This is a genomic window from Amphritea atlantica (genome assembly GCF_900111095.1).
Classification (GTDB): Bacteria; Pseudomonadota; Gammaproteobacteria; order Pseudomonadales; family Balneatricaceae; genus Amphritea; species Amphritea atlantica.
The window spans coordinates 41873-93497 of record NZ_FOGB01000004.1; the positions used below are offsets into that span (position 1 = coordinate 41873).

Sequence of the window (51625 nt, forward strand, 5' to 3'; positions counted from 1 at the left end):
TGTTTTAAAAAAATCCTTTCCATCATGGGCGCGACTGAAAGGCGTCTATCCGGCGTATTCCGCGGGGTTGCTGGGCTGTGGCTTGTTTTTGCTGATGTTTTCAATGGCTTGTTTTTGGTTCAATTAGGTTGTTTTAGGGTGTTTTTGGGAATACAGTGCAACATAAAAGGCAACATGAACTCGTGTTGCACTGCTTCATGTTGCACTGGAGACTATGGGATGGCAACAATAACTGCACGTACCCGTAAGGATGGATCTGTTGCTTTCTTAGTCCAGATTCGTATTCGCCGGAAGGGCGTGATTATATATCATGAGTCTGAAACTTTCGATCAGCGGAAGAAGGCTGAGCGGTGGGCGAAGAGGCGTGAGGCGTTTATTGATGAGGTGGGGGTTGATTCGCTGTCGGGGGATTTGACGCTGGGGCAGGCGTGTGCGCGGTATGTTGATGAGGTGAGTGTGTTGCCTCGGGGTATTGGGCGGTCTAAGTTGTCGGCATTGAAGTATATGCAGCGCCAGGCGCCGCTGGCTGATTTGCCGTTGATTGGGCATACGTCAGCGCAGTTGATGGACTGGTTGCGGTGGCGGGTGGCTAAGGGGGCGTCTCCGGCGACGGCGGCGCAGGATGCTATTTATTTAAAGCAGGTGTTGGAGTATGCGCGGTCGGCCTGGGGTAAGGGGGTTGATTTGCTGCAGTTGGAGGATGCACGGCGGTTGGGGTCTAAATATGGCTTGATTGGTCGGGCTGAGGCGGTTGATCGTCGGCCTGAGTTAGATGAATTAAGCCGGTTGCTAGCGTATTTTGATCGCGAGGTATCAGGGCCGGGGGCGTATGCTCGGACGAATAGAACAACGCCTATGGTTGATCTGGTGATGTTTCAGGTGTTCTCAGCGCGGCGGGTGGCTGAGACGTGTCGCATTGAGTGGGCTGATCTTGATTATGATAACCAGCGCGTTCTGGTGCGGGATATGAAGCATCCGCGCAAAAAGCAGGGGAATCATAAGTGGGTGAGTTTACCGGCCCGTGCGTGGGCGGTGGTGATGGCGCAGCCGAGGGTGGATGATCGGATATTTCCGTATAACCCCCGGTCTGTCAGCACTTTTTTTCAGCGCGCGTGTCAGCATCAGGATGTGGGTGTTAAGGGGCTGCGTTTGCATGATTTGCGGCATGAGGGTACATCTCACTATTTTGAGTTGGGTTGGGATATTACCCGGGTAGCGATGGTGACCGGTCACGGCAGCTGGGATAATTTAAAGCGCTATACTCACCTGGTTAAATCAGAGCCCTTTGATAAATATGCTGGGTGGGAGTGGCTGGCGCGGTTTGGGGTTGAGTAGGTTTTTATTTTAGCTTGTATTTCATCCACCAAAATATTGCTTTAAGTTGTTTGCGGGTAAAGCCGCCATCAAGCGATATCCCTTTGTGATCGGCGTTAATGTATGGGTCTGTGTGGGTGAGATTGTCATTTTCTTTAATCCAGCTTCCTAGTATTTTGCGGGCTTTTTCTTCGTTCATCGCTCGTTTCCCAGGTATAGATAATGTTCTGATTTGTTGGCTGCGGTGCTGCTTTTGTAGATAGGACGTTCATGAAACTGGTTTGATTCATCGTGCCAGATGGCGAATACAATGGCGTCATCGGGTTCGCCTTCTAGCATCTCTCTTAGTTCTTTTACTGTCCATTGGTATGACATTTTTTTAGCCTTTCGGTTTTTGCTTGTCTGGGTGTTCTGTCCATAATTCAACCTGTTCACCGGGTTCGAATTCTTCAGGGCGTTGCCAGGTGCCGCTGTTTTCTCCGTGCATGTATGCTAGCAGATAGACATTGCCGTGGTTTGTCACTGTGATGACATCGCGGGTCCATAGGTGGATGCTTCCTTTTGGTGGTGTTTCTGCTGAGTGCCACATGTGGGTTAATCCTATTGTAAGTTTGTTTTGCTTGCTCTGAGCTTTTTGGCGGCGTTGCTTTCATCTAGCCAGTCTGCAAATATTTCTTCGCCATCTAATTCGATGTGATGCTAAGCATTTTACAGCATTGGTGGCATAGATATTTAAGTGTCGGCATGGTGCCTCCGGTTTATTTTAGGTCAGCTTTATCGACTCAATTTCTTTTTTTACTGCTTCTACGGCACGATTAATTTCCTGATCTGTTAGATGCGGGTTATGAAACTCCATAGAGTCGCTAATGCTTATTAGATAGGATTCTAAGCAGCTGGCCATTGAGTTTTCCGCTAGTTTTAAAACTTCAGTATTCATTGTTGTTGTCACCTTCATCGCCTTCATCATCCAGATAATATTCATCATCACAGCTACATGCGTCATCGCAAATATCGCCAGCCATTACTCCATCGCATGGAGTGTCATGGCATATAGCGCAACATGTGCACTGCTGACGCCATTCGTTAATCACACTTTCTGGTATTTCGAATTGATCAGTCATCACTCACCGCCTTATTCGTTATGCCGCTTCTACCTTTAATTTGAATCGCCGTATTTCGCCATCAGCGTTATGCTCTTTGAAATATTTGTCGGCGTCTTTGATGGGATCAATCACCCAATCCTCCACAAAACTTTCCATGCTAGGGTAATATTGTTTTGTTCTTGTCGAGTCGTTGCCTGTGACGATGAAGCCGTTGCTAATCCGCTCTATTTGTACATCTATTTCCATGATTATCGCCTATTTATTAATAACGCTTAAAGCTTGAATCATATATCTGTCATCGACTATCCAGCGCATGTTATCTTTTTTGAATGTGCCGAATGAAGTAATGATATGGTTTTTTGTTTCGCTGCATATATGCACTTTTCTGTGAGTGTTTGGGCCTGTTAGTAGCATGTAGGGCTGAGTTATTTTATTTTGGTTAGTCGTATTCATCACTCACCACCTATATTGATTCGTGCGCTACCTGGGCGCGTTCCTGGGCTTTATTCCATATTTCCATGAAGCTGAGAAAAGTGGCTTCAGCCTCATCTTCATAACACCACGTAGCGATCTCTTCACTATTGACGCTAGACTCTATCAACCCATCATCTGGATCAGCTTTCCACGTTATGCGGTTGCCAAACTTGTCTACCATATCGCCGCGGTTGTTTTCTTCTTGGATCTGATCATGACATTCTTCACAAACCAACGTTCTAAATTCGTTGGGGTGATTTACCATGTCATGAAACTCAACAATATTGCCGCAATTAGGGCATGGGCTTGGCATATCCATCTCTATCTCCATCGCCACAATGGCGCTTAATTAGTTACGAAACCGCACCGAACAGCATCATCGATGCGCCTGCTATCACCGCTCCCGAACCAATGATCAGCGCTATGACGACGGAAGCTTTTGCCCAGCTTCGACCGTGTTGACGCGGCATAATTATGATCGCGTAGAACGCTGCGAGGATTATTACTATGCCGATCAGTAGGGTGTTCATTTTGATGGCTCCTGTGGCTTTATTCCGCAAAGCTCAGTTACGTACTGCCCCCATTCTTCTGTGATGCTTGGGTGGTCAATGCCGTAGTTGTCTTTTATGTGATGGCGGGCTATCTGGTGGATCTGTGCCAGTGACGGTCTATTGTCATCGACAAATCCGCTTTCTAATGCTCCAATCATCATGTTGACGAATTTCATTACTCCATTTTCCATGTCGGTAGTTCCAAGAATTACCCAGCCGTCTTTTAAACCGTATCCACTTATAATGCTGGCAACCGGGAATCCAATACAGCGACCGGTATACTCAAGAGGCTTACCCTCGGACATTTGTTTTCCGGAGTAGCGTGTTTCTTTTAGCTCAAGGATGTCGCCTATTTGAAAATCCCGATCATTCAAGCGGATTTCATAGCCTTTTTTCCCGTCCCAGGATAGCTGGAATACGTCTGGATCTGTTTTAAGTTCGTGGTGTTTCATTGCTGGCCCCTGTCTAAATCAATCTTTTCTTCTAATGCGTTAATAGCCGCTTGTAGAGCGTCAGGCAGCGACCTGAATCCTTCGGTGATCAGATTGGAATCATCATCCCGATACGCTACGCCTGATTCAGCGGCGAACTGCTTAAGGCGGGTGATTTTGTCTTCGAGATCAGCGATGCGATCAGCGGCAACAACGACCATGCCGGCGGCCTCTTCGTTGTCGACAATGCTTTGTAGGTGTTTCCGTGCCAGCTCGATCTGTTCGCGCAGATGCCGTTCGATGCTTTCCGGTTTCCAGTCGCCGGCGTCGAAGTTGAGCGCATCGACAGCGAGTAGGACGTGGGCTAAGTTGTTTTTAGTCATTGCTGATTACTCCCTGCCAATATTTTTTTAAGTCGCTTAAAGTCTTTTATCCATTCTTTTGCGTCATGGATGGCTATCGCTGACTCTGGATCGTTTATTCCTAAATGAGCATCTATAAGCGCTTGCTGATCTCTGATAGCGCAATTAGTCATATTTTTGATGGCTTCAATTTTTGAGCCTGACGCATAACGTGCCATCACTATTCCCTCTTGGTTAGGCGGCGACTGTCTCGCGGCTGGTTTCTGTCATGTTGGCTTGCACCAGTGCCCGGGCGATGTCTGGGCAGACTGAGTTGCCGCAGCGGGCGACTTGTTTGTCTTTGCTGAAGGTTTTTCCGGTGTGGTCGCGGTCAATGATGTAGTCTGCCGGGAATCCCTGGGCGGCGAATAGTTCGTGCGGCTGGAGCATTCGCATACCGATATCGACTATCTGATAGTCTTCGCCGTGGACGGTGACTAAGCCAAAGCGGTCCCGGGTGGGGACGGTGTGCATGGGTTCGGTGATGTTTACGCCTGTTTTTTCGTTGCCGTAGTATTTCAGTAGGAAGGCGCGCACTTCACCTACGTGGTTTCCGCCGGCGGTGATGGTTGGCAATGGCTCGTCTGTTGGCTGACCGTGCTGGCTGGTGCCGCGTAGCTTGATCAGGTTGCTGGTGATCAGGCTGTGGCGGTTGCCGGTAGTGATGGTGTGAATGGGTTGCTCTGGCTGCTGACCGCGTATTTCGTTAGGGCTTTTCGGGCCGTAGTATTTGGATAGAAATGCGGCGCAGAGTGCGGCTTTACCGCCACCGCCTGCGGTGATGGTGCCTAGTGGGGCATCAGCTGCGTTGCCTTCTGAGTTGCTGAAAGTGCGTTCTATGATGGGTGCGACGACGGCAAAGTGACCGCCTTTAACCTGGGCGCAGATGGTGCGCAGCGGTTCATCGGATGGCATATTGCGCTGGCTGCTGCTGTTGGCGTATTCTGTGATAAACGGCATCAGCGTGGCATCAACAACGCCGTGAGCATCTCGTGATGCGGTGACAGTTTTGAATGGCTGATCAATACTCTGGCCTCTGAACCCATTGCCTGAATGGTTGCAGGTCACAATAAATGGCGTTGGGTTATCAACAACAAACTTCTGAATGCCCCGGGCGATTCTGCGCAGGGTGTTTTCTGCCAGTGGTTTTTTTCGTTCAAAGATTGAGGGGCAGGGTAGCGACCAGTCAATGATATCCGCTGCGGTGCGATAGGGTTTCAGAATGCCTGCTTTTACTTCCGGTGATGCCGGGTCGCCGTGGGTGGGTGTTGGCCACTGGATCGGCTGATTGTCTCTGCGGGCGACCATGAAGAGGCGTTTGCGAATAGTGGGTGCGCCATAGTCACAGGCGCGAAGTTCTTTAAACTCGACGTCATAGCCTAATCGCTTGAGCGCGTTGGTGAATGATCGGAAGGTTTTGCCGGTTTGTTTTTTGCACGGCTTGCCATCGCGGGTGAGTGGCCCCCAGGTTTTAAACTCTTCAACGTTTTCCAGCATGATAATGCGGGGTTTTACCGTTGCAGCCCAGCGCACGGCTACCCAGGCCAGCCCGCGAATTGCTTTTTCTACTGGCTTCCCGCCTTTGGCTTTGCTGAAGTGCTTACAGTCGGGGCTGAACCATGCCAGCCCTACGGGTTGCCCGGCGGTGACTTTACGGGGGTCGATGTCCCATACAGATTCACAGTAGTGCCTGGTGTGCGGGTGGTTGGTTTCGTGCATCCGGATGGCGTCAATGTCATGGTTGATAGCGATATCAACTGAACGCCCCATTGCCAGTTCTATGCCTGTGCTTGCGCCACCGCCGCCGGCGAAGTTATCGACCACCAATTCGCCAAAGTTAAAATCTGGCTGTGGGTGCATCCTGAAGCCTGTTGCTGCATTCATTGTTGTTAGTCCCTTTGCTTGTGTTGCTTAAAATCAGTGGTTTGTTGTTGGATGAAGCGGTTATCCCGCGTCGCATAGCCCGTATGCGCTGCTGCAGGCTGTCGGATCGGCTGAGGCGGCTATCAGGTCTAGCTGGCGCCCGCCTCGGGTTGTTTGAGACCATTCAACCATTCGGTCTATGCCGTGAGTTTTGTAATGAATGGTGTCGGTTTTGTGGGCCGTTGGGTCACTGATGCCGTAGAAAAAGGTGGCTGATTCGCGGCGGGATGCTTCTGATACTAGTCTTTCCCATTCACGCACTCGCTCTACTTCTTCGGGAAAGCGGAGGGCGATGTTTTGCAGTTCATTTTTATTGCAGTTAACGCACGGCATACAGCCCACGCGGCCCATGCCCATTTTGTAAAGCGGGTTTGGTTTAATGCCCATGTAGTCATGTGCTTCAAACACTGATTTTGCTGTCCATCTGGCAATGGGGCGATAGTTGAATAGACCGCCGCCTACCTCTTCAAACTCTTTTGCGTATCGCCTGGCGGGGGATTCATCTCGGCGGATGCCTTGCCAGCTCCACACTATTTCTTCTGCATCGAGTAGTGGTAAAAATACTTGCTCAATGATCGGATCACGCTTTAAATGTTCGGTGCAAAAGCGAGCTTTGGTTGATGGAAAGCGGCTTTTCCACATGCACATATCAAGAAAGGGGTTTCCGGTCGGTACTAGTGCTTGCAGTGCGCGTTCGGTTGCTGCATCGGTCCAGCCTGGTAACTCGCCAGCCAATAGCTTCCGGCGTTTGCGTTCTATCTGCATAGAAAAGTCAGCTTTGACTTTGCGGATTGGCAGGCTTACGGCATCAGATAGATAGTCAACATAGTCATATGTCAGCGGGTGTTCGTGCCCGGTGTCTGCAAAAACCAGTTGAATGTTTTCTGTTTCTAAGGCGAGGGCCAGCAGTACGGTGGCGGTGGAATCTTTACCGCCTGATACTGATATGATGTTGTGTTGTTTCATTTGTCTGCCTTCGCTTGTGCTTTTAAAAATCTTTTTCTAGCGACTAGCCACTAACCACTAGCCACTTCTTAGCCCTTTACGCCGCCTGAATTCGTACTCGTGCCCAGCGCTCGGTGTCTTCCCAGTCGGGTTCCTGGTAGTTGAGGCCGGGGAGGGTGTCGCCGTTGGTTTTGTTGAAACAGATAAAGCGGCTGTCGCGGCGGTGGTTGAAGTCGCAGGTGATGCCGTTGTTGGAGTAGTATTGGCGGGTGGCGTCCAGATCGTTGCTGGTGATCAGTTTTGTCTGTTCGCTGGTGACCAGGGCGATGACGGTGCGGACCAGGTTAAAATCGTGCAGATCGGCGATGTCGTGCAGGTCTTTGATATGCGCCTTAAAGCTGAGCTGCATGTGTTTGCCTGCATCGGTTTTATAGCTGCACAGAATGAGAGCGCAGTAGGTGATGTGTTCGATGATGCCCGCCTGGTTGCTAATGGCCCGTGCCTGGGTGAAGTGGCTGAATGATTCACGAAAGGCGTTGAGATAAATGTCATGATCGCATGCGGCGCAGGAATCAACCGGCTGGCCGAAAAGCAGGCGCAGATCTCGGGCCTGTGCCAGCATGTGATAGGCTGAATCTTCGTAGTTCGGTTTGTCGGTGTAGCTGTATTTTTTATCGTTGAAATAGGTCATGTTAAGTTCCTTAAAAGCAGTGGCTAGTTGCTAGAAAAAGCGTTATTCGAATTTCTCGCCGCAAAACGGGCAGTAATTCATGGCCATGCTTGTGCCGGTTCTGGTTATGTTTTTGTAGGGTGTATCGTCGTTTTTTAATGCCCGATAGCGGATGTCGATGGGTAAAACAACGTTGTTGTTTTGGTTGCCTTCTAGTCTGAATATTTTCCCGGCCCATTCGATTTTTACTGAAGCGGGATCATGCTTTGGTAGGTCTTTTTTAATATGTTGTTGGGCAATTTCCAGGGTGTCGTTCATGCAGTTGCACATTATGCTGATCTCCGCTTGGTCCAGCTGGCTTGCTCTTCTGCACCCCGCTGGCGTTGCTGTTCGATGAATGTGGCCAGATCTTCTACGTGAATTAGGTAGGGGGATTTCTGGCTGTCTCTGAGTTTTGAGACGGTGATTGGCAGACGGCCTTCGCTGGCTGCACGGTTGGCTTCGTATTCGTCTTTAAAGCCGAACAGGTGGCAGATGGTACGCAGTTCCACTGTTGGGCTGCCATATTGCAGCATCAGCATGAGCGCGGTGCTGTTGTACTGCTGCAGCGCTGGTCGGTTGCTGTCGGCGATGTTGGTTTGCCGCTTCATGTGATGCCTCGTTTTTTAAGTGGCTAGTCGCTAGTGGTTAGTGGCTAGAAAAAGCGTGTTTGTGCCGGTTACGTCGTCCGGCGTTGTTGCGGCAACCGTCTACTGTGTGCTGTTCCCCTGCTGGATCGCATTCCAGCGGCTCAGGGTCGATTCTCTTTTAGGGGCTCCGGCGGTAAATCGATTCTTTCCCGGATTAGTAAATAGGTGATAACAAGCTGCCCTGATGCTCGCCGCTGGTTGCTGATAGCTACTGCGGATGGTTATCTGTTATTTCATCGTTCTGCCCTTGGTTGGTTTGGGTTGCCGGTTATTCAGCTGGGCGCTATGCCCTGTCACCCAGAAAGCCCCAGTGAAGGGGCTGAAGGTGGTTGCTGGTTGGTGGTTACATTTCTTCGTGACTTGCGCCGCATTCCTGGCATGTGACTTCGTAAACGTCATCGCCATTGGCTGAGAAGATTGCATCATCGTCATCAGCTGCGCTGCGGATTAGCTGTTCTGAGTGGCTGGTTTCTTTTTTGCAGTCGCTGCAATATCTCTTCATGGTTTTTCCCTCTGCTTGTGTTGTTAAAAAATCTTTTTCTAGCCACTAGCCACTAGCCACTAGCCACTAGCGACGTCTTTGCTCTTAACCTACGCCGCCGCCTCTGGCTTTATCTCGGCATGTTGTTTTACAAACTCATGCAGCCAGCTGATGCCCGTGGGGGTGATAGCTGGTTTGTAGTAGTTGCGCTCGATGCCGCTGTGGGTGCGGGCTTGTTTGAGTTCGTTGCGCATATACCCCAGCTTGATCATGGTGTGGCTGGCGGTGTTGTCTTTGTTTAGGTGCCCGTGCTTTTTCAGCAGTGCAAACAGGGCGTTACGTCCGCCTTTGATGCCGGTGCGCTGGGCCGCTTCTTTCATGTCTATGCAATAGCGCATTGTTCTGGCTCCTGCGGTATGTCGTGTTTGTCCAGCCACTCGGCGGCAGCTTTGAGTGTGCCGAAGTGGAGGTTTTTAAAGCGGCTGGTGAGGTGATAGCACTCGTTCACCAGGCCGATTGGTTTTTTCAGGATGTGGGCGGTGATGTGCACGCCGTTGTAACGCCACTGGTTATGGGAGGTTTGTGTTAGCCGGGTATTCATGGCTGGCCTCTTAGTTCTTTCAGTTTGGCTATCGTGGCGTCTAGTTTGGTGGCGATGTTTGCTGCGGTGTCGCTAGATGCTTTTAGGTAAATTGGTGTTTTTGATATTTCGCAGCCTGGTTCTGTAGCATTGCTGCATATGGTTATTTCTAATCCGAATGTGCTGCCAGCTGGGCCGAAATAGTTGACAAACACATGGTCTTTTCCGGTCGTTGTTATCTCGATGGCCAGATTTATGATCAGGCTTATTTTTTCGTTCATGTTCATGCGCGGGCGTCCTGAATGTGTTTGGCCGCCTGAGCGCCGGTGAGGCCGTGGTGCTTGTGCCAGGTAATGAGGTGCGCAACAAACTCACCTGCACGGCTGGCAGAAGGTCTGCGTGGGATGTAGGGCCCGTTAGCTGTTTTATGTGAAAGTTTGGTTTGCATGATTCTGTACCTTTCGGTGTATTTTTTTAAATAATGTACCCAATAGATACATATTGCAACCCTAAAAGGTACATTATTTTTGTTTTTTGGTACATGTGATTGATAAGTCAATGGTTTAAACTGTGTTTTTGCACCTTTCAGGAGTGGTGTTGAATGGTTTAAATGGAGGTTTTTATGCGTGTTGTTGCATTGGTTGTTGCTCTGGTTGTTTCTCAGGTGGGTATTACTGGGGAAAAGGAGATGGGGTTGTGTAAGGATGTTTCTGAGTTGGCTGAGACTGTTATGGATAGTCGCCAGAAAAATGTATCAATGGTGTCTATGATGGAGATTGTTAAGGGAAGTGATGTTTTTGAGTCGATGGTGATTGATGCTTATGAGCAGCCTGCTTTTCAGGTGCCTGTGAATCAGGAAAAAGCTGTGGCTGAGTTTCGTGATCGGTGGTATTTGATGTGTGTAAAAAAGGCTAGATAGATGTCGTTTTGTAAATTAATGGAGTAATGTGATGAAAAAATGGATTGTGTTGATGATGATGGTGGTGGCTTTTCCGGCGTATGCGACGTTTTTAAATACAAAGGATGGCGGGCGTATTATGCGGGGTGATTCGGTGGCGGAGGTGGTGAGTGGTTTGGGCAGGCCGCTGGCGCGCGCGTTTGAGACGGTGTGTACTAAAGAGCGGGGTGGTCATTGTAAGCAGTGGGAAGCGGTTGAGAGGTGGCAATATATCCAGGAGGATCTTAACTGGACGGTGACGATTATGGGTGGAAAAGTTGTTGATACTGAGTGGCATCGGTAGTTGGTTTAGATTAACGGTTGATGATTGGCTCACTTCGGCGGGCTTTTTTATGGATAAAATAATTTTAAAAAAATAGAACAAAGTTCTTTACATAAATAGAACAAAGTTCTATTATAGATTTAACGGTAAAGGAATGGCCTGGCCGGTAATTGAAGGAATAAGATCATGACTATCAGAATCGCAAATAACGCTCTTGAAAATTGTTTCTCTATTGATCAGGTCGTCGAGCTGATCAATGACGAAATGAGCACTGATGCTACAGCAGAGATGGTTGCAACTGCGTATGCTATGAATGCCGCAAAAGACGCCGGTTACGGATATGACGAAGACAGCCTCTCTGCTCATTTGGACTGCCTGGTAGAATCAGGTGCAGAGTTTGACTACCAGGAGGCGCTTAGTAGTGCTATTGCTGAATCCTCCATCCTTAATGACTAACGTTAATTTTTATAGAGAGGTTATTGAGTGACCGCTGAGCAGTTTAAAAAAGCCCGGCTGGTGCTGGGTTATGACCAGAAGCAGATGGGTGCGGCGTTGGGTTGGGCTGGTGATAGGCAGGTAAGTAAGCTTGAGACGGGGAAGGGGAATATTACTGTTCAAACGGCTTTGGCGGTGGAGTGTTTGCTGCGGCGGGTTGGTGATGATGTTGGTTGGCTCAGTGATGAGGTTGATTTATAAGCCCTGCTCGTCAGGGCTTTTTTGTGTCTGTTGTCGGTGGAGGGTGTATTAAGTCCAGTATGGTGTTAAGGGCGTCTTTGCCTTCCTGGGGTAGTGTGCGGTAGTGGTGCAGCAGGCAGGATTCATCCGGTGCCAGACAGCTGTTTTCAGCACCGCCGATATAGTGGTCGATGGTGATGTGCAGAATGGTGCACAGGCGTTTGATGATTAAGTATGAGCGCGGGCGTGCCCGGTCTTGTTCCCAGCCTTTGTAAGTTTCTACTGACTGCGATAACCGTTCTGCAACTCCTGTTTGTGTTAATCCTATTTTCTGGCGGGCGGCTTTGAGGCGGCTTCCGGGGGTGCTGATACTGCTCTGCATATTTGTATTGTTGTTTTTTATTGGGTGTATGGCAAGTTAGTCAGTGCCTTTATACTCCCCAACAGATGTTGGGGGTTGTATTGCTAACCTTTTGATACGAATCTGTTTATTTTTTGGATTGCTTCGCTATAGACTGATGTTAAGCGTCGCTTAATCTGTGTTGTGTAGGCAGGCTATTTTCAAGGGAATATTTATCTTATATACTGGGTAAATATACAGTACTTTAAAAGGTACAAGGAGGTTTTATGCAGCGTGATTTTGCTGTGATTCAGTTGCCAGGTGAGTTGTGTCGGATGCGTGAAGCTGATCGGCTAATTGAGCGGTGGTGTCGTATTCAGACAATGGTGGATAGGGCTGAGAAGGTGGCTGCTCTGTTTGAATGGCGTTTATCTGTGCATGATCATGCACTGAAGATGAGGCGGTCTGTCAAATGACGGCTTGAATTGCAGTAGCGGCAATGGCTTTATCTGCGGATAAGTTGGTGCCGCGTTTCACGCAGGTCTGAAGGCATGCGATGATTGATTTGGCTTTTTCTTCGGGAGATAATTTTATCTCCTCTTCTTCGAGTATTGTTTCTATTGTTTCGATAACTGAGCGAAGTAGTTCAAGTTGGTCTGCTGTGCCGGTGAGTGCCATGTATAGCGCTGGTTTTTCTTGAATGGAGTTTTCGCTTTGCTGGTTTTCTTCGCGGTGCACCTGGTCTAACCACCCGCTCTCTTTGTTAAATTTTTCTTCTATGTGGCGGGCCAGGCGGTTGCCAATTTTTTTGGTTGGGTTTTTGCCGATAATTCGGCTTACCTGAGTTGGTACGCGATCTATTCTATCAGCGAATTTAGCTAATGATCCGCAATGTTTATTAGCCAGTTGGCGGGTGTTGTCTAGCCGTATGTCGTTGATATCAGTCATTGGTTTTTGTGCCATTTTGTAGTCTTCCATTGTAAGAATCTGTACTGATTTGGTACATGCTCTTGCAGGTACATTATTAATGTGTTTATATGTACCTCGGAGGTACATGCTATGGCGAAAAAAAATAGCTCTGCTGTGTTGGTTAATTACTGGCGTGGCCTTAAAAAAAGTCAGAAGGATCAGTTGGCAGAGGTGTTGGGTACATCGCCCGGGTATCTCCGTCAGGTTTTTCTGTATGGGAAGCAGGTCGGGGCGATTATGGCTCGCGATCTCAGTCAGCATACTGGTTTGGGTGCGTCTGAATTTCGGCGCGATATATTCGGTGATCAAGCTGCATAAACATCACTATACGTGTTATTTGCAACACTAAAACGGTGTTATCAGGAGGGTTGAGGACGTGGGCAGGAAAAGACGATTTGATGATGACGGTGTGATTTATGGTCTGCAAATGGCCTGTTATCACGCGGTTTATGATTATCAGCAGGGGCTGAAAAGCTTTCTGGATGCAGCGGGGGTGTCTCGCGAAAAGTTGCAGGTGTGGCAGAAGAAACTGGCCCCTGATGTGCACACGCATTATCTCAACCCGTATGACATCGAGCTGATTATTGAGGTGACTAAAGATACTCATATTTTGCAGGCGGTTGGGCATCTGGCGTCTGTTGTGTGGGTTGATGCTGAAAAGGCTGCGGCGGTGCCGGGTGATCTGGATCTGCTGAAAGTGTTTAGCAGTTTGGGAAGCAAGTCATCTGCGATATCTGACCATGTTGCGCAAGCGCTGTCTGATGGTGAGGTTGATGATATCGAGTTTGCCCGGCTGGAGGCGTTTCAGCAAGATCTGGACCGGGCACAGGCTGAGTTGACCAAAATGGTTGAGCATTATCGGAGGGCGAAGTGATGATTATTGATTTAGCGCTGTATTCCGGGGTAGATGTTGATGTTTCTGGGGTGGATGATGCTGAGCTTGAGACGGTAGTTTGTCTTGCTGATTGTCACCCTGAAGGGCTTGAAAATGACGATGGTGTTATCGAGCATTTTAACCTGGTGATGTATTTCGAGGAGTGTCCGGAGGAGGGTGTTATTCCGCTGGGTAACCCTCTTGATTCTCCGGTTAAAAAAGTTGTTTCTTCTAAGTCGGTGCTGATGAGTGCTGAAAATCCCTCTGGTTTTAAGTTGGAGGATCTGCTGCAACAACTGCAAGTTGAAGTGAACGCGAAGCATCAGAAAATTCTGTCTGATGATAGTGATATCTCTCGCCGGGTTCAGGCGAATAATCTAAAAATTCTTGAATGTCTGGCTGAGGCTGAACGGCTGCAGCGGGATAGCTATGCCCAGTTGGCTGAGATAGCGCCGGATGCCGGGCCGGAAGGTAAGGCGCGGATCGGGGGTGAGTGATGGCTGCATATCTGTATCACCCGAAGGGCTCTATGTGCGTTCACTGCGCGAAGCAGGCAGAGGATTGCAGTAAGTTAGATTTCAGATCGATGCCGGTGGTGAAACAGTATTCCCAGGGCGGTGATCCGACGGTGTTTAAGGTGGTGGCTTGCCGGGTGTTTGTTAGGGCGGCTTGATTGAGTTGTAGAGAGGTAGCGACAGTGACAGAAGATCAGAATGCATTAAAGGTTTTTGAAGAGGAGCTTGGTGAAGTAGCTCAAGAGCTGCTTGTTATGTCGCTAGATTTTTTAAAGTTGCAGCAGCAGGTATCAAAGGCTATCCGGTTTGGAATTAATGAGCAGAGAGATCTGCCAACCAGCAATAAAGAGCGAATTGAAGCTGAATGGCAGGATTTGCTGGGTAGCGTTCAGAATCTAGCAAAACACGGGATAGATTTACGTCCAAATCTGAGCGCCATTGTTATGAAGATGGATAAGATTGAATGCTACACAGAGTACAGCAAAAAGCTTGGGCAGGTTGTTAGCTCATAACCCCTGCAACACGGTCTGCCAGTAGGCTGTCCAGCGCAGCGGTATGCTTGCCGTTGTTATGTTTTGGAGATTGATATGGATAAAAAAACGAAAGAAAAACTAGCGAAAACAATTAAGATTTGTCAGGCATTACTTAATGATGAGCCGCTTGATCTGTGTGATGGTGAAATTGATTGTATCCCTAGATATCTGGATATCAAATCACCCTCATCGGCAAAAAAGCAAGGGTTGGTTTTAAAGCGAGGAGCGAAACCTATTGGCGAATATTCATGGCAGTTGCCTGCAGGTGGCAGAGCTTACGGAAAGCTTTATTTAGGCGCTCGTTTTAAAAGTAAGGAAGCATAACAATAATGATACCGGGCGCGAAGCGTCCCGGTGATCTCAGTGTTATGTCATGAAACTATCAGGAATTTATCAATGAGAATAATCGGTTTAACAGGCCCGGCGGGGTGCGGTAAAGATACAGTGGCGCGGATTTTGACTGAGCATGATATGGCGTTTCAGGTGGCGTTTGGTGATGCGATTCGCAGCACGGCGATGGCTATGTTTGGTTTAGATTATCAGCAGATGAATGCCCGGGAATTGAAAGAGGTGGTTATCTCTGAGTGGGGTATGTCTCCCCGGCAGATAATGCAGTTGATCGGTACTGAGTGCGGTCGGGCTGTGTTTGGTGAGGATGTTTGGATTAAGCGCCTGGCGGTACGTATTAAGTCGCTGCCGCCCACTCAGTTTGTGGTTGTCTCTGATGTGCGTACTGAGGCTGAGGCTACCTGGGTGCGTGATCTGGGTGGTGTGGTGGTTCATATCACGCGTGAGGGTGTTGAGCCGGTGCGGGCGCATTCAACTGAGGATGGGGTTGAGTTTGTGGCGGGTGATATGGCGCTGGATAACTCAGGCAATAATCTGAATGAGTTGAATCGGTCGGTACTGGATAACAAGCATTTCTGGCTGGAGCAGTGCCGGGCTGTGTAGAAGGTGAAAAGCCGCTGCGGGAACAGCGGCTTTTCTGTGGCGAGGGGTTAACCCTCACAACACAAGCAGATGAATTATAGGCCGGGTTTTGGTTTGGCTGCAAGGGGATTATATGGCGGGTGTCTATTTATCACCTGATGAGATTTCAGCGCTTTATGGTGCGCCGTGGCTGGTGCGTGAGCTGTATGTGTTTGGTATACGTCCTCAGATGGATTTTGATTCTGGCCTGGTTGGGCGGTTTTCAAAGATAAGCTGGCACGGCCTGGCGCGTGAACTGCGGGTTGAATCTGCGCCGGGTATTAAAGAGGTGTTGCCCAGTAAGGCGCAGGTCCGGCGGGCGGCTGAGCATCTTGTTAAGCGCGGGTTGGTCACGATTAAAAGTGATGGTGACCGGTTGGTGTTTAAGTGTCTGGTTGCTCGGTTGAATTCTTCCGCAAAAATAAAAGCCGACACTAAGCCGACACAGTTACCCGGCATAGGTTCAGATAATGTTAATAAGCCTGAAAGCCCTGTTATTACTGGCGGTGCAGATGGTGAATCTTCAAAAGCCGACACACAACCCGGCACACCAAAAAATCAAAACCCGGCACATATCAGAGAGTCGGAGACTCTCTCTCTACATAACGCTGAATCTGTATTTTCGATGTTTCCGTCCTGGGAGCCGATTGGGCATGAGTGGATTGATGAGCAGGTAAAACGGTGGGGTGTTGATGTGGGTGCAATTTCAGACGCTGACGGAGGGCTGATTGTTGAGGAGTTGATTCGCTATTGGCTTGACAGGCCAGAGGTTCAGTTATCACAGCGGGGTTGGGAGTCGAAACTGGTTGATAGCGTTGTTCATCATGTGAAAACGGGGAGGGTGAGTGCATGACGGGTAATCGATATGTGCTGAGTAATGAGCGGGGCCGGAAGGTGCGGTCCCGGGTGGAGGTGATGGACGCGAAACAGGAGGGGGTGGGGCGGGCGTTTAATGGTGAGGATGTTGCTGATCTTGTCGATGAGTTTACAGGTCGATATCAGTTAACCGCGATTGAACGGGGGTTGGTTAAGAAGGCGATTTTATATCGTTTGCGCAGGGCTGAAGGTGATTGCGTTGATGTGAGTGATTTGGGCTCTGGATATTTGTTTCTTCAGCGGGTTCCGTTCAGTGAGTTTGCTGAGGCGATAACAACACAAGCAAGGGGATAGGGTATGAGTGAGGCGATGTTGGCGTTGGCTGAACGTGGGTTAGCTAAGCGGCGTAAGAATGAGGATTATCAGGCTAAGGTTGCTGCGGGAACAGTGATCAACAAGCAGATTGATAGGCGTCTGGTGGCGTGGGGTGAGTGGCACCTTGGGCAGCGTGATGGCGCTGGCGGGGGGTGTTCGTCAATGCTGGCGGCATTGATTCAAAATCAGGGGGAGCTGATCCGCTGTACAGCTAAAGGCGTTGATATGCCGGATTTCGTCTACGACACCGATAGAGCGGTTAATCAGATTGATGGTGAATCGAGGGCGGTGATTGTTGAGCAATATATTGAGGTGTGCAAAACGGTCGAGGAGCGGGCGCGCGCAGTGGGATGCGGGCGGCATACGTTCCGCCGGCGGCTGATTCATGCGCAAAATCTGGTGTTGTGTTATCTGAAAGCACCTAAGCGCAAGCAGAAAATCAGAGAGTCATTGTTGAAAAAAATATCAACGGATTAAAAAAGGGCTTTACACCGTGCACCCTGAGTAGTATAAATTCCGTAACGTCTCATCAGTGCGTCTACAGAACCCCGGCCAATTGGTCGGGGTTTTTTTATGCCTACGATTTGGCGTGTTAGTAGTTGAGCTGTTGTACTTTGCTTATTGCCCGGCCTTTGTGCCGGGCTTTTTTATGGCTGGAGGGTGGTTATGCGTCAGATAAAGCGGTTGTTTATTCATTGTGCTGCTACGTCTAACTTTAAACCTGTACCGGCAGCAGAGATTCATCAGTGGCACCTTGATCGTGGTTGGGATGGCATTGGTTATTCGGGCGTCATTCAGCCTGATGGTGAGTTTGAGCGGGGGCGTCCTGATTATTGGGTGCCCAGTCAGGCGGCTGGCAATAATGCGGATGCGGTGGGTATCTGTCTGATAGGCACTGATCAGTTTACTGATGCAGCGATGGAGACTTTGCGGGTTGTGTGCGCGGATTATATCGAGCGTTACGGTGTTTCGATTCATGGGCATTATGAAGTTAATCCTCATAAGACGTGCCCGGGGTTTGATGTTCAGCAATGGCTTAAAGAGACAGGGTTATGCAGCTAATTTATTTTATTGTTGGCGGCGTTTGCTTTTATGTTTTATGGCAATGCGGGCATGTCTGGCTGGTGCTGGATGCAGCTAACCCTCATCGCCGGTTAACCCATTTTGCGCAGCATCAGGTGGTGTTGATCGCCCTGAGTGCATTGTTTTGCATTGGATTGTGCGTGGTAACCGTGTTGTCACAAGAGTGTGGATATGGTGCGCTGGGGCGATGGTGGGCAATGTTTGATGTCTTTGTTTGCATCATCATGCTGGCGCAGCTAAAGAATTTGAAATTATCACTCTCAGTAGGTAGGCACGGATGAAAGTATTTCTCGCGGACGCTATTGAGATATTGAAAAGCTATCTCGCCTATGGTCTGCCCGGCGGAATGGGGGCGGGTGCTAACTATCTGTTTCAGCATTCAAGCAAGGGTAAGCCGCTCAACTGGAAGGGTTTTATTATTTTTATTTTGTTGGGTGGCTTTACGGTCAACATGATTGGGCCAAACCTTCCGGTTGATATGCCGGGCCGGGACGGTGCGTTGTTTGGGTTGGGATTTATGTTCTGGCCGATACTTGCCGCCCTGGATTCAAGGGGTGAGGCAATAGCGGGCTGGTTTGTTTCTCGGTTTACTAAATAGGTGATTCTATGAATCGTTTAGCAATCGGTATTTTTATTGCGCTGACTGTTGCTGTGCTTGGTTTGGGTTGGTTGTATCAGCAGCAGTCAGAGCAGATCGGTGCATTAGCCTCTGAGCGTGATCAGCTCGCTGCAGATCTTCAGTCGTCAGAAGTTGAACTGCAGAAGCAGCATGAGCGGCATCTATGGGATCAGGCATTGGTTGCCCGTGTGAATCAGCAGAACAGAGATCTGCACCGCAAAAGCCTGGCATCGCAGCAACAAACAAAGAGAGATCTGAAAGATGAAGTCTGTGCTAACACTGCTTTGCCTCTGTCTGTTGCTAACAGGCTGCGGGACAGAATACATCGTCAAGCGGGAATCGATAGCGGATCTCCCCCCGGTTGATCTGCTGGCTGGATGTATCCCGCCAGTGCTGCCGGTTGATCTCTACGGTGATGCCGTTGAATACATCGAGCCGTTGTTAGATGTGATTGAACAGTGTGATGCCAGATTTGCTGGCCTGCGTGCCTGGCGTGATAGGCGTTTAGATGATCTTTCTGTTGATGGGCAGTAGTCAGTCAGGCTGAAGGCTAGAAACAGCGCGGGTCCTTTGGGACGGATTGCTCTGTACGGCCTGCTGCTGCGCGGATTATTTGCAGATTTCTGGGGCTATAGGGGGTTGTGGTGGTAATAGTTGAGTGGTGATAAGTGTCTGATACTTGGGTGATTTATGTCTGTATTGAAGTTAGATGAGAAGGCTAGTCAAACCGGATTTGCGAATCTGGTTGGTGTTTCTCAGCAGGCGATTAGCAGTCAAGTTAAGAAAGAAAATCTGTCTGAAAATGGCACTTATCAGGAGTGGCTTCACCAGTATTGTGATCAGCTCAGGCAGCAGGCCGCTGGTCGTGGTGGTGAAGATCAGGTTGATGTTGCCAAGGCGACCTATGAAGAGAAAACAGTGAAAACCGCAATCATGCGGCTTGAGTACAACGAGAAGATTTCAACCACTATTCACGAAGAAGAGGCTTATCAGTTCCTGTCTGATTGGGCTATTTATTCGGCTGGTCAGTTCCGTCGGGCTTTTGAGCGCTTGCGGGATGATTTGAAAAGCCAGTTTGATATTGATTTACCGAAAGAGTTGAGTGAAAAACATGCTGGAACTGCTATCGACCGAGTTAGAGGCTATGCGCTCAAACTTGGCGCGAGTAGCGGCGAAAGCGGCGGAGTTGCTGACGCTTCCGAAGAGGAAAAGCACTAAAGAGTTTCTTGAAACTGAATATGTCTTGCCTGACTTTGGGGAATACGATTTTTACTATACGCCGTATTTTATTGGTGTTTGCGCTGCGCTTGATGACCCTGATGTTGTAGAAGTTGATTTGATGAAGGCTGCACAGATCGGCTGGACTTTCTTTCTGCTTGGGTTTATCTGCAAAGTTATTTCTGAATCTGAATATGATCCGTGTCCGATAATTGCGCTGTTTGCGAAAACTGGCGACGCTAAAAACTTCCACGATGAGAAGTTTCTGCCAACGGCGCAGGCGAATAGCTCTGTCACTGATGTGATGGATGTCAGTACCTCGCGCAAGTCTGGAGCGCGCTGGGATAACCGCACATACCCAGGTGGGTTTATAAAGCTGGTTGGGTCTAACTCTCCCGGTAACGTGAAGTCCACTTCAAAAGTGGGGGTGGGTGTTGTTGAGGAACCTGATGATACTGCTGATAACGTGGCGGGTCAGGGTGATGCGATCGGCAACATTGAAGAACGGTTAAAGCGTTTTATCGGCTCAATGCTGATCGTGGGCGGTACGCCTGCGGTAAAAGGGTTGTCGAAAACCGAAGCGCGGCTTGATCAGACTGATAAGCGGGTATTGCCGGTTGTCTGTCATAACTGCGGCGAATCGCATGTTTTGAACTGGGATAATGTTCATTGGGATTCAGTTGATGAGGGTACAGAGGTTCATCCGGTTTATGGTCGGGCCCTGCCAGATTCGGCTGTCTATCGCTGCCCTTGTTGTGGTTGGGAATGGGATGATTACCAGCGGCAGGAGAATATCCGTAATACCTGTTTTAACGCATTTGATGCAGGTGATGTTAATGCGGGTTGGGTGCCTACGGCTACGTTTACCGGGCGGGCTGGTTTTATGGGGCTCTCAGAATTGTATGTGTGTATGCCTGGCACCTCGTTAGCAGATGTTGTTAAAGACTATCTGTCGGCAAAGGCTGAGTTTGAGAAAGGCAATGAAAACTCACTGATCAAGTTTACTAACCAAAAACTGGGGCAGGCATACGAGTATAAAGGCGATAACGTCAGTGCTGATGAGTTGAGAGCAAAAGCTGAGGATTATCCTGAGTTGGTTGTTCAGCGTGGGGGTGTTTTTCTCACAGCAGGCGTTGACGTGCAGCGTGATCGATTGGCGATAAAAGTGAAAGCCTGGGGGCGTGATCTTGAATCCTGGCTGGTGTGTTACACAGAAATTTATGCCAAAAACGATATTAACGATATTAATGATCCTGTTTGGGGTGAGTTAGATCGCATTCTATTTGGTTCATATCGGCATGAAATTGGTGCGGTTGTGCGCATCAAGTCTGCTTCGTTAGATACTAGTGATGGTGTTACTCAGGGAGCGACTTATCACTATGTGCGTAGTCGTCGTGGGCGTGGTTTAAATTTAATGGCGATTAAGGGGGCAACCTCTGCTGATGCGCCGATCGTCACGCTTCCTCGGCGGATGGATATCAATAGTCAGAAAACCAAGGCTGATAAATTTGGTTTGCAAGTTTGGCGGGTGGGCACTCAGGCCGCAAAAGACTTGATATCAGGGCATCTTAAGTTGTCAGGGTCGGGGCCGAATCGTATTCATTATTATGAATCGGTGCGGGCTGATTACTATGATCAGATGACTGGTGAGATCAAAGCGCCATCGCGAACACAGCGCGGAAAAATGGTGTGGCAGCAAAAGTCAGGCACGGCTATCGAAGCGTGGGACTGTGAGGTGTATGCAACACATGCTGCGATGGTTGAAAAGTTGCACCTTAAAAAGCATGACTGGTGGGACCATCAGCAAGCATCTCTCATGCAGGTCGATCTGCTTGGTGATAACGCGCCGGACGATCTGGTAACGGTGATTGATAACCGTCCGGATTTTGATGAGGTGTATGAGGTCGAAGAGGCGGGCGATCTGGTCCAGGAAAGCAAGCCTGTGACGGTTAATCCGTTTAAGTCTGCGGCGGTTCAGTCTAAACCGTCTGGTTCTCAGGATAAAAAGTTATCGCTGGCTGAGTTGGGCCGCATGATGAATCGATAAATCAGGGGTAAATAATGGCTACTCAATCGCAGCTTGATGAAGCGCGGGCGGCTAAGCACGCGCTGCTGACGGGCCGAAAGGCGGTAAAGGTGCAGAAAGATGGGCGGTCTGTTGAATACACGGCGGTTAATCTTCCTGATCTTGAAAAGTATATTCAGTCTCTCGAAACGCAGCTGGGTGTCACTCAGTTGCGTCGTCCGATGGGGGTTTTTCTATGACAACATTCAGACCCATTGAGGGGCTTGACGGTCAGCCGTTGCGGCAGCAGATGAGTTCTTATCAAGGGGCTGGTGTCGGGCATGGTGGACAGTTAGCGCGGTGGTCGCCGGGGTTAAAAACAGCTGATGCAGCGCTGCTGCCTGATCTGAAAATGGGCAATGCTCGCGCTGAGGATGTAGTGCGCAATAACGCATTCGCATCTAACGGTGTTCAGCTGCACGTTGACAACATCGTCGGTGATAATTTTCGGCTGAGTTATAAGCCGTTGTGGGAATCGCTGGGTGTCAAAGAAGTTGAGGCGCTGGCGTTTATTCGTGATGTGGAGCAGATCTGGCAGGAAGTCGCAGAGGATCCGGTTGGTTGCTATCTGGATGCAGAACGCAAACGCACCTTTACGATGATCATGCGTGAAACGGTGAGTGTTCACACGCGGCTGGGTGAGGATTTTTGTTCAGCTGAGTGGATAGATCGTCCGGGGTCATTGATTCATACAGCGATTAAGCAGATATCACCGAAGCGTATTTCAAACCCTGGTAACGGGGCAGATAGTGACCTGGTGCGGGGTGGTGTTGAATCTGACCAATACGGCGCAGCGCTGGCTTACCATATCCGGCAGGGTAATAGCTCATACTACGGCATGGGCGATGGTATGGGGCATACCTGGAAGCGGGTGGCGCGTGATACCGGCTGGGGTCGGCCTAAAATCATTCATACGTTTGAGCCGACGGAAGATGGGCAGACGCGAGGCGCAAACCAGTTTTTATCAGTGCTGGAACAGCTACAAATTCTGCCAAAGCTTCACCACACGACACTGCAAAACGCGATTGTAAACGCAATGTATGCGGTATCGCTTGAGTCTGATCTTGGGCCTGATGCGGGAGCGGCGTTAATTGGTGGTGAAAACTCTACTGAAATGTTGCAAAAATACATGCTGGCTATTAATGAATTTCGCAACGGTGGCTTAAACATCGGTGATGGTGTGAAGGCGCTGCAGCTGATGCCGAATGAGCGGCTGAATCTGCATACCAGCGGTAATGCTGACAACGGATACACGCAGTTAGAAAGCGGCGTGCTGGGCTGGATTGCTGCCGGGCTTAATCTGTCGAAAGAGGGGTTGTCAAAAGACTTCACAAAGCTTTCATACAGTACGGCCCGGGCGTCAATGTTGGAGCAGTGGCGTTATTTTATGGGTCGGCGGAAGATTATACCGGCCCGCAAAGGCGCGGTTATCTTCAGCCTGGTGCTGGAGGATCTGCTGCACAGCAAGCAGCTCAAGTTGCCGAAAGGTGCTACTCGTGATTTCTATCAGGCCCGTGGGGCATGGTGCAATTGTGGGTTTATCGGCACTGGTCGTATGGCAATCGACGGGCTCAAAGATGTTAAGGAAGCTATTCTGCGCGTCGAGTATGGTTTTAGTACATACGAGAAAGAGCTGGCGCAGATGGGGCAGGATTATCAGGAAGTCTTTAAGCAGCAGGTAAGGGAGCAGAAAGAGCGTGAGGCGGCTGGCTTGCCGCGTCCGGCTTGGATGCAGGTGGATAACTTTGCCCAGGAAGATCAGAAAGCAGAAGACCAGGCTGCTGCGTAATCGCTGCTTTAAATAGAGTCAAAACAACCCGCTACGGCGGGTTTTTTTATGCCTGAATTTAGGGGGTATGTATGTTAAATCGAATGGGTTTGATTAACGCGTTGATGTCGATGGGTGTGCCTGCGCGGATGATTGATGGTGGTCAGTCTTTGCATGTGGGTCGTGGCAATCGCATTGCTAAAAAAACACCTACCCGCGCCCGCGAGTGTGCCCGCCGTCGTCGGCAGATGGCCAGCGGTATGCTAAATCCTGAATCCTGCGGGGTTGCTGTATGAATAATATGGCACACATTGCCAGCCGGGTGTTGAACACGCCGCTGCTACTGGAGCCAGGTTATGCCCGCACTTTCTTTAGTGCGCTGGCGCCTCGCTTGGGTATTTTTGAGTTGCAGGATAATGAGGGCGTTATTTTAACCGGTGAGAAAATGCGCCAGTCTGCGGCGGCCTGGTCGTCTGATCGGGGGCGTAACCGCCCGTATGAGGTGGTTGATGGTGTGGCGGTGTTGCCGATATCTGGGACGCTGGCGCATAAAACCGGCAACGTTAAGCCCTATAGTGGGATGACGGGTTATGACGGCATTATCTATCGGGCGCAAGATGCATTTTCAGACCCTGAGATAAAAGGCGTTCTGCTTGATTTAGACACGCCGGGCGGTGAGGTGTCTGGATGTTTTAACACATCCCGAAAACTGCGAGAGCTGGCGGACGCATCAGGTAAAAAACTATGGGCGCTCTGTTATGACATGAATTGCAGTGGAGGCATGGCATTGGCTAGTTCAGCTCACCGACGGTTGATTAATGAAACGGGCGTTGCGGGCTCGGTCGGTGTCGTGATGGCCCACGCGGATATGTCTAAAAAGCTTGCAGAGGATGGCTATAAAGTCACTCTCATCCACTCCGGTGCGCATAAGATTGATGGCAACCCCTATGAAGCGCTCGGGGCTGATGTTTTGGCGCGGTTTCAGAGCGAATCTGATGCGTTGCGCAATGAGTTTGCTGAGCTGGTGTCCGGACATATCGGCATGAGCACAGCTGAAGTATTAGCCACCGATGCCGCGACTTATCGCGGGCAAGCGGCGGTTGATGTGGGTTTCGCGGATGAGCTGGTTAACGGCATTGATGCGGTATCTGTTTTTTCTGAACATCTGTCCTCGCAGGGCAGAACAATCTCGATAGGAGCAAATATGTCTACACAAGACGTACAAACGCAGGCGCAAGTGCCTGCACAGGGCGGCCCTGCGGCGGGTGCTGATGCGCCAGCAGCGGCGGTGGTTGAGCCTGCAGCACAACCGGCGCAGCAATCGGCGGCTGAGGTCGATCAGCCAGATGCTGCTGCAACAATGCAGGCGCGCATCGCTGGCATCATGCAGTGTGATGAAGCAAAGGGCCGTGAAGCGACGGCTAATCACCTGGCGTTTAACACTAAATTGAGTGTTGAAGATGCCAAAGCGGCGCTGGCCACGGTGCCGGTGGTGGGTGCGACCGATCCGTCTGATATGAGTAATGCTCTGGCGTCAGCGATGGCGAATGAGCAGCAGCCAAATGTGGGTGCAGATCAGCAAGTGACTGAATCAGCAGGCGGTACATTGCTGGCCAGCTATGAGCGCGTAACCGGCGATAAATAAGCGCTGATTTCTGCGCATTTTTAAGTGCGTTTAATGAACATCAAACAGGTGATGAATAATGACTCTTGAAACTTATACCCCGGATACCCGGTTTGCGACCAGCGAGCCAGCTTATACCACTGAAATTACAATTGCGTCTGGTGAAGATCTGGCAGCGCTGACGCCGCTGGGCCAACTGACGGCAACCGGTGAGTTTGTTGAATGGGCGCCGGGTGCCGCTGATGGCTCTGAAGTGGCCACCCGTATGACGGTGGCAGCAGTAGATGCAACCGGTGGTGCAGTGGTCACGCAGGCTTACAAGTCCGGTTGTTTTAATACTGATCTGGTTGTCTGGGGTGCTGCCACTGCGCTGCAAAAGTCACTGGCCTTTGCTGGCACGCCGATCAGTGTGCAGACCGCTGGCTAAAAAATCCGCTTAACATAAATCGAATTTAAGCCCTGATTTTCAGGGCTTTTTTGTTTCTGGAGAAACGAACAATGGATACATTTGGTACAGCCGATCTGCTCGGCGTTGTAGAAAAAAAATCGAAGTTTCAGGCGTTGTTTCTGGCGCTGTTCTTCCCGCAAGTTTTTCTGTCTGAGTCTGAAGAGATTAAGCTGGATGCTCTGGATGAAAACATTGATATCGCTGTGACGGTATCGCCAGTGGTGGGCGGTAAAGTAATTGCAGATCAGGGCTATAAAACGCGGACGTTCAAAGCGGCATACGTTAAGCCAAAGCATGAAGTCGACCCGCAAAAGCTGATGAAGCGTCGGGCTGGTGAGCGGCTGAATGGTGCTTTGTCAATGGATCAGCGTCGGGAGGCGCAAATTGCTGACAATATGATCAAAGAAGATCTGGCGATTCAGCAGTATGAGGAAAAGCAGGCGGTAGATGCAATCATTAGTGGTGGCTATACCGTCGAGGGTGAGGGTTATCCCGCGCAGCAGGTCGATTTTGGTCAGGCTGCGGCTAACAATGTGACGCTGGGTGTGGGTGAGGTGTGGACGGGTAAAGCGGTCGATAGCTATGACCCAACCGACGACATGACAACCTGGGCGGGTGAGTCTGATGGTTTGATTAACGTCGCTGTGATGGACTCAAAAACCTGGGCGCTGTTTCATGGGTTTAAAGCGGTTAAGGAAAAGCTGGATACGCGTCGCGGCAGTACCTCTATGTTGGAGACGGCCCTTAAAAATCTTGGCGAGACGGTCAGCTTTAAAGGTTGGTTTGGTGATGTGCAAATCGTGGTAACGCAACATTACTACACTGAGGGCGGTGTTAAAAAACGCTATCTGCCGGATTACTGTCTGGTGATGGGTAACACTGAAAATCAGGGTGTGCGGGCCTACGGTGCTATTAAAGATGCACATGCTGTGCGTGAAGGCATGACTATGACTGATCGTTACCCGCGCAACTGGATAACAGATGGTGACCCAGCCCGTGAGTACACCATGATTCAGTCTTCACCTCTGATGGTGCCGATGAATATTAATGACTTTGTGGTCGTTACTGTCGGTTAATAATCTCGCTGATTAAACAAAAGGCGAAGTGCACCCGCGCTTCGCCTTTATTGTTTGTGTGGAATGCAACATAAAGCAGGGTAAAAAACATGTCTATGACAGTAGAAGAATTTAAAGCGCTGGACGCTGAGGCGCAGTTGGCGGCAATTGAAGCGTTGGCGGAAGAGCTTGGTATTGGGGTAGGTGATATACCTATCAATAAAGACAGTGATCTGGTCTTGCTGTATACAGATGGGCTTGAGTCGCTGGAGGCCAAGCAGGCTGCAGATGCAGATGCAAAAACAAAAGCACCCGCTGAAAAGCTGATGACTTTCACCAAAACCGTGCGCTTTGCTGACGGCAAAGACGGTAAGAAAAAGTTCTTTATGAAGAAGGGCGAAACACTGCCCGAATCTGAAGTGACTGCTGCCACCCGTAAGGCATTGAAAGCTGACGGCCATATCGAATAGCCGTTAACTAAATCGATAGCGAAAAGCCCCACCCGTTGGGGCTTTTATCTCTCGGTAAACGCTCTCTGTGAGGTGTTATATGAAATATCTGATGTTGGTCTGGATGTGGCTGGCGCTGCATTGGCAGTGGGTCGCGGGGGCGTTTGTGGGTGCTGTGGTGTGTCGGTTGTTGGTTGGCTGGCTGCAACTGCATAACGTCTGGTTTTTGGTGTGGTATGCCTGGCTGTGGTGGGTGTTGGCGGTGCTGCTGGTGCTGGCGCTGGTGATGCGCTTTGTGTTTGGTGGTATCAACGTGCAATAACGGCCAGTCGGTCTGATTAATGATGAGGTTTGTATGAAAATTCTGAAAGTGACGGGGGCCGGCAAACTGGCGGTGGGTGAATATACCCCGGATGACTTGAAAGCGGCGGGCATTACCCCGCGTGATTCCGCTGAGATGGTGTCCCGTGGCCGTGCTGAGTGGAGTTTCAGCAACCTGGCTGAAGATTCAAAAGCTGCGAAAAAGGCACCGGCTGAAGTCGTGCCGCGTGCGTCTGCTGTAAAAAAGACTCAGGCACCGGGTGATGAGTGATTTTGATGATGCGCTGAGCGCGGCTGATGCTGATATCGCGGATGTGTTGGGTGATGCTGCCACGCTGAATGATGGTGCAGCCGATTACCCGGTGCAGGCGATTCTGGATAAAGATGTGGTTCCGTTCGGTAGTTATGGCACCGCACCAGAAACGCACATCAGCATCCCAGCGCCGCCGGTGGCGCTGGCAAATGGCTATACCGTCACGTTTACCGGTTCCGGTGAGGTGTACACCCTGCGGGAAGAGCGCAGCAATGATGGATTTATGCCAACCTGGGCGGTCACTAAAAAAGCATAGCGGGGTGGTGTATGTCGTTGATGTCGTATGACCAGCAGATTGATCAGCTGAAACGCAAGTTAAGCGCGTATAAAACGATTGAAGTGCCTCGTGCAGCATCCAGTGCGCTGAATAAAACCATCAAAGCATCAGAAACGCGCACCGTTCGTGGGGTGGCTAAAGCGATAAATGTGCCGCAAAAGTATGTCCGCAAACGGATATACATTAAACGCTCTACGGCCAGAACGCTGCAATCTCGATTGCGGTCATATTATCGCGGCATTTCAGTGATTGATCTCAATGCAAAAGATACCGGCAAAGGTGGCTGGAGTCAGCGGAAAGGTAAAGGTGTTAAAACATCCGGAAAACGGCAGTACTCCAATGCGTTTATTGCTCGGGGGACTAACAACCAGTTGCATGTGTTTCAGCGTACCGGGACTGCGCGTTTGCCCGTCGATGTCGTGCGCATCGAGATACAGCAACATGTTGATGTCATCGCGCCAAAAGCGGCAGAACGTGAAATGCGCCAAGGGTTCGAGCGGCGTTTAATTCATGATCTCAAGTGGCGGTTGAGTAAATACGAGGTGTGAAGGGTTATGAAAAAAAGCAATGTTCGAATTGTGTCTAATGGCAAGGCGAAAGGGTCTCAGGTGTTGGTTGATGGTGTTCCGCTTGATGGCGTTCAGGCAATCGCCATTCATACCATTAAGCCGGGTGGCAATGTGGTTGTTGATCTTCGTTTGAACGGCGTTGAGCTTGATGTAGTGGCTGAGGCGCGTTTGCCGGAGATTGAATCATGAATGCAGGTCAGCGTAAAGCAATCCGTGACCATGTAAAAAACCTGATCGGTGTTGTGCCGGGGGCAGAGGTTTTTACTTTCAAAAAAGCGAAGCTCGAAAACGACACACCCGCGATTTGTGTCTATCTCGAAGAGGGCGATGCTGATTTGCCGGGTATGAATGGGGTGCTGGCTATTCGGGTAATGCATCCGGATGAAAATGATGTTGATGATAAGCTGGATGCGTTGGGTGACATAGTACAGCAAGCGATTGAATCAGCAGCGCAGCCTAACGAGGCTTATCAATATACTGTTGAGGTGGGTTTCGAATATGACCGCGACGGCACAGAAAGCTGGACCGGGCTTGATATTCGTTATCTCGTAAACTACTAAATTCAAATTTTAAAAAAACAAGCCTCGTATCTGCGGGGCTTTTTTGTGGCTTGTAAAATCAGGAGATCGGCAACATGGCTAACAAAAATATTTCTATTCCGGCGCAGGGTTTGGTGTTTGAGATTGAGAGTCTCACTACTCCGGATACCTGGTTGCCGATTGGTGGTATTAAAACTATTAATCGTGGGGAGGTGGCACCGGGGGTTAATGATGAGTCAGTGCTGACAAGTACTTACAAAGAGAAGTCTATCAGCTTGCCGGATGCGGGTCAGTTTTCCGGCACTCTGCAGTACAACCGGGCTGATGTGGGTCAGGCTGAAATGCACACGGCGAAGGCTACGGGCGTGGAGGCTAATTTCCGTCAGGTGCTTTCGAGTGGTGATGTTGAGGCTTTCTCTGGGTATGTGCTGAATATGCCGTTCACTGCAAATATTGGCCAATCTCTTGAGGGGCAGTTTAGCGTTGAAATCAATGGCGAGCCGGGTTGGAGCTAATTATGCCTTTATTCGATCCTAAAAAAACCAGGCTGGGTAAGCCGGTTAAAAAGTCGTTTATGGGTGCAGATGTGTATATTCTCACCGGTTTGAATGCGCTGCAGGGTATTCGTTTTCATGAAGAATTAGCGGCGTTGGACGACAAGGCGGAAGACTTTAAAGTGCGTTATGATGCAGCCGTGGTTAAGCATCGCGTTGTTAACGCGAAAGGTGAGCCGCTGTATTCAGACACGGTTGATGAGTTGGCAAAAAATCATGATTCAAAGCTGATTAGTCAGCTGTGCACAGTAGTTCTTAGTGCTATGGATGCCCCACATCAGGTGGGTGATGCGGTAAAAAACTGATCGCCAGCCCGGGGGTAGAATTTGCGTTCGGGCTGGCAAAAGAGTTGGGGCATCTTAATCCGTTTGAAATGTTAGAACAGATGCCTGAGATGGTATTCGATTACTGGTGTGCATATCAGCGGTTGCAAAACCCTGAATACCGTGAAGCCGCTTTATGGGATGCGATGGATGATAAAGATCGTCTTGAAGCGCAGGAGGCGGCAGTTTTAGATATTATTCGATCAGGCAAGGCGGTTGCTGAAAAGCGTGCTGGGGGTTAATCTCTTTTATTTTGTCATAAAATAAAAGGGAGTTTGAGGTGGTTGATGATGCGTTGGTTTTGCTTCGCGAGAAGTTGTTAGTTGCTAGTGATGCTGGTGAGATTATAACGATCGTTTATCACGGTGGTTCTAATCCAGGTGAGTCTAGAAAGGTTGCGCCTATTAAGGTGGCAATAACTGAGATGCGCGCTCGGTGTTATGAAACGGATGCTGTAAAAGTGTTTAAGTTGAATAAGATTGCTGTGCCAGATTGGGGTATTGAATCTGTTGTGCAGGTTGAGCGGCTTCCTCAGGTTGATGATGCATATGTGCAGCTAATCGTTGATAGAATATTGGCGAAAAAATATCATGTGGATTTATCTTCTGGTATATCGGTGCATGAGTTTTTTAAAAATGGTAAGCCTAGGAAGAGTGCTGTGGCTGTCTTGGCGGTGGATGACGAGGGTTACTATTCACGTCCTTTTTCTGTGCGGGGTCCTGGAGTGCTTGAAGAGAGGAGGTTTAAGGATATAAGAAAGGCTTTTCAGTTGTTTGAGGAGCAGGTTTCTTATTTGCCAGACCTGTCTGTCTGAAAATAGATTTTAACACCGTAGCTAATCATAACGTTTTGTGGTTTGACTAAACCAGCTCTGCGGGGCTATAGTTCGCTAACGAGGCGTCGAAACCTCTATACAGCGGATATCCAGCCCCGTCAGCGTTGGTTTTTTTGTGCCTGTTATTCCCGTAACGGGTGCTTAAGCGTTAGGCCGGGAGGGTGGTGAATATAATACCCTTGTGGAAATAAGCCCGCGGTTTCTGTATAGCCGTTTCGAACCTCCCGACACCCCTACCTTCGAAAAAACTATGCAGGAGGTCAATATGACCGCTCAATCAACAATTCAGACTATCAGTCTAAAGCCGCAAGATATAATTTCTGTTGCAAATGACCAGGTTCGCACTACATCGCTAAAAGTGGCGGAGGCGTTTGGTAAACAGCATAAGCATGTTCTTGATAGGCTTGGGCGGCTTGAATGTTCGCCTGAATTTGCATCAGCCAATTTTTCGGCTGATGTTCAAAGTATTGATATTGGTAATGGTGCTAAGCGTAATTCTAAGATTTATCAGATGACTAAAGACGGCTTTATGTTTTTGGTGATGGGTTTTACCGGTAAAAAAGCGGCGGCAGTGAAGGAGGCTTATATCAATGCCTTTAACTGGATGGCTGATCAGCTGAAAGAAAGAGAGGACCGGGTTGGCCAGCTGCCAAAAATCACTTATTGGGATAAGCCGGTGGTCACCTTTGAAATGGTTGATGAGGCGCATGGTCGTAAAATAGGCCATGCCAATCGGCGGTTTTATGATAACCGGGCCCGGTTTGTGCTGGGTGAGGATTATTTTAAAATCCATGCCGCCGATAAAGCCGCTTTTGAAGGCGTGGGTGTGCATGTGCCGGGGCGTGGTTTAATTGTGCTAACGCGGTCTGGTTATGACAAATTGGTGGCAAAGTTTGCAGAGCCTGGCGCAGACTTTACCCGGCAGCAGATGCGCGAGCGATATTTTGCGGTGCAAGGTGGAAATGTTGTAAGCCCTGCGCTAATGCAGGCGTATGAGTTGTGTGTAAAGTGGCTGACGATTCAAAAATATGCAGTCAGCAATGAACAGAAAATAATTGATTTATTCGCCTGGCGGTTAGATGTCGATGACTGGGGTGAACGGCTTGAAAAAGGCGGTTCGCCTGATGGGTTGCCGTTGCAGGACCAGCCAAAGCTGACGGAGGCGGTCGATCTGCTAATGCAGCGTGTTCAGCTGGAAGGCGCTGCACATGCGCATCATGATTATATGAAAGAAAGCCTGCGCTGTGCAGAACGAGAAATAGCCTGGGCAAAACGCTGGCAGCTGATTTAAAAAACAAATTGATAACAACCCGCTACGGCGGGTTTTTTATTGCCTGAATGGTGAAATGATGACAAGGCCGATAGCGTATTTAGACACCGTGATGCGGGTTGATAATAGTCAGTTGGGAGCGGGTTTAGATGACACCAACCGTCGGCTGAATATGCATCGACGTTCGGCGCGCAATGCTGAAGCAGCTAACGATTCTATGTTTTCTGGTTTTCGGTCAGGTACTGGGGTTGTTACTCAGTTTGATAATGCATTGGGTGGTATTGACGGGCGGTTAAGTGGTATTGCCTCTGAAATGCTGGGGGCGGCCAGTGCGGGCGGCGTGTTGGCCGCGGGCTTGGGTGCTATTGCTGCCATCGGTGGCGTGGCAGCAGCAGCGATTCATTCTGTAGCCATTGAAAATGCAGCGTTGGGGCGTGAGTTAGAGGCGCAGGCGATAGCGGCCAATATGACTATTGGGCAGATTCAGGAGTTAGGGTATGCCACTGAGTCGGTGGGTATTGATGCTGAAAAAGCGGCTGATATTTTCAAAGACTTTCAGGATAAGTTGGGTGATTTTCGTTCAACCGGCGGCGGTGCCTTCGCTGACTTTTTCGAGCAGGTGGGCGATAAAGTTGGTTTAACGGCTGATGCGTTGGCGCGGATGTCTGGCCCTGAAGCCTTAATCGCGGTTAAAAAGGCGATGGATCAGGCGAATATCAGCGCAGACCGTCAAATCTTCTACTTTGAAGCGTTGGCGGGTGATGCGGCTCGATTGTCTCCATTGCTTGAAAATAATGGTAAGCGGTTCCGTGAGATGGTGTCTGCTTACCGTGATATGGATGTTGCGCTGTCTGAATCTGAGTTGGAAAAGTTCAAAGAATATGATCAGGATATTAAAGATCTGTCTCTTGCATGGGATTCGTTAACCCGTGATGCGGTTGCGCCGTTTGTGGGTTATCTCGGTACTGCTGTTAAGTATATGGCTGATTTTCTTGGCACCTCTAAAACTGAGCGCCTGGGTGAGTTGAAGTCAGAGATTTCTGATATAGATTCTGAGATTTCAGGTCTGGCTAGCAATATTGAGAAGTATGGCGAGGCGGCTGCTACGTCTATGAACGCTATGAAACGGGGTGTATCAGGCCTGGCTGATGGTGGTGTCTTGGGTGCTGCGGGTGAGCTTTATGATACTAAAACAGCTTCGCAGTATTTGGAGCAACTGAAAGAGCAGAAGCGCTTAAAAGAGGAAGAAGCGGCGGCGCTTGAGAAGGCAGTTAAAACTTCAGGTGATTTAAGTGGTGGCTATGATAGTCAGACAAAAACCTTAAATACTATTGTCGATCTTGAGCAAAAACGGCTTGATTTGATTAAAGATCAAGTCAGGGCCGCTAAATCAAGCACTAAAGATAAGGATAGTTTGTATAGCAAGTTGTTTGGTGGTGATAAGAAAGAGAAGAAAAACTATCAGACAAATAGTGAGTTTGAATCGTCTGCAAAGGCGGCTAATCGTTTGATATTGGATGGCTTTGGTGAAGGTGCTGAAAAGTTTTTAGCGCAGGCTGAGGCGTCATATCGGGCCAGTAAGAAAGGGGGTGACACTTACGATGTGCAGGGCATGAAAGATGTGATTCTCATGCTGCGTGAGCGGGCTGGTCTTGGTTATAAAGATATCGATAACCCCAGTGCAGGCCGCAAGAAAGGTAAGGATGCTGAGGGCGAGTCTTATGCCATGGTTAAATTTACCGATTCTGATACTAAGTTTTTTGAAGCGACCGCGAAAAACACCGAGGAGATGAGTAAGAATATTGCTGATTTTGTGGGTGCAAAGCAGGGTGATTTGAAAGCCGCAAATGATCAAAACCTTCCGGCTAAAAAGTTCGTTTTAGAAATTAAAAAAGCGGGTACTGATAAGGGCTTTTCGATCACGGCTGAAACTAAAGAAGACTTTGATAGCCAGATGGCCAGTCTGTTAGAAGACGCCGCCAGCGGGCTTTAATCTTTAATTCGAAAGGATAATTATGCTTACGTTATATACCGATGCGGCATGCACCAGCGCTGTAGGTGCAAGTGTGTCTCTCTCTGCGTATGTTGATCACAGCGAGGGTAGTCAGGATTTACCGTTTTATCTCGCGGATAAGGAAGCGGACCCAGGCGACACCGGCACGATTGAGGTGGTTGATGAAACAAACCCAGGCGTTGATAACATTATTTTTTCGCTGGTCGATAATAACCCGGGTGGTGGTCAGGTTGTCACTGAGTTTAAGCTGGCCAGCACATTGCTAGGGCTTGATTCGGCGGTGGCGGGTGCATCGTTATCGCTGGGTAATCAGATTATTGCCGGGGTCAGTGGTGCGGTTGAGGTGTATGTGCGCTTTACAAACGCGCGTGAAACCATCGGGGTGAGTGCTGATATTGAACCCTGGGTTAGCGGTGTGATAGCGCGGGCAATTGCTTAACGGGGTGTAATATGAAACTGACAACGTTTAGCGTTGAGGTAGTTGATGTCCAGCCCGCCCGAAAACTGGCTGATTTTTCCGTTGAAGTGGTTGATGCACAACCAGCGCGGGCGCTGACAACGTTTTCAGTTGATATTCCATTTATTCAAAAAACCCCGGCGCGGGCGCTGACAATCTTTTCTGTTGACTGCAGGGCAAAAACACCAGCGCGAAAGCTGCTGAGTTTTAATATCTCGGTGTGGAATAAATCGACGCTGGCGCAGCGCTGGGAAGCGGTGGTTATGCTGAATGGCGTTGATATCACCAGCCGGGTTCTGGGTGATGTCAGTGTGAGCGGTCAGCGCGGCCAAAACCGCACCGCCAGTTTTGAGATTAAAAACGAGGTGGGTACGGTTAATCCGGATGCATTTATTAACCAGCCGGTCAGCATCGATTACATTCAGCCTGATGGCCGGGTAGATCGAATCTTCACCGGGTTTGTTGAAACGCCTACGTATCAGTTTGAATCCGGTCGCACGGCAATCGTGGCCAGCACGCTGAAAGACAAACGGCTTGATGCGATGACGCGCAATCAGCTTAATGCACTGATCGGCGGTCGCTGGAGCAAGCATATCTTCTATGAAGATAATGAGGGCGCAGATTATGCGGCAGACCTGCTAAAAACGGTGCCAGCGGATCTGTGCGTTGATGCAAACGGCGTGCTTCGCCTGGTGCCGTGGGCCGTTGGCGCGGCAGATTTTACGTTGACGGGTGGGGATATCTCGTGGCAGATCATGGGTGTCACCCTGCAAGATGCAAAAAGCCTGGTTAACTCTATTAGTGTGACCGTTGATTATCGTTACACCCGGCTGCGTCATCGTGAGTTAGATTATCAGTGGGCCAGCCCTGGGGCGGGCAACTGGGCCGATTATATGGCGAAGCCATTTACCCTGGCGCAAAAAGATCTGATCTTATCCGCGGTTGAGGGTACTGGCTGGACGCTGATCGGGTCGGTTCAGTATGAAGACGTGCCGACAGGCGGTTGGTATAACGTTAACGGCACACAAACCGGATGGGTTAATCCGGATGCGGGGCGGTATGCAGCAGCGGCGCAGTGGTCGCTGGCGAGTCGTTTTACACAAACGATCACTGAAAAATACACGCTCACATTTAAAGCGCCTCAGTCCGTCGAGGTGTGGGGTGATATCCCGTCTTCTGCGCGGTCTCACGGCGTGGTTGCTGAGTTCTCGGATGATGAATGGGATAGCATGGATGTTTACACCGGGCCGGATGCGGCGGCGGTGCAATCGCCAAACGGTGACTGGATTATCGATGCAACCGACACGGCAGAGGGCAATCGGGCGGAGTTTGAATTAGCGCTGCTGGCAATATTAGATCAATACCGGTGTGAGCTGCTAAACGCGCATCGTAAAAACTATGTTGATATCCTGCTGGCGAAAAAGCTCTGGGCAGAGATTGATATTATTCATGCAGTGGCAGTGGCTTCATCTGTGCTGAATTGCACGGCGGGTGTGCAAAGCGTTACGCACAGCTTTAGCCGCAAAAATGGCACCCGGTCCACCCGGTTGCGCCTGGTTCTGAGTCGGGCACCGGCGGTGGGTAGTTATAGTGATTCGCCGTTGGTAGTGCCAGCTAAGCCGAATACGACTGATCAGGCGGTGCCTAATGCGCCGGTTAAATTAGGGGTTCATCTCGGCAATAGCTATGCATCGCCAGTGTTTGATGAAACCTGGACCGGCTATATCACAAATTATAATTTTTATGACAAGGTGGCGACCCTGCAACAATACCCGACCGCGTTTGTGGTTGATACGCCCGCAATTGCAGACGTTGACAGAGACGAACGTGAAGCGGTGCGGGCGCAGAGTTTTGATGTGCTAATCCCTGATGACCCGCTGCAAATCATTAAACCCTGAAGGCGCTTTTTATGAGCAGATGTTATGAGCAGATGTTATGAGTGAGTGCTATGAGTAAAACAGCAGAATCAACCCGGCAGCGCCTGGTGCAGTCTATCCGGCGCATTGCTAAAACGGAATTTGAAGAAAACCAGAGGCTGGGCCCCGCAGCGCCAAAAGCGCGGATCGGCAAAACCCGTGGTGCGGCCTATCTTAACGCCAACGGAGAGATTGCTACTGGTGATGATGTGCCAGATGATGCGCCCATAGATTCTGCTGATAAAGCATCGGATGCAGCGCAAAATGATAGCGGCACGGTAAAAAAGAAAAACTACCAGTCGATATCGGATGCCGATAATGCGCAAGTCGGCGACACCTTTGATCAGTTTAAGGGTGTGGATTGCACCACCGGTGAAGCAGTGAAGATTGATCTGACACCGTTGGATGGTAATGAGTATGTGCCCCCGGATGGGTGGGCAGATGCGGATAGTCCGCCAGTACCGGATGATTATATAGAGGGAGAGTATTGGCGGACCGGGCTATGGTTTGGATCATATTACTACGGTGCAACTGCAGGTGAGGCCTGTAGTTTAATCGGCGGCACGTATGATGCGTCATCAGGGCAGTGTGCTGGAACTGAATACGGTTATCATTCGGTTGATCATTATCCGTGTGGGAGTTCTACGGCACCATATTGCACAATATCCCCAGTCCCCACCTCCTGGCCATCCGACAACACAACCGATCTGGTCCTGAAAAACGGGGCCTTTCAGGCCCATCCAATGGACCCGGATGCAGCCGAGGCGTTTAAAACCAGCCCGCCGGCAGAGGTTGAAATCTGCGACGGGCAGGGCAACCGCTACAGCGTCACGGCGTTGGAAGGCGGCGGGGCAATGGTGACAAAGCTGGACGGCAATGGCGACCCGGTCGCAGATGGTCGTTCGCTGGTCATCGATAAAGCTGGTGTAGTAAAACAGCGCATCATGAACAGCTGGCGGGATAGCTATCTGTAAGCAGATCTGATCTAAAGCACTAAAAATTATTTATTCATAAACCGGCCCTGACATCAGTCAGTGCCGGTTTTTTTATGGGGAATCATCACAATGGCTGTCACTGTTAAAAAATCCGTAGTCGCTAATTCATACACCCGGCTGCAAGCGGACGTTACAAAAGATTGTTGGTTTCAAGCCCCTGGAAAATCGGCGTTGCATGTCGTGCTGACCGACACCGGCGCAACGGCTCCGGTGGTTGATATTAATGATGTTGCCTACGTCAAACCTGTTGTCGTAACGCCGGGTGACGTCTGGTATCGCGCAGACACTGTCAATAATCCAGCCATGCAGGGTGAGATATGGGTGCGCGGTGATCAGGATAGTGATATCTCGTGGACGGAGTAAGCTATGAACGTTATGAATTTGCCAATGCAAACCCGCCCGGGTGGGCGGGTGATGAACATGCCGTTGGGTGGCTTTCGTAAACGCGCTCTGTCACGCTATTTCACAGCCGCTGAGGCTGCGTATAATCACTATTTCACCATCCCCGAGCTGACAGTTGACCGTGTAGTGATGGATGTGTATTCGCCAGCAGGTGACGCAGCAGGCCTGCCGGCTGGCGCACCTACGCCAACAGCCAGCAAATATGTAACGCTCGATTTTGCGTACTCTGGCACTATATCTGAGCTGCTGAAAAATGGCGCTGATTATTTCACCGGTATCCCCGCGAATATTTATCTGTATAACAGCGGATCGGTATTAGCGTATTACAAAGCTGACGAGGATTTCAGTCAGACTTCAGTTCTAATTGACCATAGCGGCAACGGTAACCATGGGGCAGCAGTCAACATTGTTTTATCTTATCTGAACACGTTTGCTGGGAATGGTTGGCTAGGCAGTAATGAGGCACTTATTTCTGAAACAGGCTTGCTTGGTGATGATGCGAGTCCAGAGTTGTCCAATCCAGTATTTGTTACTACAGCTGGGTATGCATATAGAATATCAGCGAGAATAGCAGAAATGACAGGTGCCAGTAGCGTCGGCTGGTCTACTCTTGGCGGCATACCGGGGGTATCACCGTTCAGAGAGTTTGGGCCTGCTGTTGGCGATGCTATCGGCGGAACCTTCATACCCACCGCATCAGGAGTTAACTGCTTTCTGTTCGGTAGAGCCGAAGCTATAACTAAATATAATTCTATTACAGCACAGAAATTCCTGGAGATAGTATAATGCCAATGACTCCACTATACCCGCCTGGATACAGTAGCCCTGCTTATGATCTGCTACTAGAGCATCACAAGAACCCAGCGCAGCACGACAAAAGTCTGAACACACTGTTCAGTGAAACCGTAGAAGATCTGTGCGCCCGCAAGCATCTGCCGATTGTTGAAGAGGCAAACAAAGTCTTTCTGCATGAAGTGTTTGTTGATGAAGCTGGCGATCAGCTGCAGGGCTATAAGCTGGTTTTGGCTTTGGCTAAATTTATGGCAACGCCTGGCCGCCCGGTTCTTTACGCAGAGCAAGGCGTGTTCAGTCAACTGTACCGAGATCCAGCATATCGACTCTATTGCGGCAAATACGACAATGACGAAGCGTTTCTGAGTGATATTGCGGATTTTACTGCGATGATTGCAGCTGAAATGCCATCCGCTTTGTCAGCGTGGGAATCAGCTATTGCTGACAAAACGCCCGATCAGGCTGCAGACGTGATGTTTAATCTCATAGTCGAGTACAGTGCGTGATGATCCGCCGGGCTAAAAATCTAGGGTATCCGGATTATAGGGTTGAAACAGGGCTATAAACGCCCTGCCTCGATCTCCCGTACCAGTGTTGACATATCTGCGCCGTAGTTGGTCAATGGGCCAGTTTCAGCAACGCCATAGAACGGCATCCTGCCCATAGCCCCCTCGGGTATCCGTTGCCGCTGATAGCGGGGCTTCTTGATCTTCTGAAAACCCTCAGTAAACAGTATCTTGGCTCGCAGCGCTTCAAAGCTGTAGCCACGGCCCACACGATTCACAACACGGATCAGGTTGTTCAGTGACTCGGTGTAGGCGTTGGTAATGGGGTGGTCGAAGTAAGCGAAAATGTCATCGTGCCAGTTGACCATCGCTTTGATCAGCGGATCGAAGTGAGTCATCATTTCCGGCGTAATCTGTCGCAGCCAGGAGTAATATGCCTCCTGTGCCTGGTGCCGGGTCTGACAGTCCCAAATCTCGAAAAAGGCTTCTTTCAGTTCGTAGGCTTGGCCGATCTCTGGATAGTTCAACGTCCAGCCAGAGAAGCGCATGTATTCCGCATCTGTCAGCTCGTGACGGCGTTTCAGCAAGACGAACCTATCACGCATCAACCCACGGCGCTGCTGCGCTGTTAGATCGCTTCTGATGGCCTTACGAGCACGTTCCAGAGATTCGTTCGCCATCCTGACAACGTGGAATTTGTCGATGATAACTGTGGCGTCAGGGATCATGGTTTCTACCGCTTGCCGGTACGGTCTCCACATATCCATTGCTACATAGCGTACCTGGTCGCGGTCAGTGCGTTTGCTCAGATAGCGCGTAACCGTCGTTTTGTTTCGGTTATCCAGCATATCAACGATGGTCTGCTGCTCGATGTTGGTAATCACGCAGCGCGGTTTGATGATGTGGATTTCATCAATTCCCAGCCACTGCGGCATCTCGAATTTGAGCGTTTTTTCCAGCCGCTCGCAGTAGTCGTTGAAAATGTTGCGGACGGTTTTTTCATCGACCCCAACATCCTCAGCAACGCCCGAGAACGTCCGCCGTAGGCTCTCGCGCTCGATGTACTGAATCAGGCGGTGGGTCATCTGCCGCTTGTCGTCTTTGTGCGGTACAGGCTCCAGAAACGTCTTCCGGCAGGACTGGCAGCGATAGCGACGGCGGTTAAGCATAATACCCGTTCGTTTGCCGTGGACTGGGGTGTCCATGACCACCTCATCACGTCGGCCAAAGCCAACGATTTCAGGATGATTGCAGTGGGGGCAGTGTGTGGGCGGCTTGGCAACCTCAGCTTGTACTTGATAATCGTGCTCAAGCTCTGCCACATTGACTACGTTGTAGTCAGGCCAATTCAAAATATTTGTCATAGTCAAAAAGAAAGGGGCCGAAGCCCCTTGCTGTTACTCCACTTCTACCGTGTCATCAATGCTAGCATCAGCGTACAACTCTTTAGCGAGCCAGCGGTGTCCAAAAAACTCTTTAACCTCTGCCAGCGTTTCGCAGACTTTTCCGCTGAAACGGTCGCGCTCACCTTGCCATCTTGTACGGCCAACTTGATGGCAGATGAATTTTCCGCCTTTGGTTTTGTAAAGTGCAAGCTCTGTCCAGCGACCTGTTTGACCGCTGTAGCTACTACCCATCGCCTGATTGTCCGAACTGGCCGCACTTGCTACCAGTTCACCAGTAAAGCGAACGCTGGGTGCGTTATCAATCTCAAGAGTAAATGTTTCCATGTCTGAGTCCTCGTCTACGTCAATGTCAGTTACTTGTTCAATCTCAAGCACGCTGTAATCAATGCTGCTGAAATCAGAATCCAGATAGTCGGCCAGCTCATGCGCATTCAGCTCGTCACCGCCTTCATCTACAACCACAACGCCTTCTACAGACCAAACGTCATCCTGTCCCTCGGTTCCTGTAGACAAAGAATCAGGGTCGCATTCGTCGTAGTTAAAGCCTTCGGTGTAAGTGATTTTGATGCCGTCGAGGGTAGAGGTTTTGGAAGCCCAGCCCCAAACATGAGGAATGTCGATCAGGTCAAGAGATTCGTTTTCTTCATCCCACTCTTCAACCTGACGATCAAGACGCTCTACAACTTCATGGTCTTGTTCACGCTGCCAGTCATTGCGAGCTACCAGAGTTTCAAATTCAGCAATAGAGATAGTTTTCATGGTTAAGTCCTTGTCATCTCAGAGTCGCCGCTGAGTTCGGCTGTGGATGTCTTCCACGTTTTTAATGATATGGTATCTAGCTCCCGCCGTCAACCCTAAAATCCGATTTATTTATAAAATTACATCTAGTGCAGATCAACCGCTAAATCCGGATACCCAAAATCTATACCGCCTGGCGTCACCGTATCGATACAAACACCCGGCTTTGATCGGCGTGAACTACGCAAACCGCTGGTGCGTGATCAGCGGTGGTGAGATCGTCGTTCAATCTGGCCACGCGTGGGACGGTTGCACGCCGAAATTCGATATCGCGGGCCTGGGTGTTGTGGGTGTGCCGGATGGGCGCTTATATCAGGGACTGCCGATCACATACTATCCATCTCTGGTACACGATGTGTTCTGTCAGTTCAAACATGAGATCCGCATCAGTAAAGCGGCGGTGGTTCAGATATTCAACGACATGCTGAAAGAGCGCCAGTTTGGTGCTCGGGTGCTATACGTGACGGCGGTAGACTGGCTGGGCCCGCAGCAGTTCGCCGGCGATAAAGCCGCCCCGGCATGAAATGGAATTCAGAAAGTGCCCGGTCGCCCGGTCGATGACCAACGTCAGATTAATTAAAATCTCAGCAAAGATGAATAGGAAAAAATCTTAATTAAAATCGTCAACCTCTACGTCGATGCTCTCATATTGAGCGTCGACGTAGCCCTTCTTTATCAGTCTATCGACTGCCCGCATCGCTTTCTCCTCGCTATAAAAATTATCAGGCAGATACTCAATCTCCCCGTTTTCGTTAGTGAAAAACACCTGGTACGTAACATAATTCATCCAAAAACCCTCTATATCTAAATATAAAAACCAAGTTTCAGTGCTACAAATTTGCTACATGGTTTATTTTTTATTTATAAATCAATAGCTTGTTTTAAAAAAATCCTTTCCATCATGGGCGCGACTGAAAAGCGTCTATCCGGCGTATTCCGCGGGGCTGCTGGGCTGTGGCTTGTTTTGGCTGGTGTTTTCAATGGTTTGTTTTTGGTTCAATTAGGTTGTTTTAGGGTGTTTTTGGGGATGCAGTGCTACATGAACCAGTGCTACACAAGAGCCTGTAGCACTGGTTCATGTAGCACTGAGTGCTGACTATTGACACCCCTACCGCTGCGGCCGAATCTGTTGCGTATCACGCCCTGATCTGTAATCAGCGGAAAGGCGCGATTATATATCAGGAAAGAAAAACATTCGATCAGCATAAAGATGCGAAGTTGTGGGCGAAACACCGGAGATAAAACCGTCCCGGTCTGAAATAGAGTTCAGAAAGTGATGGGGTGATTGGTAGACGCTTTTAGTAACTTAAAGATTTTTCTATGGCTATAGAAAAAGTCTGATTTAGTAGTGATAACGGCACTGGGCAATTAGAAGCGTGTCGTTGTCTACGGTATAAATCAGCCGATGCTCTTGGTTTATTCTGCGAGATACAAATCCGGATAGATCTCCTTTGAGTCTTTCCGGTTTGCCTATCCCTGTAAATGGAGTGCGCATTGACGCTTTTATTAGCTCATTTATTCGAGCTAAAATTTTCGGATCGTTTTTCTGCCAGTAAAGATAATCGTCCCAGGCTTCATTTGCCCAGCTCAATTTCCTCGCCATTTTCGATATCCTGTAGGTCGTGTACGACCACTCTACCAGCCTTTATATCTGCTACTGCGTTTAGTAAGCGCTCGGCGTTTCGAGGGCTTCTGAGTAGATATAATGTTTCGTTGATGCTGTCGTAATCCTCTTTAGATAGCATTACAACATCACCGCCGTTTTTTCGGGTGATAACAGTTGCTTCGTGAGAATCACAAGTCGCATCCATTACACTCTTTAGACTGGCGCGAGCATCGCTGTAGTTAACGATGTTCATGTCAAACCCCTTGTTTGCTCTAACCAGGATACTATTTTGCAGCCTGGGTATATTTCTTTAACTCGGTTTATGAGTTACGTGTTTTTGATCTATGTATTAATAGTTGTACAGGTAATTGTACATTTGGTTTTTGTGTTACGTCAAACTCTACCTGCTCATCCAGTATATCTCCCTCTATATATCTTCAGATTATTCAGACTTATTAGTTAGGCGTTTAGTGTTAAAGATACAAAAATGATTATTGATGTCTTATAAATCAATGGTTTATTTGCATAAAAATTTGTCTGATATTAGTCGGTCTTAGCGCCCTATGAACTATTTTCTGCACAACACTGAGCCATTCTTTCATATGGCGAAAGTAGAGTATTGCCATTCCGAAAGCCTGATAACGTCAGTTGTTCATCACACAAACCGGACCAGTTCGGATTTGCGACTGATCTTTAGTTTTTTGAACGCTCTTTTTTTGTAGGTGATGATGGTCGACTCCGATAATCCAAGCGCATTACCGGTCGATTTGGCTGTATGGCCCTGCAGAATCATATCGCAGATCTGCGCTTCACGTTCAGAGAGGCCTGATACCAACAGGGACTTAATTACACCGCGCTGTTTGCGTTCATCACGAAAATGTTTGAGCAACAACGATCCGATCAGTGACGATATCTGTTTCAGTGAGTCAAGCTGCCCGTCAGCAAAGCCATCCTCCTTCTTGCTGTAAAAGTTCACATAAAAAAGATGTTGGCTTTTTCGGTCCAGCACTATAAATGAGAATTTGGTATCGAAATGGGGGACATTAAAAAAGCGTCGGCGATAAACGGGAGGGAGTTGCCTTTTTTCCAGCAGGCGGTAGGGTGCGACGTCCGTTTGGCAGAGCACGGATGCCTTCAGTTCCTGCAACATAGGGTCATCCAGATAGGCACCATCCAGGTAGAGCGAGGCCAGTTCGAGTCCCAGGTCAGGATGCTCGACATTATGCGCCAGGCGGCAGGTGGCGTACTCGCCATTGGGTGAGAACTCGAACACCATATACTGATCGATCTGGGCGAGGGCTTTCATCATCTGAAAGAAGCGGGGATAAAACTTACCGCTGCCGAGCCGGTCAATACAGCCGGCAACCTGCTCAGCTATATCTGGCCAAATATCTCGTGAGCTGTGCATATTGACCTCTGATAGCAGAAATAAAGCCAAGTATAGTGCTACAGCTGCATTAACTCACGCAGCAGGAGTTGATCAACCTTCTGAGTACAATGTCTCTTCGTGAGCGGGGTAGCGCCTCCTGAATAATTACCTGAGAGGCGCTTTAAACCTGTGCTTATGAAAGCATAAAACCATCAAAGAAAGCACTCAGTTGATCATATCCATTGAGGGGGAGGATAGTGGCAATATGCTGATCGGGTCGCACCACCACCATACAACCGCTGGTGCGATCGATACCCCGCTGCTCAAAAATATCGCTACCCTGATCAGCACGGAATATCTTTTCGTAATCTCTCAAGCCGTACTTACCTTTGGCAGGCCAGAGGAATTCAGGCATCGCTTCGATTGACAGATCTTGCTGCTGGAATACTGCATAGAGATCAATCACCGAGTCGATATCTGCACCGGCAGGCGTATATTTCTGCACCGGTGAGGTTTCAGCGTTTGCCAGGAAGTCGACCAGTCTGGCTGAGTCGGAGGTTGCCTCCAGAGGGGATTGCTGACTACCAAAGATAAAGAGACGCCAGCGGCCATCGGCTTTATTCAGGTGGCCCAGGTGCACGGGGCAGCCATCCGCCAGGCGAACCGCTTTGGCCGAATGGAAGCGTTCACCGATATGAAAGCCGGTTGCCAGGTGCTGGTTTTCGTGACCGGTACAGAGATAGGATTCATCGTAGCCAATGGATGTACCGGCAATAAAGCCATTCTGGCGGGCAACGAATTGCTCGATATCTGCCGTGCTCTTTTTGACCGGCTGTGAATTTTTGTCTGCCGTTGGGCGAGTGGCGACCAGGGCTGACATTTCACGGTCAGCATTGATCAGCATAAAGGCGACTTTCCGTCGTTCTGCTTCGTAGGTTTGCAGCAACCGGGGATCAGATCTGCCCTGCAACACAGCGGCCAGTTTCCAGCCCAGGTTAAAGGTGTCAGGCAACGAAGTATTTAACCCCCAACCCCCTTTGGGGCTGTGTGTATGGCAGGCATCACCGGCCACAAACGCGCGCGGAATCAGGCCTTGCGGATTACCCGCCGGGGTGTCGTCAAAGCTCTCAGCAACACGCTGACCCACTTCGTAGATTGACCACCAGGCGACCTCTTTAACATCCAGTTGATAAGGATTCAGGATTAGTCTCGCCTTGGCAATAATATCGTCGACAGTCAGATTAAGCTCGGACGCTCTATGCCCCCTGGCCAGCAGATCGAGCTCGACATAGAGGCGGACCAGGTAGCCACCCTCGCGGGGGACGATCATTACCGCGCCGTTGTCTTTCGACTGGATAAAACTCTTCACCCGGATGTCCGGGAAGTCGGTGACCAGCAGAACATCCATCACCCCCCAGACTTTGTTAGCCGAGTCTCCCTGTAGCTCAATTCCCAGGTTTTTACGCACCGCGCTACGTGCACCATCACAACCGACTACATAGCGCGCTTTAACGGTCTCGACGTGGGACGATTGCGTTGCATCGTTGCGTTCAAAGGTGGCCGTGATGGGGTGCGCACTCAAATTCTGAGTGAGAGTTTTATCAACCTCCAGCTCAAGCAGCCGCCGGTTATAATGTGGAATCAGGTGCGTGACTGAGTTTTCCATGCCTTCGAGTAAGATATCGTGTAGCCGTGCCTGATTGACTACCCCATGGGTAAATTCGGAGAGACCCAGTCGTGCATCCCGCACTTTGTGGGTTCGCTTAATGTTCTCTGGGTGTTGGGCATCCGGCTCCCAGAATGCATTCTGGTGCAGCTGGTAGGTCTCTTTCACCAGCAGCTCGCTACTGTTAAACCCTTCCATAATCTCCATCGTGCGACAGGATATGCCATCCGCCTGACCAAATAACAGTGGCCCGGATTTCTGTTCAACAATACAGGTTTTAATATCGGCAAACTCCGACAGCTGTCTTGCCAGTGCTAGCCCTGCAGGGCCACAGCCGACAATTAAAACGTCCACCTCGGTTGGCAGGTCCACCATCGGTGGTGGACTAGCGGGTTCCCGGGCTGAGTCTGGAATCTGATAGTTACCGGGTTTAAAACCGTTGAGATGATACTGCATCACATAATCCTCTTAGCCTGACGTAGTCGCTGGCGGGTATTGTTTTTGTAGGTCGATTGTTGGTATTCATCTTTGATCGATGATGTAGAGTTTACGTCGATAAGTTAGTGGAGCCTGTCACCTGAAAATGGGGACAATTGAGAGATAGCTATAAACAGGGTGATCGGAAGCGGTAAGCCGGCTAAGGTATTCAACTGAGGGTATTCAACCGGGTCTTTAGCGCTTATTTTCGGGTAGGGGTGAGCCCTGGCCTGGCAGCCAGTTGTTATATTAAGTGCAGCATTTTGCTCCCTGATTTAATCCGTGAACATAAATCAGGGGGCTGTGGGATGATTACGCTTGTCTGTCATCAAGGCTACGCTGAAAAGTTATTTTTTGCGGCGCGTTGTTTTTTCCAACGATTCTGTTTCGCTTCAGGTTATTTCCGTTTGGATATTTCCCGCATCAGACCACTCAGATCAAGCCCCTGAAGTTCGGCAAGTTTCTGAATATCATTTTGGGTACGGGGAGGCACTTTACTGGCGGCCTTAACGGCCTGCTTTTTCTCTGCGGTTTTTTGTTTAACTTTTTCCAGCAGATTATTTAACTGTTCCAGACTGAGATGACTCAGCTGTTCATCTACTTCATTACTAAACATCGGATATGTAAATTTTCCTGAGAGACGATCTAATCCTTACGTTCCTGCAGCGGTTGCAGATCACTCATACATCCATGGTCGACCGCGCAACAGCTAGCCAGAGGCGGTTTTTGCCGTCTGCCTGGTTAAGCAACGTTAAATTATCTCTGAACGGGTTGTGCGGGAGGCTAACTATAGCACTCAAATCGTTTGTTTTTAAACTGATATTGCAGCTATTCTCACCGCCCGGCCATTTTTAAAGGTTTCAGCGGCTGAAATCTCAAAACCACACTGTCGCAGCAGCGCGGTAATATCCTCAGGGTGATAGCGGTTATGTTCCTGAAAATGCTGAAACGCATCCACCAGAGCATCGTAGTCCGGTGTCTGGCTTGCCAGATCGATCCCGCTATATTGATGCTGCAGATAATCCGCCAAAGGCTGGCGCACCATATCGCAGAGAACAAGCACACCACCGGGCTTCAGCCAGCGGCGTAGTTTACTGAACAGCGTTACCGGCTGGTGCAGTTCATGAATCAGCAGATTGGCCAGGGCGATATCCACTGAGTGTTGCGGCAGTTCGGTTGCGGGGTTATTGAGATCATCACAGATGATGTTCACATTGGCTGCCAGATCTTCCATCCGCTCCAGCATATAGGGCGCCAGTTCAAACCCTGTCAGGGTGGCGTGGGGATACTGTTGTGCCAGTTGGTTCAGCCACAGGCCCGTGCCGCAGCCCAGGTCGATAACTGAAGCCTGATCTGACAGGTGTGCAGCGCAATGATGCTGCCAGAACGCCTGAAAATCTGCGTCATGATTTTTTGCGTAGCTCTGAACGGTTTTTTCGGCCGCTTTCTGACCATCACCACCATGATGATGGCGCAGATATTCGGTGGTTTCTTGCATCTTTGTTACAGTGTCCCGCTGACCATAGTATGGCGATTATTTTCATGTTTTAATGCCGACTTCGCAAACTAAAAGTTGCTATTCAGATGCATCAGATCAAGCGTACCGGCGTTAAACGTTTCTATTTTGCCACTAAATATTCAATGCAGGGGATTAAAGCGGCCTGGCAGGAAGAGCCCGCTTTTCGCTATGAGGTTTGTGCGGTTGTGGTTATGCTGCCCGCGGCCTTCTGGCTGGCGCAGTCTGGCATACAGCTGGCACTGTTGCTGGCCTGCTGTTTTCTGGTGCTGGCGTTTGAGATTGTTAACTCGGCGATAGAGGCGGTAGTGGATCGCTGGGGGCCGGAATATCATGAGCTGGCTGGGCGGGCTAAAGATATGGGCTCCGCCGCCGTCTTTATGATGCTCAATATGACCTGGGTGGTATGGGCCGGTGTTGCCTGGGACAACGGCTATCTGGATTTTGTCAAAGCGCTGTTTTAAAAAGATTAATTCAGCAATGCTCTGATCTCCGGCAGGCAGGAGCCGCAGTTACTGCCGCACTTCAGTTTGGCCGCCAGTTCGTCGGTGCTCGCCGCGCCCTGACTGATCGCCTGTTGGATCTGCTTTTCCCCCACCTCAAAACAGCTGCAGATAATCGCACCGCAGTCAGTGCTGTTATCCACCGGTTTACCGGCCAGCAGTGCCATCCGTTGTGCCGCAGTACTGATCGGTTGGGCAAACTGCTTACTCAGCCATGCACTGTTGGGCAGGGCCTTGTCCGAAACCGGTGCAGTGGTGGCGAAGAACAGCAGCTCCGGTTGTTGATTGGCAAATGTTGCCAGCCGGTAAGCTGCAGTGGAATTCAGCTCGATTCTATCTTTGCCGATCTCAACAACGGACTCTAGCCATTCCTGCCAGTTTACCGGAAGCAGCAGCCCTGCCAATTCATAGCGGAATCCTTTTTCCAGGGGGATTTTACACCAGTATTCGCAGGGCAGGTCGGAGAGCTCTTTATCGCTAATCAGAATACCCCGCCAGAGGCTGTTCAGTTTGCGGATAGTGACCGGACAATACTTGGACTCGGGTTGCCCGGCAATCGGATCACAGATCGGGGCTATCAGGCTGTCCACCCGGGCCAGTGAGGTAAACTGTGCGCTCCAGTGGATCGGCATAAACAGTGAACCAGCAGGCTGCCTGTCGGTGACGTTGGCACGCACCACACAACGGCCGAGGGCGTTGCTGACTTCCACCAGATCATTATCAGCGATCTGGTTGTGTGCGGCATCCTCAGGTGAGATCTCCACAAACGGCTGATCAATATGGTTGAGCAGGCGGCTGGCTTTGCCGGTGCGGGTCATGGTGTGCCACTGATCGCGGATACGACCGGTATTGAGCACCAGAGGAAACTGTTCTGAGGTCTGATTTACCGGGGTTGAAGGCGTGACAGCAACCATCCTGGCCCGGCCAGACGGAGTGTTGAACTGACCACTCTGAAACAGCCTCTTAGGATTTAAGTTTGCCTGCTTAGCTGCTGGCCAGCGGACCGGTTGCAGCTGGTTATACTGTTCTTCAGTGAGAGATTTCAGGGCGCTGATATCGAAGTAACGCCGGCCGTTATTTCTGTATCCGGAAAGGGCTGCATGCTCGGTAAATATTTCACCCGGAGACCTGAATCCGAAACCCGCGTCAAACCCCATAGCCCGTGCTACGGAACAGATAATCTGCCAGTCATGGCGACTATTGCCTGCGGGCTTGAGAAACCCCCGCTGCCGCGATATAACCCGCTCGGAGTTGGTGACGGTGCCGTCTTTTTCTGCCCAGCCGGTGGCGGGCAACAACACGTTGGCGCAGGCGGTGGTGTCGGTTTTTTCAATGCAGTCGGACACCACCACTAACTCGCAGCGTTGCAGTGCCTCGCGGACAAGATCGGCGTCCGGCAAACTGGCGACAGGGTTGGTGCCCATGATCCAGATCGCTTTGATGCGGCCATCATGCACCGCCTGGAACATATCCACCGCTTTCAATCCCTCCTGGTGGACCATGTTTGGTGCCTGCCAGAAGGTCTCAACCAGTTCGATATTAGCCGGATCACTGAAATCCATATGCGCCGCCAACTGATTGGCCAGTCCGCCGACCTCCCGTCCACCCATGGCGTTGGGCTGGCCGGTAATGGAGAAGGGCGCTGCCCCCGGTTTGCCGATCTTTCCGGTAGCAAGGTGGCAGTTGATGATCGCATTGCCCTTATCGACCCCGGATGAGGACTGATTGATCCCCTGAGAGAACAGGGTGACAACTTTCTCTGTGCAGCTGAACCAGTCATATAACAGACCCAGATCGGTCTCAGGCAGACCACAGAGTCGGGCGGATTCTGCCACACTGCCGGTCAGTTGTTTCGCCGCTAGCAGGGCGCTGTCAAAGCCTTCGGTATGGTTGTCGATAAAGGTGGAATCCAGGGCATCATTGTCCGCCAGATAACTCAGCAGGCCGGTAAACAGATAGCCATCGCTACCGGGTTTGAGCGGCAGATGCAGATCGGCAATATCGCAGGTAGCAGTTTGCCGGGGGTCGATAACAACGATCTTCATCTGCGGACGGGCTTTTTTAGCGGCCACAATACGCTGATAAATAACCGGATGTGCCCAGGCCGTGTTCGAACCGGTGAGAATCAGTAATTCCGCCAGTTCCAGATCTTCATAGCAGCCGGGCACCAGGTCGGCACCAAAGGCCCGCTTGTGGGCTGCCACTGCGGAAGACATGCAGAGGCGTGAGTTGGTATCGACATTGGCCGAGCCGATATAGCCTTTCATCAGCTTATTGGCAACGTAATAGTCTTCGGTCAGAATCTGACCGGAGAGGTACAGCGCGACAGAGTCGGGGCCATGCTCTTCGATGGTTTTACGAAATCCCTGGGCAACATGATCGATGGCCTGCTCCCAACTGACGCTGGTGCCATCAATCCGGGGTTCCAGTAAGCGGCCATCCAGGCCGGTTGTCTCATGCAATGCAGACCCTTTTACACAGAGACGTCCCTGATTGGCCGGATGATCCCGGTCGCCGCTGACCGCAATCAGCCGGTTGTCGCTGACTTCGGCGTTGACACCACAACCGACGCCACAGTAGGGGCAGGTGGTTTTAACCTGGCATGTGTCTGAGGTGTTCGTCATCTATCAGGGTTTCCTGTGTATCTGTGTTTCAATTGCTGTTTTTACCCGGCTGTTATATCAGAGCTTTTATCAGCGCCGATGTAAGAGCTGATATAAGAACCGATATAAGAGCTTATATAAGCACCTCGACCTGGCCCTGTTCAATCCGGGCCGGCCACGCCTGGATGCGGGTGTTTTCATCATCCAGGCAGCGACCGGTTTTCAGGCAGAAATGCTGTTTATAAACGGGTGAGGCGACAAACAGATCATCCCCTTTTGAGCCGATCAGTCCCCGTGACAGGACATTGGCCTGGCTGAATGGATCATGGTTAGCAATGGCAAATACCGCTTGCTGCTTTTTGACATAAAACAGTGCCACCTGAGTGTCTGCCACCAGGGCGCAGATGCCAGAGTCAGCGAT

General features: G+C 49.9%; 80 protein-coding genes (1 of these 80 only partly in view). 50 read left to right on the forward strand and 30 right to left on the reverse strand.

Annotated elements, in window-relative coordinates; genetic code table 11:
- The first annotated feature begins 219 nt into the window (after positions 1 to 219).
- A complete protein-coding gene (locus BMY09_RS08035; RefSeq protein WP_175483471.1) occupies positions 220 to 1335 on the forward strand; it encodes a tyrosine-type recombinase/integrase in 1116 nt (371 codons plus the stop codon).
- A 4-nt stretch (positions 1336 to 1339) separates the two neighbouring features.
- On the opposite strand, the gene BMY09_RS22135 is transcribed toward BMY09_RS08035, so the two are convergent.
- The 14 genes from BMY09_RS22135 to BMY09_RS08090 form a co-directional block, all read right to left on the reverse strand.
- Positions 1340 to 1513: a hypothetical protein gene (locus BMY09_RS22135; protein ID WP_175483472.1), complete on the reverse strand. Its 174-nt coding sequence runs from the start codon at positions 1511 to 1513 to the stop codon at positions 1340 to 1342.
- A 180-nt stretch (positions 1514 to 1693) separates the two neighbouring features.
- Complete coding sequence (locus BMY09_RS22010) at positions 1694 to 1903, reverse strand: hypothetical protein (RefSeq protein WP_139203153.1); 210 nt, start codon at positions 1901 to 1903, stop codon at positions 1694 to 1696.
- Positions 1904 to 2077: 174 nt separating this feature from the next.
- Entirely contained in the window at positions 2078 to 2251 is a 174-nt protein-coding gene (locus BMY09_RS22140; RefSeq protein ID WP_175483473.1) for a hypothetical protein, read from the reverse strand.
- 202 nt (positions 2252 to 2453) lie between these two features.
- Positions 2454 to 2663: a hypothetical protein gene (locus tag BMY09_RS08045; RefSeq protein WP_091356409.1), complete on the reverse strand. Its 210-nt coding sequence runs from the start codon at positions 2661 to 2663 to the stop codon at positions 2454 to 2456.
- 217 nt (positions 2664 to 2880) lie between these two features.
- Positions 2881 to 3210, reverse strand: a complete 330-nt coding sequence (locus BMY09_RS08050) for a hypothetical protein (protein WP_091356411.1) — start codon at positions 3208 to 3210, stop codon at positions 2881 to 2883.
- 34 nt (positions 3211 to 3244) lie between these two features.
- Positions 3245 to 3421, reverse strand: coding sequence for a hypothetical protein (locus tag BMY09_RS22145; RefSeq protein WP_175483474.1), 177 nt, complete (start codon positions 3419 to 3421; stop codon positions 3245 to 3247).
- Complete coding sequence (locus BMY09_RS08055) at positions 3418 to 3894, reverse strand: DUF3850 domain-containing protein (protein ID WP_091356413.1); 477 nt, start codon at positions 3892 to 3894, stop codon at positions 3418 to 3420. Before BMY09_RS08055 ends, BMY09_RS22145 begins: the two co-directional genes overlap by 4 nt.
- Entirely contained in the window at positions 3891 to 4256 is a 366-nt protein-coding gene (locus tag BMY09_RS08060; protein WP_091356415.1) for a hypothetical protein, read from the reverse strand. The genes BMY09_RS08055 and BMY09_RS08060 overlap by 4 nt, the downstream gene beginning before the upstream one ends.
- Positions 4253 to 4453: a hypothetical protein gene (locus BMY09_RS08065; RefSeq protein ID WP_091356418.1), complete on the reverse strand. Its 201-nt coding sequence runs from the start codon at positions 4451 to 4453 to the stop codon at positions 4253 to 4255. The genes BMY09_RS08060 and BMY09_RS08065 overlap by 4 nt, the downstream gene beginning before the upstream one ends.
- A 16-nt stretch (positions 4454 to 4469) precedes the next feature.
- Positions 4470 to 6158, reverse strand: a complete 1689-nt coding sequence (locus tag BMY09_RS08070; protein WP_091356419.1) for a DNA cytosine methyltransferase — start codon at positions 6156 to 6158, stop codon at positions 4470 to 4472.
- A gap of 60 nt (positions 6159 to 6218) precedes the next feature.
- Positions 6219 to 7163: a phosphoadenosine phosphosulfate reductase domain-containing protein gene (locus BMY09_RS08075; protein ID WP_091356422.1), complete on the reverse strand. Its 945-nt coding sequence runs from the start codon at positions 7161 to 7163 to the stop codon at positions 6219 to 6221.
- A 76-nt stretch (positions 7164 to 7239) separates the two neighbouring features.
- The gene (locus BMY09_RS08080) at positions 7240 to 7833 is read right to left on the reverse strand and encodes a hypothetical protein (RefSeq protein WP_091356424.1); all 594 of its coding nucleotides are present in this window, start codon (positions 7831 to 7833) and stop codon (positions 7240 to 7242) included.
- Positions 7834 to 7875: 42 nt separating this feature from the next.
- Positions 7876 to 8130, reverse strand: coding sequence for a hypothetical protein (locus BMY09_RS08085; RefSeq protein ID WP_139203154.1), 255 nt, complete (start codon positions 8128 to 8130; stop codon positions 7876 to 7878).
- Between the two features lie 11 nt (positions 8131 to 8141).
- The gene (locus tag BMY09_RS08090) at positions 8142 to 8462 is read right to left on the reverse strand and encodes a pyocin activator PrtN family protein (protein ID WP_091356430.1); all 321 of its coding nucleotides are present in this window, start codon (positions 8460 to 8462) and stop codon (positions 8142 to 8144) included.
- A gap of 204 nt (positions 8463 to 8666) precedes the next feature.
- Here BMY09_RS08090 and BMY09_RS08095 point away from each other — a divergent pair, with 204 nt between their 5' ends.
- Positions 8667 to 8885, forward strand: coding sequence for a hypothetical protein (locus tag BMY09_RS08095; RefSeq protein ID WP_091356432.1), 219 nt, complete (start codon positions 8667 to 8669; stop codon positions 8883 to 8885).
- A gap of 207 nt (positions 8886 to 9092) precedes the next feature.
- Here the strand turns inward: BMY09_RS08095 and BMY09_RS08100 are convergent, their stop codons facing one another.
- The 3 genes from BMY09_RS08100 to BMY09_RS08110 are packed head-to-tail and all read right to left on the reverse strand — an operon-like array spanning position 9093 to position 9849.
- Positions 9093 to 9380, reverse strand: coding sequence for a phage antirepressor KilAC domain-containing protein (locus tag BMY09_RS08100; RefSeq protein WP_091356434.1), 288 nt, complete (start codon positions 9378 to 9380; stop codon positions 9093 to 9095).
- Complete coding sequence (locus BMY09_RS22015; protein WP_139203155.1) at positions 9365 to 9583, reverse strand: hypothetical protein; 219 nt, start codon at positions 9581 to 9583, stop codon at positions 9365 to 9367. The genes BMY09_RS08100 and BMY09_RS22015 overlap by 16 nt, the downstream gene beginning before the upstream one ends.
- A complete protein-coding gene (locus BMY09_RS08110; RefSeq protein WP_091356438.1) occupies positions 9580 to 9849 on the reverse strand; it encodes a hypothetical protein in 270 nt (89 codons plus the stop codon). The genes BMY09_RS22015 and BMY09_RS08110 overlap by 4 nt, the downstream gene beginning before the upstream one ends.
- A 335-nt stretch (positions 9850 to 10184) precedes the next feature.
- On the opposite strand from BMY09_RS08110, the gene BMY09_RS08115 reads away from it, so the two are divergent.
- From BMY09_RS08115 to BMY09_RS08130, 4 genes are all read left to right on the forward strand, one after another.
- Complete coding sequence (locus BMY09_RS08115; RefSeq protein WP_139203156.1) at positions 10185 to 10481, forward strand: hypothetical protein; 297 nt, start codon at positions 10185 to 10187, stop codon at positions 10479 to 10481.
- 31 nt (positions 10482 to 10512) lie between these two features.
- The gene (locus BMY09_RS08120) at positions 10513 to 10803 is read left to right on the forward strand and encodes a hypothetical protein (RefSeq protein ID WP_091356445.1); all 291 of its coding nucleotides are present in this window, start codon (positions 10513 to 10515) and stop codon (positions 10801 to 10803) included.
- A gap of 165 nt (positions 10804 to 10968) precedes the next feature.
- On the forward strand, positions 10969 to 11238 hold the full coding sequence (locus BMY09_RS08125; RefSeq protein WP_091356447.1) for a hypothetical protein: 270 nt from the start codon (positions 10969 to 10971) through the stop codon (positions 11236 to 11238).
- Between the two features lie 27 nt (positions 11239 to 11265).
- Positions 11266 to 11478, forward strand: coding sequence for a helix-turn-helix domain-containing protein (locus BMY09_RS08130; protein ID WP_091356449.1), 213 nt, complete (start codon positions 11266 to 11268; stop codon positions 11476 to 11478).
- Positions 11479 to 11488: 10 nt separating this feature from the next.
- On the opposite strand, the gene BMY09_RS08135 is transcribed toward BMY09_RS08130, so the two are convergent.
- The gene (locus tag BMY09_RS08135) at positions 11489 to 11839 is read right to left on the reverse strand and encodes a helix-turn-helix domain-containing protein (protein ID WP_091356451.1); all 351 of its coding nucleotides are present in this window, start codon (positions 11837 to 11839) and stop codon (positions 11489 to 11491) included.
- 245 nt (positions 11840 to 12084) lie between these two features.
- Here BMY09_RS08135 and BMY09_RS08140 point away from each other — a divergent pair, with 245 nt between their 5' ends.
- Positions 12085 to 12273 carry a hypothetical protein gene (locus BMY09_RS08140; RefSeq protein ID WP_091356453.1) on the forward strand — a complete coding sequence of 63 codons (189 nt, stop codon included), beginning with the start codon at positions 12085 to 12087 and terminating at the stop codon, positions 12271 to 12273.
- Here the strand turns inward: BMY09_RS08140 and BMY09_RS08145 are convergent.
- Complete coding sequence (locus tag BMY09_RS08145) at positions 12266 to 12775, reverse strand: hypothetical protein (protein WP_091356456.1); 510 nt, start codon at positions 12773 to 12775, stop codon at positions 12266 to 12268. The two genes, BMY09_RS08140 and BMY09_RS08145, sit on opposite strands and share 8 nt — an antisense overlap.
- 367 nt (positions 12776 to 13142) lie before the next feature.
- On the opposite strand from BMY09_RS08145, the gene BMY09_RS08155 reads away from it, so the two are divergent.
- From BMY09_RS08155 to BMY09_RS08345, 41 genes are all read left to right on the forward strand, one after another.
- Entirely contained in the window at positions 13143 to 13640 is a 498-nt protein-coding gene (locus tag BMY09_RS08155; RefSeq protein ID WP_091356462.1) for a phage regulatory CII family protein, read from the forward strand.
- Positions 13640 to 14137 (forward strand): hypothetical protein, encoded by a 498-nt coding sequence (locus BMY09_RS22150; protein WP_175483475.1) that lies wholly within the window; start codon positions 13640 to 13642, stop codon positions 14135 to 14137. The genes BMY09_RS08155 and BMY09_RS22150 overlap by 1 nt, the downstream gene beginning before the upstream one ends.
- Entirely contained in the window at positions 14137 to 14313 is a 177-nt protein-coding gene (locus BMY09_RS22155) for a hypothetical protein (RefSeq protein WP_175483476.1), read from the forward strand. The genes BMY09_RS22150 and BMY09_RS22155 overlap by 1 nt, the downstream gene beginning before the upstream one ends.
- Before the next feature lie 24 nt (positions 14314 to 14337).
- Positions 14338 to 14667: a hypothetical protein gene (locus BMY09_RS08165; RefSeq protein WP_091356465.1), complete on the forward strand. Its 330-nt coding sequence runs from the start codon at positions 14338 to 14340 to the stop codon at positions 14665 to 14667.
- Positions 14668 to 14742: 75 nt separating this feature from the next.
- Entirely contained in the window at positions 14743 to 15012 is a 270-nt protein-coding gene (locus BMY09_RS08170; RefSeq protein ID WP_091356467.1) for a hypothetical protein, read from the forward strand.
- A gap of 72 nt (positions 15013 to 15084) precedes the next feature.
- Positions 15085 to 15639 carry a deoxynucleotide monophosphate kinase family protein gene (locus BMY09_RS08175; RefSeq protein ID WP_091356469.1) on the forward strand — a complete coding sequence of 185 codons (555 nt, stop codon included), beginning with the start codon at positions 15085 to 15087 and terminating at the stop codon, positions 15637 to 15639.
- Between the two features lie 112 nt (positions 15640 to 15751).
- Positions 15752 to 16510, forward strand: coding sequence for a hypothetical protein (locus BMY09_RS08180; RefSeq protein WP_091356471.1), 759 nt, complete (start codon positions 15752 to 15754; stop codon positions 16508 to 16510).
- Positions 16507 to 16827: a hypothetical protein gene (locus tag BMY09_RS08185; RefSeq protein ID WP_091356473.1), complete on the forward strand. Its 321-nt coding sequence runs from the start codon at positions 16507 to 16509 to the stop codon at positions 16825 to 16827. Before BMY09_RS08180 ends, BMY09_RS08185 begins: the two co-directional genes overlap by 4 nt.
- A 3-nt stretch (positions 16828 to 16830) precedes the next feature.
- A complete protein-coding gene (locus BMY09_RS08190; protein ID WP_091356476.1) occupies positions 16831 to 17325 on the forward strand; it encodes a hypothetical protein in 495 nt (164 codons plus the stop codon).
- Between the two features lie 189 nt (positions 17326 to 17514).
- A complete protein-coding gene (locus BMY09_RS08195) occupies positions 17515 to 17910 on the forward strand; it encodes an N-acetylmuramoyl-L-alanine amidase (RefSeq protein ID WP_091356479.1) in 396 nt (131 codons plus the stop codon).
- Positions 17901 to 18212 (forward strand): hypothetical protein, encoded by a 312-nt coding sequence (locus BMY09_RS08200; RefSeq protein WP_091356482.1) that lies wholly within the window; start codon positions 17901 to 17903, stop codon positions 18210 to 18212. The genes BMY09_RS08195 and BMY09_RS08200 overlap by 10 nt, the downstream gene beginning before the upstream one ends.
- Positions 18209 to 18529: a hypothetical protein gene (locus tag BMY09_RS08205; protein WP_091356485.1), complete on the forward strand. Its 321-nt coding sequence runs from the start codon at positions 18209 to 18211 to the stop codon at positions 18527 to 18529. Before BMY09_RS08200 ends, BMY09_RS08205 begins: the two co-directional genes overlap by 4 nt.
- 8 nt (positions 18530 to 18537) lie before the next feature.
- The gene (locus tag BMY09_RS08210) at positions 18538 to 18915 is read left to right on the forward strand and encodes a DUF2570 family protein (protein ID WP_091356487.1); all 378 of its coding nucleotides are present in this window, start codon (positions 18538 to 18540) and stop codon (positions 18913 to 18915) included.
- On the forward strand, positions 18812 to 19084 hold the full coding sequence (gene lysC / locus BMY09_RS22510; RefSeq protein WP_425424960.1) for an Rz1-like lysis system protein LysC: 273 nt from the start codon (positions 18812 to 18814) through the stop codon (positions 19082 to 19084). Before BMY09_RS08210 ends, lysC begins: the two co-directional genes overlap by 104 nt.
- Before the next feature lie 156 nt (positions 19085 to 19240).
- Positions 19241 to 19768, forward strand: a complete 528-nt coding sequence (locus tag BMY09_RS08215) for a hypothetical protein (protein ID WP_091356490.1) — start codon at positions 19241 to 19243, stop codon at positions 19766 to 19768.
- Positions 19695 to 21815 carry a terminase gpA endonuclease subunit gene (locus BMY09_RS08220; RefSeq protein WP_175483478.1) on the forward strand — a complete coding sequence of 707 codons (2121 nt, stop codon included), beginning with the start codon at positions 19695 to 19697 and terminating at the stop codon, positions 21813 to 21815. The genes BMY09_RS08215 and BMY09_RS08220 overlap by 74 nt, the downstream gene beginning before the upstream one ends.
- Positions 21816 to 21829: 14 nt before the next feature.
- Positions 21830 to 22033, forward strand: a complete 204-nt coding sequence (gene gpW, locus BMY09_RS08225) for a gpW family head-tail joining protein (RefSeq protein WP_091356493.1) — start codon at positions 21830 to 21832, stop codon at positions 22031 to 22033.
- Positions 22030 to 23622, forward strand: a complete 1593-nt coding sequence (locus tag BMY09_RS08230) for a phage portal protein (protein ID WP_091356495.1) — start codon at positions 22030 to 22032, stop codon at positions 23620 to 23622. The genes gpW and BMY09_RS08230 overlap by 4 nt, the downstream gene beginning before the upstream one ends.
- A 71-nt stretch (positions 23623 to 23693) precedes the next feature.
- Entirely contained in the window at positions 23694 to 23897 is a 204-nt protein-coding gene (locus BMY09_RS08235; RefSeq protein ID WP_139203158.1) for a hypothetical protein, read from the forward strand.
- A complete protein-coding gene (locus BMY09_RS08240) occupies positions 23894 to 25246 on the forward strand; it encodes a S49 family peptidase (RefSeq protein ID WP_091356501.1) in 1353 nt (450 codons plus the stop codon). The genes BMY09_RS08235 and BMY09_RS08240 overlap by 4 nt, the downstream gene beginning before the upstream one ends.
- 58 nt (positions 25247 to 25304) lie before the next feature.
- On the forward strand, positions 25305 to 25652 hold the full coding sequence (locus BMY09_RS08245; protein WP_091356506.1) for a head decoration protein: 348 nt from the start codon (positions 25305 to 25307) through the stop codon (positions 25650 to 25652).
- A gap of 71 nt (positions 25653 to 25723) precedes the next feature.
- Positions 25724 to 26749, forward strand: coding sequence for a major capsid protein (locus BMY09_RS08250; protein WP_091356509.1), 1026 nt, complete (start codon positions 25724 to 25726; stop codon positions 26747 to 26749).
- A gap of 89 nt (positions 26750 to 26838) precedes the next feature.
- Positions 26839 to 27198, forward strand: coding sequence for a hypothetical protein (locus BMY09_RS08255; protein ID WP_091356512.1), 360 nt, complete (start codon positions 26839 to 26841; stop codon positions 27196 to 27198).
- A gap of 79 nt (positions 27199 to 27277) precedes the next feature.
- The gene (locus BMY09_RS08260; protein WP_091356515.1) at positions 27278 to 27499 is read left to right on the forward strand and encodes a hypothetical protein; all 222 of its coding nucleotides are present in this window, start codon (positions 27278 to 27280) and stop codon (positions 27497 to 27499) included.
- 33 nt (positions 27500 to 27532) lie between these two features.
- On the forward strand, positions 27533 to 27769 hold the full coding sequence (locus BMY09_RS08265; RefSeq protein ID WP_091356518.1) for a hypothetical protein: 237 nt from the start codon (positions 27533 to 27535) through the stop codon (positions 27767 to 27769).
- The gene (locus BMY09_RS08270; protein WP_091356522.1) at positions 27762 to 28067 is read left to right on the forward strand and encodes a hypothetical protein; all 306 of its coding nucleotides are present in this window, start codon (positions 27762 to 27764) and stop codon (positions 28065 to 28067) included. The genes BMY09_RS08265 and BMY09_RS08270 overlap by 8 nt, the downstream gene beginning before the upstream one ends.
- Positions 28068 to 28078: 11 nt before the next feature.
- Positions 28079 to 28636, forward strand: a complete 558-nt coding sequence (locus tag BMY09_RS08275) for a phage tail protein (protein WP_091356524.1) — start codon at positions 28079 to 28081, stop codon at positions 28634 to 28636.
- 6 nt (positions 28637 to 28642) lie between these two features.
- Complete coding sequence (locus BMY09_RS08280) at positions 28643 to 28846, forward strand: hypothetical protein (RefSeq protein ID WP_091356526.1); 204 nt, start codon at positions 28643 to 28645, stop codon at positions 28844 to 28846.
- Entirely contained in the window at positions 28843 to 29217 is a 375-nt protein-coding gene (locus tag BMY09_RS08285; RefSeq protein ID WP_091356529.1) for a hypothetical protein, read from the forward strand. Before BMY09_RS08280 ends, BMY09_RS08285 begins: the two co-directional genes overlap by 4 nt.
- A gap of 74 nt (positions 29218 to 29291) precedes the next feature.
- Positions 29292 to 29711, forward strand: a complete 420-nt coding sequence (locus BMY09_RS08290; RefSeq protein WP_091356530.1) for a phage tail protein — start codon at positions 29292 to 29294, stop codon at positions 29709 to 29711.
- Complete coding sequence (locus BMY09_RS08295) at positions 29702 to 30055, forward strand: hypothetical protein (RefSeq protein ID WP_175483479.1); 354 nt, start codon at positions 29702 to 29704, stop codon at positions 30053 to 30055. Before BMY09_RS08290 ends, BMY09_RS08295 begins: the two co-directional genes overlap by 10 nt.
- Positions 30056 to 30135: 80 nt before the next feature.
- Positions 30136 to 30315, forward strand: a complete 180-nt coding sequence (locus BMY09_RS08300) for a hypothetical protein (RefSeq protein WP_139203159.1) — start codon at positions 30136 to 30138, stop codon at positions 30313 to 30315.
- A 38-nt stretch (positions 30316 to 30353) separates the two neighbouring features.
- On the forward strand, positions 30354 to 30887 hold the full coding sequence (locus BMY09_RS08305; protein WP_091356537.1) for a WYL domain-containing protein: 534 nt from the start codon (positions 30354 to 30356) through the stop codon (positions 30885 to 30887).
- A 286-nt stretch (positions 30888 to 31173) separates the two neighbouring features.
- Positions 31174 to 32199: a Rha family transcriptional regulator gene (locus tag BMY09_RS22165; protein ID WP_091356541.1), complete on the forward strand. Its 1026-nt coding sequence runs from the start codon at positions 31174 to 31176 to the stop codon at positions 32197 to 32199.
- Positions 32200 to 32689: 490 nt separating this feature from the next.
- Positions 32690 to 34171 carry a hypothetical protein gene (locus tag BMY09_RS08315; protein ID WP_139203160.1) on the forward strand — a complete coding sequence of 494 codons (1482 nt, stop codon included), beginning with the start codon at positions 32690 to 32692 and terminating at the stop codon, positions 34169 to 34171.
- Between the two features lie 22 nt (positions 34172 to 34193).
- Positions 34194 to 34631, forward strand: coding sequence for a hypothetical protein (locus BMY09_RS08320; protein WP_091356547.1), 438 nt, complete (start codon positions 34194 to 34196; stop codon positions 34629 to 34631).
- 11 nt (positions 34632 to 34642) lie between these two features.
- Positions 34643 to 36547 (forward strand): hypothetical protein, encoded by a 1905-nt coding sequence (locus BMY09_RS08325; RefSeq protein ID WP_091356551.1) that lies wholly within the window; start codon positions 34643 to 34645, stop codon positions 36545 to 36547.
- Positions 36548 to 36597: 50 nt separating this feature from the next.
- A complete protein-coding gene (locus tag BMY09_RS08330) occupies positions 36598 to 37539 on the forward strand; it encodes a hypothetical protein (RefSeq protein WP_091356553.1) in 942 nt (313 codons plus the stop codon).
- 90 nt (positions 37540 to 37629) lie between these two features.
- Positions 37630 to 37923, forward strand: coding sequence for a hypothetical protein (locus BMY09_RS08335; RefSeq protein WP_091356556.1), 294 nt, complete (start codon positions 37630 to 37632; stop codon positions 37921 to 37923).
- Between the two features lie 3 nt (positions 37924 to 37926).
- Entirely contained in the window at positions 37927 to 38748 is an 822-nt protein-coding gene (locus tag BMY09_RS08340) for a hypothetical protein (RefSeq protein WP_091356558.1), read from the forward strand.
- Positions 38748 to 39260, forward strand: coding sequence for a hypothetical protein (locus BMY09_RS08345; protein WP_091356561.1), 513 nt, complete (start codon positions 38748 to 38750; stop codon positions 39258 to 39260). Before BMY09_RS08340 ends, BMY09_RS08345 begins: the two co-directional genes overlap by 1 nt.
- 53 nt (positions 39261 to 39313) lie before the next feature.
- On the opposite strand, the gene BMY09_RS08350 is transcribed toward BMY09_RS08345, so the two are convergent.
- On the reverse strand, positions 39314 to 40582 hold the full coding sequence (locus BMY09_RS08350) for an ISL3 family transposase (protein ID WP_217647410.1): 1269 nt from the start codon (positions 40580 to 40582) through the stop codon (positions 39314 to 39316).
- A 75-nt stretch (positions 40583 to 40657) separates the two neighbouring features.
- The gene (locus BMY09_RS08355) at positions 40658 to 41425 is read right to left on the reverse strand and encodes a hypothetical protein (protein ID WP_091356565.1); all 768 of its coding nucleotides are present in this window, start codon (positions 41423 to 41425) and stop codon (positions 40658 to 40660) included.
- 214 nt (positions 41426 to 41639) lie between these two features.
- Between BMY09_RS08355 and BMY09_RS08360 the strand changes: the two genes are divergently transcribed.
- Positions 41640 to 41987, forward strand: a complete 348-nt coding sequence (locus tag BMY09_RS08360; protein ID WP_139203161.1) for a hypothetical protein — start codon at positions 41640 to 41642, stop codon at positions 41985 to 41987.
- Positions 41988 to 42074: 87 nt separating this feature from the next.
- On the opposite strand, the gene BMY09_RS22025 is transcribed toward BMY09_RS08360, so the two are convergent.
- The 7 genes from BMY09_RS22025 to BMY09_RS08390 all read right to left on the reverse strand — a co-directional run bounded on the left by BMY09_RS22025 (position 42075) and on the right by BMY09_RS08390 (position 48080).
- A complete protein-coding gene (locus tag BMY09_RS22025; protein WP_139203162.1) occupies positions 42075 to 42251 on the reverse strand; it encodes an alpha-galactosidase in 177 nt (58 codons plus the stop codon).
- Between the two features lie 555 nt (positions 42252 to 42806).
- Entirely contained in the window at positions 42807 to 43067 is a 261-nt protein-coding gene (locus tag BMY09_RS08365) for a Txe/YoeB family addiction module toxin (RefSeq protein ID WP_091356572.1), read from the reverse strand.
- Positions 43039 to 43323 carry a type II toxin-antitoxin system Phd/YefM family antitoxin gene (locus BMY09_RS08370; protein ID WP_091356575.1) on the reverse strand — a complete coding sequence of 95 codons (285 nt, stop codon included), beginning with the start codon at positions 43321 to 43323 and terminating at the stop codon, positions 43039 to 43041. The genes BMY09_RS08365 and BMY09_RS08370 overlap by 29 nt, the downstream gene beginning before the upstream one ends.
- Positions 43324 to 43725: 402 nt before the next feature.
- Positions 43726 to 44478 carry a helix-turn-helix domain-containing protein gene (locus tag BMY09_RS08375; RefSeq protein WP_091356579.1) on the reverse strand — a complete coding sequence of 251 codons (753 nt, stop codon included), beginning with the start codon at positions 44476 to 44478 and terminating at the stop codon, positions 43726 to 43728.
- A 154-nt stretch (positions 44479 to 44632) separates the two neighbouring features.
- Positions 44633 to 46561: an FAD-dependent monooxygenase gene (locus BMY09_RS08380; protein WP_091356581.1), complete on the reverse strand. Its 1929-nt coding sequence runs from the start codon at positions 46559 to 46561 to the stop codon at positions 44633 to 44635.
- Positions 46562 to 46979: 418 nt separating this feature from the next.
- The gene (locus BMY09_RS08385; protein ID WP_091356583.1) at positions 46980 to 47198 is read right to left on the reverse strand and encodes a hypothetical protein; all 219 of its coding nucleotides are present in this window, start codon (positions 47196 to 47198) and stop codon (positions 46980 to 46982) included.
- A gap of 195 nt (positions 47199 to 47393) precedes the next feature.
- A complete protein-coding gene (locus BMY09_RS08390; RefSeq protein WP_091356586.1) occupies positions 47394 to 48080 on the reverse strand; it encodes a class I SAM-dependent methyltransferase in 687 nt (228 codons plus the stop codon).
- A gap of 86 nt (positions 48081 to 48166) precedes the next feature.
- On the opposite strand from BMY09_RS08390, the gene BMY09_RS08395 reads away from it, so the two are divergent.
- Positions 48167 to 48562: a diacylglycerol kinase gene (locus BMY09_RS08395; protein ID WP_175483480.1), complete on the forward strand. Its 396-nt coding sequence runs from the start codon at positions 48167 to 48169 to the stop codon at positions 48560 to 48562.
- 5 nt (positions 48563 to 48567) lie between these two features.
- Here the strand turns inward: BMY09_RS08395 and BMY09_RS08400 are convergent, their stop codons facing one another.
- Positions 48568 to 51225, reverse strand: coding sequence for a nitrate reductase (locus BMY09_RS08400; protein ID WP_091356587.1), 2658 nt, complete (start codon positions 51223 to 51225; stop codon positions 48568 to 48570).
- Between the two features lie 112 nt (positions 51226 to 51337).
- On the reverse strand, positions 51338 to 51625 hold the 3' portion of the coding sequence (gene nirD, locus BMY09_RS08405; RefSeq protein WP_091357126.1) for a nitrite reductase small subunit NirD. It continues 48 nt past the right edge of the window; 288 of the gene's 336 nt are visible here — the last part of the coding sequence; the start codon falls outside the window, past its right edge; it ends in the stop codon at positions 51338 to 51340.

Coding starts and splice junctions, on each gene's coding strand:
- BMY09_RS08055 (WP_091356413.1), bottom strand. CDS start 3,894: ATGAAACACCACGAACTTAAAACAGATCCAGACGTATTCCAGCTATCC.
- BMY09_RS08325 (WP_091356551.1), top strand. CDS start 34,643: ATGAAACTGACAACGTTTAGCGTTGAGGTAGTTGATGTCCAGCCCGCC.
- BMY09_RS08335 (WP_091356556.1), top strand. CDS start 37,630: ATGGCTGTCACTGTTAAAAAATCCGTAGTCGCTAATTCATACACCCGG.
- BMY09_RS22140 (WP_175483473.1), bottom strand. CDS start 2,251: ATGAATACTGAAGTTTTAAAACTAGCGGAAAACTCAATGGCCAGCTGC.
- BMY09_RS08060 (WP_091356415.1), bottom strand. CDS start 4,256: ATGACTAAAAACAACTTAGCCCACGTCCTACTCGCTGTCGATGCGCTC.
- BMY09_RS08240 (WP_091356501.1), top strand. CDS start 23,894: ATGAATAATATGGCACACATTGCCAGCCGGGTGTTGAACACGCCGCTG.
- BMY09_RS08385 (WP_091356583.1), bottom strand. CDS start 47,198: ATGTTTAGTAATGAAGTAGATGAACAGCTGAGTCATCTCAGTCTGGAA.
- BMY09_RS08100 (WP_091356434.1), bottom strand. CDS start 9,380: ATGCGCTATTGCATAGACATGAAAGAAGCGGCCCAGCGCACCGGCATC.
- BMY09_RS08375 (WP_091356579.1), bottom strand. CDS start 44,478: ATGCACAGCTCACGAGATATTTGGCCAGATATAGCTGAGCAGGTTGCC.
- BMY09_RS08265 (WP_091356518.1), top strand. CDS start 27,533: ATGAAAATTCTGAAAGTGACGGGGGCCGGCAAACTGGCGGTGGGTGAA.
- BMY09_RS08170 (WP_091356467.1), top strand. CDS start 14,743: ATGGATAAAAAAACGAAAGAAAAACTAGCGAAAACAATTAAGATTTGT.
- BMY09_RS08035 (WP_175483471.1), top strand. CDS start 220: ATGGCAACAATAACTGCACGTACCCGTAAGGATGGATCTGTTGCTTTC.
- BMY09_RS08290 (WP_091356530.1), top strand. CDS start 29,292: ATGGCTAACAAAAATATTTCTATTCCGGCGCAGGGTTTGGTGTTTGAG.
- BMY09_RS08260 (WP_091356515.1), top strand. CDS start 27,278: ATGAAATATCTGATGTTGGTCTGGATGTGGCTGGCGCTGCATTGGCAG.
- BMY09_RS08195 (WP_091356479.1), top strand. CDS start 17,515: ATGCGTCAGATAAAGCGGTTGTTTATTCATTGTGCTGCTACGTCTAAC.
- BMY09_RS22010 (WP_139203153.1), bottom strand. CDS start 1,903: ATGTGGCACTCAGCAGAAACACCACCAAAAGGAAGCATCCACCTATGG.
- BMY09_RS08270 (WP_091356522.1), top strand. CDS start 27,762: ATGAGTGATTTTGATGATGCGCTGAGCGCGGCTGATGCTGATATCGCG.
- BMY09_RS08075 (WP_091356422.1), bottom strand. CDS start 7,163: ATGAAACAACACAACATCATATCAGTATCAGGCGGTAAAGATTCCACC.
- BMY09_RS08300 (WP_139203159.1), top strand. CDS start 30,136: ATGCCTGAGATGGTATTCGATTACTGGTGTGCATATCAGCGGTTGCAA.
- BMY09_RS08120 (WP_091356445.1), top strand. CDS start 10,513: ATGAAAAAATGGATTGTGTTGATGATGATGGTGGTGGCTTTTCCGGCG.
- BMY09_RS08285 (WP_091356529.1), top strand. CDS start 28,843: ATGAATGCAGGTCAGCGTAAAGCAATCCGTGACCATGTAAAAAACCTG.
- BMY09_RS08220 (WP_175483478.1), top strand. CDS start 19,695: ATGCGCTCAAACTTGGCGCGAGTAGCGGCGAAAGCGGCGGAGTTGCTG.
- BMY09_RS08380 (WP_091356581.1), bottom strand. CDS start 46,561: ATGCAGTATCATCTCAACGGTTTTAAACCCGGTAACTATCAGATTCCA.
- BMY09_RS22155 (WP_175483476.1), top strand. CDS start 14,137: ATGGCTGCATATCTGTATCACCCGAAGGGCTCTATGTGCGTTCACTGC.
- BMY09_RS08145 (WP_091356456.1), bottom strand. CDS start 12,775: ATGGAAGACTACAAAATGGCACAAAAACCAATGACTGATATCAACGAC.
- BMY09_RS08370 (WP_091356575.1), bottom strand. CDS start 43,323: ATGAACATCGTTAACTACAGCGATGCTCGCGCCAGTCTAAAGAGTGTA.
- BMY09_RS08390 (WP_091356586.1), bottom strand. CDS start 48,080: ATGCAAGAAACCACCGAATATCTGCGCCATCATCATGGTGGTGATGGT.
- BMY09_RS08395 (WP_175483480.1), top strand. CDS start 48,167: ATGCATCAGATCAAGCGTACCGGCGTTAAACGTTTCTATTTTGCCACT.
- BMY09_RS08085 (WP_139203154.1), bottom strand. CDS start 8,130: ATGAACGACACCCTGGAAATTGCCCAACAACATATTAAAAAAGACCTA.
- BMY09_RS08080 (WP_091356424.1), bottom strand. CDS start 7,833: ATGACCTATTTCAACGATAAAAAATACAGCTACACCGACAAACCGAAC.
- BMY09_RS08090 (WP_091356430.1), bottom strand. CDS start 8,462: ATGAAGCGGCAAACCAACATCGCCGACAGCAACCGACCAGCGCTGCAG.
- BMY09_RS08330 (WP_091356553.1), top strand. CDS start 36,598: ATGAGTAAAACAGCAGAATCAACCCGGCAGCGCCTGGTGCAGTCTATC.
- BMY09_RS08115 (WP_139203156.1), top strand. CDS start 10,185: ATGCGTGTTGTTGCATTGGTTGTTGCTCTGGTTGTTTCTCAGGTGGGT.
- BMY09_RS08205 (WP_091356485.1), top strand. CDS start 18,209: ATGAAAGTATTTCTCGCGGACGCTATTGAGATATTGAAAAGCTATCTC.
- BMY09_RS08235 (WP_139203158.1), top strand. CDS start 23,694: ATGTTAAATCGAATGGGTTTGATTAACGCGTTGATGTCGATGGGTGTG.
- BMY09_RS08250 (WP_091356509.1), top strand. CDS start 25,724: ATGGATACATTTGGTACAGCCGATCTGCTCGGCGTTGTAGAAAAAAAA.
- BMY09_RS08215 (WP_091356490.1), top strand. CDS start 19,241: ATGTCTGTATTGAAGTTAGATGAGAAGGCTAGTCAAACCGGATTTGCG.
- BMY09_RS08140 (WP_091356453.1), top strand. CDS start 12,085: ATGCAGCGTGATTTTGCTGTGATTCAGTTGCCAGGTGAGTTGTGTCGG.
- BMY09_RS08190 (WP_091356476.1), top strand. CDS start 16,831: ATGAGTGAGGCGATGTTGGCGTTGGCTGAACGTGGGTTAGCTAAGCGG.
- BMY09_RS08245 (WP_091356506.1), top strand. CDS start 25,305: ATGACTCTTGAAACTTATACCCCGGATACCCGGTTTGCGACCAGCGAG.
- BMY09_RS08200 (WP_091356482.1), top strand. CDS start 17,901: ATGCAGCTAATTTATTTTATTGTTGGCGGCGTTTGCTTTTATGTTTTA.
- BMY09_RS08070 (WP_091356419.1), bottom strand. CDS start 6,158: ATGAATGCAGCAACAGGCTTCAGGATGCACCCACAGCCAGATTTTAAC.
- BMY09_RS08135 (WP_091356451.1), bottom strand. CDS start 11,839: ATGCAGAGCAGTATCAGCACCCCCGGAAGCCGCCTCAAAGCCGCCCGC.
- BMY09_RS08110 (WP_091356438.1), bottom strand. CDS start 9,849: ATGAACATGAACGAAAAAATAAGCCTGATCATAAATCTGGCCATCGAG.
- BMY09_RS22150 (WP_175483475.1), top strand. CDS start 13,640: ATGATTATTGATTTAGCGCTGTATTCCGGGGTAGATGTTGATGTTTCT.
- BMY09_RS08320 (WP_091356547.1), top strand. CDS start 34,194: ATGCTTACGTTATATACCGATGCGGCATGCACCAGCGCTGTAGGTGCA.
- BMY09_RS08400 (WP_091356587.1), bottom strand. CDS start 51,225: ATGACGAACACCTCAGACACATGCCAGGTTAAAACCACCTGCCCCTAC.
- BMY09_RS08230 (WP_091356495.1), top strand. CDS start 22,030: ATGACAACATTCAGACCCATTGAGGGGCTTGACGGTCAGCCGTTGCGG.
- BMY09_RS22025 (WP_139203162.1), bottom strand. CDS start 42,251: ATGAATTATGTTACGTACCAGGTGTTTTTCACTAACGAAAACGGGGAG.
- lysC (WP_425424960.1), top strand. CDS start 18,812: ATGAAGTCTGTGCTAACACTGCTTTGCCTCTGTCTGTTGCTAACAGGC.
- BMY09_RS22015 (WP_139203155.1), bottom strand. CDS start 9,583: ATGAATACCCGGCTAACACAAACCTCCCATAACCAGTGGCGTTACAAC.
- BMY09_RS08175 (WP_091356469.1), top strand. CDS start 15,085: ATGAGAATAATCGGTTTAACAGGCCCGGCGGGGTGCGGTAAAGATACA.
- BMY09_RS08275 (WP_091356524.1), top strand. CDS start 28,079: ATGTCGTTGATGTCGTATGACCAGCAGATTGATCAGCTGAAACGCAAG.
- BMY09_RS08355 (WP_091356565.1), bottom strand. CDS start 41,425: ATGAAAACTATCTCTATTGCTGAATTTGAAACTCTGGTAGCTCGCAAT.
- BMY09_RS08180 (WP_091356471.1), top strand. CDS start 15,752: ATGGCGGGTGTCTATTTATCACCTGATGAGATTTCAGCGCTTTATGGT.
- BMY09_RS22165 (WP_091356541.1), top strand. CDS start 31,174: ATGACCGCTCAATCAACAATTCAGACTATCAGTCTAAAGCCGCAAGAT.
- BMY09_RS22135 (WP_175483472.1), bottom strand. CDS start 1,513: ATGAACGAAGAAAAAGCCCGCAAAATACTAGGAAGCTGGATTAAAGAA.
- BMY09_RS08185 (WP_091356473.1), top strand. CDS start 16,507: ATGACGGGTAATCGATATGTGCTGAGTAATGAGCGGGGCCGGAAGGTG.
- BMY09_RS08065 (WP_091356418.1), bottom strand. CDS start 4,453: ATGGCACGTTATGCGTCAGGCTCAAAAATTGAAGCCATCAAAAATATG.
- BMY09_RS08345 (WP_091356561.1), top strand. CDS start 38,748: ATGCCAATGACTCCACTATACCCGCCTGGATACAGTAGCCCTGCTTAT.
- BMY09_RS22145 (WP_175483474.1), bottom strand. CDS start 3,421: ATGAACACCCTACTGATCGGCATAGTAATAATCCTCGCAGCGTTCTAC.
- BMY09_RS08255 (WP_091356512.1), top strand. CDS start 26,839: ATGTCTATGACAGTAGAAGAATTTAAAGCGCTGGACGCTGAGGCGCAG.
- gpW (WP_091356493.1), top strand. CDS start 21,830: ATGGCTACTCAATCGCAGCTTGATGAAGCGCGGGCGGCTAAGCACGCG.
- BMY09_RS08340 (WP_091356558.1), top strand. CDS start 37,927: ATGAACGTTATGAATTTGCCAATGCAAACCCGCCCGGGTGGGCGGGTG.
- BMY09_RS08280 (WP_091356526.1), top strand. CDS start 28,643: ATGAAAAAAAGCAATGTTCGAATTGTGTCTAATGGCAAGGCGAAAGGG.
- BMY09_RS08125 (WP_091356447.1), top strand. CDS start 10,969: ATGACTATCAGAATCGCAAATAACGCTCTTGAAAATTGTTTCTCTATT.
- BMY09_RS08365 (WP_091356572.1), bottom strand. CDS start 43,067: ATGGCGAGGAAATTGAGCTGGGCAAATGAAGCCTGGGACGATTATCTT.
- BMY09_RS08210 (WP_091356487.1), top strand. CDS start 18,538: ATGAATCGTTTAGCAATCGGTATTTTTATTGCGCTGACTGTTGCTGTG.
- BMY09_RS08045 (WP_091356409.1), bottom strand. CDS start 2,663: ATGGAAATAGATGTACAAATAGAGCGGATTAGCAACGGCTTCATCGTC.
- BMY09_RS08050 (WP_091356411.1), bottom strand. CDS start 3,210: ATGGATATGCCAAGCCCATGCCCTAATTGCGGCAATATTGTTGAGTTT.